Source organism: Stenotrophomonas sp. TWI700 (assembly GCF_039673645.1).
GTDB lineage: Bacteria > Pseudomonadota > Gammaproteobacteria > Xanthomonadales > Xanthomonadaceae > Stenotrophomonas > Stenotrophomonas maltophilia_AA.
Genome location: NZ_JBDJMB010000001.1, coordinates 115,343 through 173,013, shown reverse-complemented (window position 1 = coordinate 173,013; position 57,671 = coordinate 115,343). Strand labels below are relative to the sequence as shown.

Below are 57,671 nucleotides of genomic sequence, written 5' to 3'. Positions count from 1 at the left end.
CGTTTTGTCCGACGCCTACACGAAGCGTGCTCCCGGACTGAATTTCGAAGGTGCTTGCGGCGATGCCGTTCAAGCCGAGATCACCGCCCGTGATGCCCGGAGTGCCCGGGCCAAACACGACGGCTCCAGAGTCGTTCCGAATGCCGACAGACCCTGCGCCGGTCGCAGCGATAGCACTGGTTCCATCGATGGTCAGGCTGGTGCCGTCATGCATCAGGGCACCGAAGCTGTTCGCGCCCGCTGAAACCGTCGTGTTCGTAAGGCGCCCGACAGCGCCCGTGGCCATGAAAAGGCCCCAGCTTCCGGTGCCGACGTTGAACTGGCTGTCGGTGGCGGTGAGGCGGGCCGGTGCGAGTGCGCCATTGCCCCACCACCCAACGCTGTCATTGCCGAGCGTGATCGAGCTGCGGAGGACATTTGATCGGGAGCCTGCGATGGCGCCTGTGTAGGACCCGGCGAAGTAGTTGTAGATGCCCAGCGAGTAGTTGCCTGCGGTGATCGTGCTGTCGGTCAGGTTCAACTCGGCCTCTCCGCCGACCAGCGCTCCACGGGTCCGGCCGGTGCCAGCGATTCCATCGCCCAACGTGACGGTCATGTTCGACGCATTGATCTGGCCCAGAGCACTTTGACCCGGCAGACCGCCCCCAGGTCCGGAGTTCGTGATCTGGAACGCGGTGGCCAACGTGGTGGGCAGATTGACCACCGTGCCGTTGGCGTTGACCACACCGCCTCCGAACGCCGTCAGCGCTGCGAGGGTCATGGTCGGCGAGTAGGTGTTGGCGGGATTGAGGCCCACTACCGTCCCCGCCCCCAGGTTGAGCACGCCCCCCGTGGTCGCGATGGCGTTGGCCAGGGATTGGGGTGCCATGTAGATCGTGGTGTTGGTGAACGTGCCGGTTGCGACCGCATAGGCGCCATCCGGCCCACTGAACACGGTGATGGGGCTGAAGAAGCCCGCGCCGCCGGTCGGTATCTCGGCCACGATGTTGTAACCGTTGAATGTAGCCGTGGTGCCATACCCCACCCGGACCACGTCCCAGGTCGTCCCGGGGATCGTTGCATCGGGTAGAGCGTGCGTGGCGCCGTCGCACAGTGATACCACGCGAGGGTTGGTCTGGATGCCTTGGCAGCCAGCCCCCTCCGACGGTGCGGTCAGCAGCGTCGTTCCCGACAGCGTGGGCAAGGGTTCCAACCCATGGTCCGGAGGCGGGGCCGCAAAGGTTGCGTAGCTCATGAAGCAGGCGGATGCCAACGCGGTCAGCCGCCACACCTCTCGAGAGCGCCCCCGGACATTCCCCGTCCCCTTTGCCATACCCATCGGCGTAGATGACATGTCGAGCTCCACTTGGGAGCATCGAGTCTATTTTTGCCTGCTGCCACGCGCATCGGCACAACTGCCGGTTACTCGTCAGTATGTTTACTGATTTCCACGGTGCCAACCGGCTGCTACACGCGACTCAGAGACTAAACGCGACCACCCTACTCCTGATAGCGAACCCTGATCACCTGCGGCCGCCCCATGTCCGCGCTCCGCCAGGAGCAGAAGTTCAGTACTTGAACGCTGGCGAGCCTGACACTCAGACACCCTCCAACGGCGTCTCCGACCAGTCTTCATGGCGCTCATCCGCCTTCCGCTAGCGGACGTCCGGCGGCCCGAGCTTGGTCGACGGAGACAGCTCCGGCGCCACAACGGCGAGGTCGTAGCCGAGGATGAGCTCGCGCCACTCAGGCGTCAGGTCGTCCATATCCTTGCTGCGCAAACGGCGCAGATCCACCAGGATCCAGTCGCCCGGTGCCATGCCCGAGGGGCGGGCCGACATCACATCCTTGCGCCAGTCGCTGTCCTTGCCGGTGGTCGCATCGAAGTCGTACAGCTTCATCGGGCGACCGACCCCGTTGTATCCGGCGCCGACACCTTTCGCGCCACCCACCATCAGGTGCACGGCCTTCACGCCCTGTCCGTCGGCATGTTCGGCGACGAAGTTACCCACGTCGCGCTGGCCAAGCGGGTTGTAGCCTTTGTAGAGATGAAAGGCGCCGAACTTCATCAGCACGCGCGCCTGCGGCACCGCGTCGAAATGGGCCGCGAGCGTCCGCTTCATCAGGCGCGCCCTGCGTCCATTCGGATCGCCACGACCAGACTGCGAGGCCTGATAGATGGCGCGCGTTTCGCGCAGGGCGGCGAACAGTGCCTTTGCCCGGTCACCACCGTCCTGGTCGATGGCTTTCCCCGCCGGATCCAGCGTCGCATCGGTGACCTTCAACAGGAACAGGTCCATGGGGGAACCCGAGGCGAGCGCAGCCTGTACGGCCGTCCGCTCCTGTCTGGCCAAGGCCTCGATCTGGGCACGCGCGAGCGGCCCTGGGGCGGACGCCAGCATCTGGTTGAACAGATAGCCGCTTACCCCCAGAAACTCCTGATCCAGCCCCCACAACGTGAAGTCCGGCCCGGCAACAGCGGCGCACTCGGCCACCGTCTGGCCTTCGGCGCGGCTGTTGAGAAACGCCATGGCGTCGGGATAGGTGGTCATGAAGTCGGTAATCTGCTGTTCGCGGTCCGGCGCTCTCATCCGTGCGTCGACTGCAGTGGCGACCTCCGGCCCGGTCTCGACGGCCATGGCGGTCAGGCCGCCGGGCGCCATCAATCGACAGACGTTCGTGGTGAAGGCGGGAATCTCACGCGAAAAATGGCTCTCGCCGATAAGGACGTACCGGCTGGCCTCTACAGCGTCCGACAGAATGGCGGCGCCCGGGCCCGAGAAGCCCTCCGGCCGCACGGTCAGCGGCGACCCTGCCTGCGCCAGGCGATCGGCGAAGGAGAGAGGCACAGCGGTCTCCGCACTGGCGGAAGCGGCGCACAGACATGCGAGCGACAGTGCCGCCCCGATCGACTTCAGACGCATATTGCTTATCCCCTTGGATGAATCGGCGTGACGGCGGGAACCCGCTCAACCCAGTGTAGAGCAAGTGCACTTCGGCCAACGCTTGACGGCAGGGCCGGCCCCGCCAGCCGCACCCGACCTTCACAGCTACCAAGGCACCCCAAATGCAACTATGAAGGCCGCGACCTGCCCCCCTCGGTAACCCATGCCCCACTTTCGTCGTCTTTTTGGTCGTTGGCTCCGCCTGCGTCGGCTCGTGCGTTGGCGTTGGCGTGAGCGCCAGGCCTCGGTCCCGGCCATCGAAGCCACCGAGGTCCCACTGCGTGCCGCGCTGTACAGCGTTGAACAGATGGAGGTGTACGGCCGCGCACTGGCGCGCCAGCATCGGGTGCGGATGCGACCTGGCGCAGAGCGCCTGCTCGATCGCCTGCAGGCCAACGAACGTGTCCTCGAAGACGCCAACACGCTGCTCAGCAACGTAGTGCGCGAACAGCGGCCGGTGACCCCGGCCGGGGAATGGCTGCTCGACAACTACTACCTGATCGAAGAACAGATCCAGACTGCGCGACGCCACCTGCCGCGCGGCTACAGCCGGCAGCTGCCTTCCCTCGTTGGCGGACCCTCGGCAGGATTGCCGCGCGTGTATGAACTGTCGATGCAGGCCATCGCGCACGGCGATGGCCGCATTGATGCCGATACCCTGGGCCGCTTCATCGCCTCGTATCAGTCGCTCGCGCCGCTGAGCCTGGGCGAACTGTGGGCCGTTCCCATCATGCTGCGCCTGGCCCTGCTGGAGAATCTGCGGCGCATGGCGGCACGGGTGATGCGCGACGGGACAGACCGTGGCCTGGCCGCCCAATGGGCGGACAACCTCAATCGCGCGGCCTCCGACACCCCTACCGATGTGGTGCTGGTGGTCGCCGACATGGCACGCTCCGAGCCACCTCTGACCGGCGCCTTCATCGCCGAGCTCACCCGCTCGCTGCAGGGGCGCGGCGGCGCATGGGCCATGCCCGTGGCCTGGCTGGAACAGTGGGCGGCCGCGGCCGGGCAGCGCATCGATGAACTGGTCGCCGCCGAGGGACAGCAGCAGGCGGCCGACCAGGTCTCGATCGGCAACAGCATCGGCAGTCTGCGCTTCCTCTCCACCATGGATTGGCGCACCTTTGTCGAAGATATGAGCGTGGTCGAGCAGCGACTGCGGGACGACCCCATGGGCGTCTATGCGCAGATGGATTTCGGCACCCGCGATGCCTATCGCCACGTGGTGGAGAAGATTGCCCGCGGCAGCCGCGTCGCCGAGGAGCGCGTTGCGACCATCGCGCTGGATCTGGCACGGGCTGCGCCGCTCGAGGGGCCACGCACGCACGTGGGCTACTGGCTCGTCGGCGAAGGCGTGAACGCCACCATTGAGGCGGTGGCCGAGGCAGCCCCGCGCCGCCGCAAGGCACCGCGACTGGCGCATCGCGTACCGCTGGCGCTTTACCTGCTGCCGATCATCCTGCTCGCGGTGCTGGCCACCGGCGGCCTGCTGGCTACCGGCAGTGGCGCAGCGCCCGTCTGGCTGGCCGCGCTGCTCGGGCTGCTGGTCTTCAGCGAGCTGGGCATCGTCCTGGTGAACTGGACCGCGACGGTGCTGGTCACGCCCCGGCCGCTGCCCAAGCTCGATTTCAGCGAAGGCATCCCCGCCGCCTGCGCCACCGTGGTCGCGGTCCCGTCGATGCTCTCCAGCATCGACGGCATCGATGTCCTGACCGAAGCGCTGGAGGTCCGCTTCCTGGCCAACCGCGATCCCCAGCTGCGCTTCGTGCTGCTGACCGACTTTCTCGATGCCGCGGCAGCCGAGACGCCGACGGACGCCACCCTGCTTGCGCATGCCGTGGAGCGGATCGAGGAATTGAACCGTCGTTACGCGCCAGAGCGCGGCGATCGCTTCTACCTGCTGCACCGCCCCAGGCAATGGAACCCGGGCGAAGGCGTGTGGATGGGGCACGAGCGCAAGCGCGGCAAGCTGGCCGCGCTCAACGCCCTGCTCCGCCAGGGCAATGCGGCCGCGTTCATGCGCGTCGTCGGTGACGCGGCGGCCCTGATCGGCGTCCGCTACGTGATCACCCTGGATTCGGACACACAACTTCCGCGGGATGCGGCACGCGCGTTCGTCGCCACCCTCGCACACCCACTCAACCGTCCGCGCTTCGATCCGGCGCTGCAACGCGTGGTCGAGGGCTACGGCATCCTGCAGCCCAGTGTCGGCACCAGTCTCGGCCGGCGCCGCACCTCGCGTTTTGCCCGGATGTTCGGCAGCGAGCCGGGTATCGATCCGTACACGCGCATGGTCTCGGACGTTTACCAGGACCTGTTCGACGAAGGCTCGTTCGTGGGCAAGGGCATCTATGACGTCGAAGCCTTCGAGCATGCGCTCGAGGGCCGCCTGCCCGAGAACCGCATCCTCAGCCATGACCTGCTGGAAGGCTGCTATGCACGCGCAGGGCTGGTGAGCGACGTTCGCCTGTACGAGGACTATCCGGAACGCTACGCCGCCGACGCCAAGCGCCGTGCACGCTGGATCCGCGGCGACTGGCAGCTGCTGCCGTGGTTGCTGCCGTGGACACCGCGCCCGGGATCCGGATGGGAACGCAACCGGCTCAGTCTGCTGTCGCGCGGCAAGTTGCTGGACAACCTGCGCCGGAGCCTGGTGCCGATCGCGGCGCTGGCCTTGTTGATGGCGGGCTGGCTGTATGCCGGGAACCCGGCCGCATGGACGGCGTGGGTGCTGGCGCTGTGGTTCGCGCCGCCACTGATCGGCATGCTGCGCGATGCGCTGAGCGTTCCGGAAGACACGCCGCTGGAAGCGCACTACATCATGGTCGGGCGCGGTACGTTGCAGTCGTTGCTGCGCGCGTCCACCCAGATCGCCTGCCTGCCCTACGAAGCGTTGCTGGCCGGTGGTGCGATCCTGCGCACGCTCTGGCGCATGGCCATCACCCGCCGTCACCTGCTGCAATGGAACCCCTCCAGCGAGGTCGAGCGCCGCCTCGGCGGCGACCGCAGCGCGGAATGGCGTGTGATGGCACCGGCGTCACTGCTGGCGCTCGCGCTGGCGGCGGTCGTGGCCAGCGTGCATCCGCAGGCGCTGCCTGTCGCCCTGCCCCTGTTGCTGGCGTGGACCTTCGCCCCCGCCTTGATGGCGTGGCTGGGCCGGCCGCCGGCGGCGAGCGTGGCAGAACTGTCCGTGACCCAGCGGGCCTTCCTTGGCCGGCTGGCGCGGCGCACCTGGTCGTTCTTCCAGGCCTGGGTCCGCGAGCAGGATCACTGGCTGCCACCGGACAACATTCAGGAGCATCCGACCCTGGTCGTCGCGCGCCGCACGTCGCCGACCAACATCGGCCTGTCCCTGCTGGCCAATCTGTCCGCGTGGGATTTCGGGTATCTCCAGCAGGGTGCGGTCGCCAAACGTTCCGCCCTCGCCTTCGATACGCTGGACCAGCTGCCGCGCCATCGCGGTCACTTCCTGAACTGGTACGACACCGAAACCCTGGCGCCACTGCCGCCGCGCTACGTCTCCACCGTGGACAGCGGCAACCTGGCTGGCCATCTGCTGACACTGCGCCAAGGCCTGCTCGCGCTGGTCGACGCGCCGGTGTTGGCGCCGCACACGTTCGACGGCCTGGCGGACACGCTCGGCGTGCTGGAAGAGGAACGGCAGCGCCATCGCCCGGATGACAGGCACCTCGGCGAGGCCCTCAACCACCTTCGCCAGCGCCTGGCGTCAACGCGTACCGACCTCCCCCGCGGGACGGCGCAGCTGCTGGCCCGGTTGCAGGAGCTGGCCGATCTGGCCGACGCCGTGCTGGCGCAGTGGCCGGCACCGGAATCGCCCGAGGAAGGTGAGCTGCACTGGCCGGCCCTGTTCGCTGCCGAATGCCATGCCGCCCAGGCGGCACTCGCCGACCTCCCTGCCGCTGCCGGCGTGGACGGCGAGGCGCCGGTGCCCAGCCTTCGCCAGCTGGCCGCCCTGCCCGGTACGGCGGGTGCGGACGCGCGCGCGCGCATCGAGCAACTGCACGCGTTGGCGCACCGTGCCGGGCAGTTCTCGCTGATGGAATACGGGTTCCTGTTCTACCGTACCCGCAACCTGCTCTCGATCGGCTACAACGTCGACGACCACCGTCTCGACAACAGCTTCTACGACCTGCTGGCCTCCGAAGCGCGGCTGTGCGCCTTCGTCGCCATCGCCCAGGGCCAGTTGGCGCAGGAGAGCTGGTTCGCGCTCGGCCGGATGCTCACCGAGGTCAACGGCACGCCGACGCTGCTGTCATGGAGTGGCTCGATGTTCGAGTACCTCATGCCGCAGCTGGTGATGCCGAGCTATCCGGACACCCTGCTCGACCAGACCGCACGTCACGCGGTCGAGGCGCAGATCGTTTACGGCCGTACCTTGAACCTGCCGTGGGGCGTATCCGAGTCCGGCTACAACGCCGTCGATGCCCGCCTGAACTACCAGTACCGGGCGTTCGGCGTGCCGGGGTTGGGTCTCAAGCGCGGCCTGGGCCAGGATCGGGTCATCGCGCCCTATGCCAGCATGATGGCGCTGATGGTGGCGCCGGAAGCAGCGTGCCAGAACCTCCAGGCCCTCGAAGGATTGGGCTTCTCCGGACGCTTCGGCATGTACGAAGCGATCGACTACACCCCCGCCCGCGTACCGCCGGGGCAGGATCACGTGCTGTTGCGTTCGTTCATGGCCCACCACCAGGGCATGGGCCTGCTGTCGCTGGATTACCTGTTGCGCGACCAGCCGATGCAGCGTCGCTTCGTTGCCGATGTCGAGTTCCAGGCCACCTTGCTGTTGCTGCAGGAACGCATCCCGCGCATCGGTGTATTCCATCCCCATGAGGTCGAATCCCTGGGCGAGCACTCCGCCATGGCCGAGCACGAGACCTCCCTGCGCGTCCTGCGCGATCCGGGTGGCCCGCGCCCGGAAGTGCAGCTGCTGTCCAACGGCCGCTACCACGGCATGCTGACCCATGCCGGCGGCGGCTACAGCCGCCACGGCGACCTGTCGCTGACCCGCTGGCGCGAGGACGGCACCACCGATGCCTGGGGCTCGTTCTGCTATCTGCGCGACGTGGACAGCGGCGAGTTCTGGTCTGCCGCCTACCAGCCCACCTGCGTGGCAGTGGACAATTACGAGGCGATCTTCTCCGACGCCAAGGCAGAGTTCCGCGGTGCCCGCCGCGGCTGCGAGAGCCACCTGCAGGTCGCCATTTCCGCCGAGGACGACATCGAGCTCAGGCGCCTGCGCCTGACCAATCGCAGCCGTCGCCAGCGCACGGTGGAAATCACCACCTATGCCGAAGTGGTGCTCGCCCCCGCCGCATCCGACGATGCGCATCCGGCCTTCAGCAACCTGTTCGTGCAGAGCGAGATCCTGTCGGCCAAGCAGGCCGTGCTATGCACGCGCCGGCCCCGTTCGCACGACGAGGTACCACCGTGGATGTTCCATCTGGTGGCGGTGCATGACGCCGAGGTGGTGGCGATCTCCTACGAAACCGACCGCGCACGCTTCCTCGGTCGTGGCAATACGCCGCGGACACCGCAGGCGTTGACCACCGATACCGAGCTCTCCGGCACGGACGGCTCGGTGCTCGACCCGATCGTGGCGATCCGCGTCCGCGTGGTGCTTGAGCCTGAGCAGACCGTGCAGCTGGACATGGTGTACGGCATCGGCGCCGACCGCACCGGTTGCGAGGCCCTGGTAGACAAATACCGTGATCGCCGCCTGGCCGACCGTGTCTTCGACCTGGCCTGGACGCACAGCCAGGTGGTGCGCCGGCAGATCAACGCCAGCCAGGCAGAGGCGTCGCTGTACGAGCGCCTGGCCAGCCACGTGTTGTATTCCAATCCGCTGCTGCGCGCGGGCGCCGCCGTCCTCCAGCAGAACCAGCGAGGACAATCCGGACTATGGGGCCATGCCATCTCCGGCGACCTGCCGATCGTGCTGCTCAAGGTCACCGACGCAGAGAACGTGGAACTGGTCCGGCAACTGGTGCAGGCGCATGCGTACTGGCGCCAGAAGGGCCTCAACACCGACCTGGTCATCTGGAACGACAGCAAGGCCGGCTATCGGCAGGAACTCCAGGATCAGATCCTGGGGATGGTGGCCGCCAGTTCGGAGACCGGCCTGCTCGATCGCCCGGGCGGCATTTTCGTGCGCCCGGTGCAGAACATGAGCCACGAGGACCGCATTCTGTTGCAGGCGGTCGCACGCGTGGTGATCAGCGACGAGGACGGCACGCTGGCCGCGCAGGTGGGACGCCAGCCGCTGCCGGTGCGCCGGATTCCGGCCCTGGTGCCGCAGGCGGAGCAGCAGGAGCTGGCCTTGGCCATGGAAGCGACGCCCGGGCTGCCCGTCGTCGCCGACCCGGGACCCGAACCCGGACTGCCCCCGGGCGCCGAGCATGACGAAGAGGTGGACGACCCGTGGCCGTTCCTTCCATACCGCGGCGCGGGCCGATTCGACAACGGCACCGGCAGTTTCAGCGAGGACGGCCGCGAGTACGTCGTGGTGGTGCGCGAAGGCGCCCCGACCCCGGCACCGTGGGCCAACGTGATCGCGAACGCCCGCCTGGGCACGGTCGTCAGCGAGAGTGCACCGGGCTATACCTGGTTCGAGAATGCACACGAATTCCGCTTGACGCCCTGGCTCAATGATCCGGTGTCCGACACCGGCGGCGAGGCCTTCTACGTGCGCGACGAGGACACCGGCCGTGTCTGGTCGCCGATGCCGCTGCCATGCAGGGGCACCGGTGCGTACCGTACCCGCCATGGCTTCGGCTACACTGTCTACGAGCATATCGAAGACGGCATCGCCAGCGAGTTGTGGGTCTTCGTCGATGTCACCGCACCGCTGAAGTTCTCGGTCCTGCGCTTGCACAACCTCTCGGGCAGGCCACGGCGGCTGTCGGCCATCGGCTACGTTGAATGGGTCATGGGCGACCTGCGCACCAAGTCGCGCATGCACGTAGTCACGGAACGCGACCCGCAGACCGGGGCGCTGCTGGCACGCAACAGCTACAGCACCGAGTTCGGCGGCCGGATGGCCTTTTTCGACACCGATGCCGAGGGCTGCGGCTGGACCTGTGATCGCCTGGAGTTCATCGGCCGCAATGGCGGCCTGCATGCACCGGCGGCGTTGCGTCGCGAACGTCTGGATGGACGCTTGGGCACGGGGCTGGATCCCTGCGCGGCGATCCAGGTGCCACTGGTGCTGGCGCCGGGCGACCGCAGTGAAACGACGTTCCGCCTTGGCGCGGGGCGCGACCGCGAGGAAACGGTCGCGTTGGCACGAAGCCGCCAGGGTGCCCATGAGGCCATCGATGCGCTGGACGCCGTGCGCATCCACTGGCGGAATGTGCTGGCCACCGTGCAGGTACGCACGCCGGACCCGGCGTTGGACGCACTGGCCAATGGCTGGCTGGTCTACCAGACCCTCGGCTGCCGCTACCTGGCGCGCAGTGGCTATTACCAGTCAGGCGGCGCGTTCGGCTTCCGCGACCAGCTGCAGGATGCGCTCGCCCTCGTCCACGCTCGCCCGGACCTGACCCGCGACCACCTGCTGCTCTGCGCTGCCCACCAGTTCGCCGAAGGCGATGTGATGCACTGGTGGCATCCTCCGCAGGGTCGCGGCGTGCGCACCCGCTGCTCGGATGATTATCTGTGGCTGCCCCAGGGCGCGTGCCGTTACCTGGAGGTCACCGGCGACGCCAGCGTGCTGGACGAAGTGGTCGGCTTCATCGAGGGACGCGCGGTGACACCGGAAGAGGAAGGGTATTACGACATGCCCACGCCGTCGACGCAGCGCGGCACGCTGTATGCGCACTGCGTCCTCGCGCTGGAGCGCGGTTGCCGGTTGCTCGGCGAGCGCGGTCTCCCGTTGATGGGGACCGGCGATTGGAACGACGGCATGAACCGCGTCGGCGACCAGCAGCGCGGTGAGAGTGTGTGGCTCGGATTCTTCCTCCACGACACGCTTCGCCGCTTCATCGCGCTGGCCAACGCGCGGGGCGATGCAGCCCGTGCGCAGTGGTGCCAGGAGCAGGCCGAGCGCCTGCGTCAGAACCTGGAACAGCACGCCTGGGACGGGGCGTGGTATCGCCGCGCCTGGTTCGACAACGGCACCCCGTTGGGCTCGTCGCAAAGCCAGGAATGCCGCATTGATTCGATCTCCCAGAGCTGGTCGGTGCTGTCAGGCGTTGCCGCGCCGGAGCGTGCCCGGGAAGCACTGGATTCGCTCTACACGCATCTGGTGCGAAAGGACGCCAAGCTGATCCAGCTCCTCGATCCGCCCTTCGACAAGACGACGGAAGACCCCGGTTACATTCGTGGTTACGTACCGGGCGTCCGCGAGAATGGCGGTCAGTACACCCACGCGGCCGTGTGGGCAGCCATGGCATTTGCACAGCAGGGCGATGCGGTGCGTGCCTGGGAGCTGGCCGGGATGATCAACCCGCTCAACCACACGCTGGACCCGGAGGCAGTGCAGACCTACCGCGTCGAACCCTATGTGCTGGCCGCCGATGTATACGCCGTATCGCCGCACGTCGGCCGCGGCGGCTGGACCTGGTACACCGGGTCGGCCGGCTGGATGTATCGCCTGCTGGTCGAATCCCTGCTCGGCATCCGTCGTGACGGTGATCGCCTGTCGCTTGAACCGTGCCTGCCCGATCACTGGCCGTCCTTCGAACTGAGCTACCGCTTCGGGCGCAGCCTGTACGAGTTCGTCGTGACCCGCACTGCGCAGGGCCAGCCGACGCTGCATGTGGATGACATCCTTCAGCCGGACCTCACCGTCCAGCTCCGCGACGACGGTCACTACTACCGCGTCGCGCTTGACCTGGGGGCGCCGCCGGGATGAGCGTGCGCCCCGAAATACAGGTACAGCTTGATGCGCTGGCCGGGATGCTGGTCCACTGGGTGGCGCAGGTGCGCCATCCAGCGCAGTTCTGGCCGCAGTTCGAAATGCTCGCTGGAGAGATTCTGGATCAATGCGCGCACGGGGAGAGAGACAACGCATGCGCATGCATCCAGGCCATGCTCAAAGAGCATGCGCTGGAGCTTCCGGCGTGGCACGAACGTGATGACAGCGTACCTACGGGGAAGCCAGGGACCTGATGGCACTCACCCTGTGCCGAGGCACCACGATCACCAGCACGATCGAGAGCACGTATGTCGCGGCCATCATCGAGAACGCGAGCACTGAGGTGGGCATGTCATCAAGGCCACTGGCCAATGTAGAAAAGTCCCACGCCGCATGAACCAGCATGGGAAGCAGCAACGTACCGCTGAAGCGTCGTAGCAGGTAAAGGCCCGTCCCGACGCAGAATGCAAGCAGAACCTGCACCAGCGCCAATGCGTCTACACCGAAGAATCCACTGGTGGCATGTAGCAAGCCGAACGATTCGCACGAGCCAAACCATGCCCACGCCTCGGATCGGGTCGAGCCGCGCAGCGCGACCAGCAGCACGCCTCGGGTCGTCATCTCTTCGCAGAACCCGACCAGCAAGGTGCCGGCGCCCATCAACCACAGGTGCCGCATCGATATGCCGCTCTAGTCCGTGGTCCAGATCAATGCGGTGACGAAGGCGAGCATGGGCATCAATAGCAGGAGGAACAGCAAAGGACGTCGCAGCCGTGGCGTCTCGAACTAGGCCAGGAAGACGACCACGCCGATCCACCACCTCGGTTTGATGCGCATGGTCGCCTCCGTCACATCAGAACTCCTTCTCAAGGTTCAGCAGGTAGGCGTTCTCATGCTGGTTGCTGGTGGATGCATCGGAGCGATACTCCACCCGCGTGCTCCATCCGCTGTTCCAGTTGAACGAGGCGCCAACGCCCAGGACGAAACGGGACCGGTCGTAGTTCACAGGACGAAGATCGTAGAAGGGCCCACTGGCCGTATCCGCGTATCGGACCGTGGCCGAGTCATTGCCCTCCAGCTCGCGTTGATACTCAACGCGCAGCAGCGGGATCACTGCGCCCCAGTCAAACTCACGGCGGAAGTCCAAGCGGACGCCGGCGCTGCCGCGCGTGCTGGCGACATTGGTGCGCCCGTACGCCAATGCCCACAGGTCGCTTCCGCCCTCTTGGTAGGGGTCAAGATTGCCGCGGGCGACGTCGTAGCGGACGTATGGCGTGACCTGCGTACTGCCCGCCAGCAGGTCGGCACCCACCGACACAGAGCCGAACCACTGCTTGCCATCGCGGTCGCCCTGGACGAAGCCCCCGGTCTGGCTCAGATGTCGGTGCAGGTTGTAGCGAAGCGCCTGGTAACCGATCAACCCGTCGATGAAGAAGGCGCCCGGATGGTAGCTGGCGTAGCCGACCGCCGAGAACGCCTCCGCCTTCGCGCGGGACCCTGCCTGGCCGACATCGCTGGAATCCCGCCCGTATCCCAAACCAGCGCCGAGAGTCAGCTCCTTGGAGAGATCCGCGTCGTAGCCTGCGCTGACGCCGCTGGTCTCAAACCCGACGCTGGAGGTGCTGGCAACGCCACCATAGCCGCCCGAGCGCAGACTTCCGCTGATCCAGGCACCCGAATGCACGTCCTGCGTGGGGCCCTCCCCGATCGCGCCCGGCGTCAAATCATGCCGACCGGCGTTGCCGTCCCAAGGCGCTGCCGCCTGGAGCTCTTCATCAGCACAGGATCGCGCTGTCTGCCCGTGCACGCCTGCCACGCAGCGCTCGCGGGTGGCGAAGCTGAGCTGGTTGTCCAACCTGCGTCCGCGCGGCGCATTTCCGTGCAGACGCTCCAGGCGGGATTGGAAGTTGTCGATCTGCGTATGTGCAAAGCGGCGTGCTGACTCCAGCTGCGCATTTGCCAGTCCCCGTACGTCCGGATCCAGGGTGGGATCTGGCCTAGCTTGAACCTGGAAGCGCACGGTGGCCGGGGCGGAGGTGGCATAGGCGTTGCTGAGGGTGAAGGTCGCCACCGCTTCTCCAGCGAAGCTGCTGCTTGCACGGAAACGCAACTCCTGGGTGCCCCCCGGCCCAGACACGATCGTTGCCACGCCTGCAGCTGCAGGGGCCAGCGACACCAGCGTGGCGCCAGTGAACGGCCCACCGCGTGCACCTTCGGTCAACTCCACACGCGTTTCGGCTGCGATGGCGGCGGTAACGGTGCGAGACACCGCCACGGGTGCAGGGTTCACGGTGATCGTCACCTGTGCCGGAGCGGAGACGCCACCAGGACCGGAAGCCGTGTACTGGAAGCTGTCCTGGCCTTCGTAGTCCGACGATGCGGTGTAGGTGACCACCAGATCCGTTACGGACACAGTGCCGTGCTGCGGCTGCTGCACGATGGCCACTGACGTGATGGCGCCGCTGTCATTGGCGGTCACGGCGATGGGCAGAGCACTGCCTGCCAGCGCTGTGGCTGCATCGGCGACGGCCACCGGAGCTGCATCCCCGACCTGAAGCGTGTAAGCACGCGTTCCCTGCTGTCCGTTTGCATCGGTGGCAGCAATCGTGAAGGCATAGCTTCCACTGGCCGTGGCGGTGCCCGTGAACTGGCCACTGGATGACAACTGCAGGCCGCTCGGCAACTGACCGCTGGCAACCGTGAACGCATAGGGGGCAACACCGCCATCCGCTACAAGTTGTTGGCTGTAAGCCGCCCCAACCGTTCCGTCGGGCAACACCGCAGTGGTGATGTTGATCGCCGGTGTCGAGACGGTGAGTGTGTAGCTGGCCGACACGGTGAACGGCGCCCCGGCACCGGTACTGCCGGTATCGGTTGCGGTGATGGTGAACGCATAGGTTCCTGGGACGGTCGGCGAACCACTCAGCTGGTCACCCACCAACGTTACCCCAGTGGGCAGTTGGCCTGCGCTAAGGGCGTAGGTATAGGGTCCCACGCCACCGGTGGCAGCCAGAATTTCGGCGAATGCAGTGCCGTAGGTCGCGTTGAACGCGCCAGACGCCGGTGTGAGTGTCAGTGCCGGCGCTGTTACCGCGATGGCGTAGCTGCCCGTACCAACTTGGGCGTTCGCATCCGTTGCCGCAAAGGTCACATTGAACGTACCGGCCTGTACAGGCGTGCCGGACAGGCTGCCGTTCGCCGCCAGGCTCACGCCCTGCGGCAGGGCGCCACCGACCACCGTGAACTGATACGGCGCAGTGCCGCCGCTGGCGGAAAGTTGCAGCGTATAGGCCACACCCACTGCGCCAGCGGGAGCCACCGACGGGTCCACGGTGATCGACGCGGCCGAAACGTTCAGCGTGTAGGCGGCCGAAACGACGAAGGGACTGCCTGTGCCGCTCGCACCACCGTCAGTGCTGGTGACGGTGAAGGTATAGCTGCCCGGAGCTGTCGGTGTGCCGGAAATCTGACTCCCCGACAGGGTGAGCCCTGCGGGCAGCGCTCCACTGGTCACGGCATAGCTGTAAGGCCCGATGCCGCCACTGGTGGACAAAGCCTGCGTATACGGGGCGTCGTAGCTGGCCGACAACGCGCCGCTTGCGGGTGTCAGCACCAGGGTCGGTGCCGCGATGGTGACGCTGTAGTTGCGGCTGCCCGTCTGCGCATTGGCATCGGTGGCGACGATGGTAAAGGTGGCCGTGCCGGCAGCAGACGGAGTTCCCGTGACCTGACCATTCGATGCGAGCGTGAGTCCGGCCGGCAGTGCACCACTGCTGATGCTGAAGGTGTAAGGCGCGCTGCCGCCACTCGCACTCAAGCTCTCAGTGTACGTAACCCCTACCGTTCCTGCCGGCACTACAGAAGGCTGGAGATCGATGACAGGTGCATTGATCGTGAAGCCGTAGAGCTGAGCCCCGGACTGACCATTACTGTCGATGGCCTGGATACTGAAGCTGTAGCCACCGGCCGCCTGCGGCGTGCCGGAAAGCGTTCCGCCGGACGACAGCGACAGCCCCGGCGGCAACGTGCCGCCAGATACGCTGAAGGTGTACCCGGGCACGCCCCCGCTCGCGGTGACCGTCTCGCTGTAGGCAACCCCGACCTCCGGTGTCGGCAGTGTGCTCGGGTTCAAGGTGATCGTTGGAGTGGAAACCGTCAGCACATAGGACGAGGACGTTCCGTAAGGTGCCCCTGGACCAACCAGGCCGGTGTCGGTGACATCCACTGCGAAGTTGTAGGTTCCCGGGGAGGTCGGCGTGCCGGTAAGCGCGCCACTGTTGTCCAAGGCCAACCCTGCAGGCAGCGCACCCGAGGAGATCACGTAGCTGTAAGGGCCTACGCCACCACTGGCAGTGAACGTCTGGCTGTAAGGCGTCGCGTAGCTTGCTGACGGCAGCGGTCCTGAGGCGGGCGCAAGGACAATGGTCGGCGCCGCGATCACGACGCTATAGGCAGCGCTGCCTGATTGCCCGTTGGCATCGGTCGCGGTCACGGTGAAATTGAACGTGCCCACAGAGGATGGCGTGCCCGTGAGTGCCCCGCCCGATCCAAGTGACAGCCCGGCCGGGAGTGCCCCTGCCGTTACGGTAAAGGTATAGGGCGCCACGCCGCCTGTGGCAGCAACGCTCTGACTGTAGGCCACCCCAGCGGTGCCGTTGGGCACTGCTGATGGGGTTAGGGCTATCCCCGCCGCGTTGACCTGCAATGTATAGCTTTGCACAACGCTGTAAGGCGCCCCGGGTCCGGCGCTGTTGACGTCGGTTGCAGTCACATCGAACGAGTAAGATCCGGGAGACGTCGGCGTGCCAGAGAGAACGCCCGCAGCAGACAGGGTCAGGCCGGGCGGAAGCGTACCCGTAGAGGCGTAACTGAAGCTGCCGGTGCCCCCTCCGCCGGTGAAAGTCACGCTGTAGGGCACAGCGTAGGCCGCCGCGCTCAGCGCCCCGGCGGCGGGCAACAAAGTGAGGGGCGTATCGTCGTTGAGCAGCGTGATGGTCCCAAAGATGCTGCCTGGCGAAGCGCCGTCAATGTTGATGATCTGGAGGAAGAAATTCTTATCCGCTTCCGACAGCGTATTGCCCAGGATCCCGATCGGGACAATCAGTCGATCATCACCTGCGGCAATCCTCCCTGCCGTCAACGCAACACCGACGTAGTCCGTGCCCGCCACGGCACTTCCGTCGTCCGTGAGGTAATCAAAGGTCACGTCGCGAGGCGCCGCGCTGTCGAGCTCGATCACCACATTGACCACCCCGCTACCGTCCCCTTCGGGCACATTGATCGGCGGTACGGTAAGCGCCGGATCCTGGGCGAAAGCGGACGGCAACCACATGAGGCTGGTCAGGCATATAAGCGCGGCAATGCAACGACCTGCACAGTGGGACAGGATTGACATCGGGAGCGTCTCGAGGGGAGTGCGTAGATTCAGGCTGCCTTCGGAGTTGTGAAAAAAACGAGACGGCGATGAGGTACGTCGTAATGACCTGTCTAAAATGTGATAAAAATCTCAATTTACCAGTCTGATGACGGCATCCTATCTACCCTCGCAACGTCCATGCAGCTGCGCTGATACTGTCGGCCCGTCATCAGGGAGAACCGCTGTGAAAAAGCCGATCGCCGTTGCCGTAGTCGCGCTGGCAAGCGCATGCTTCTCTGCTTCAGCATTCGCCGCCATACAGCAGTTCAATGGCACATGTCCCGGAGGGGTGGACGTACACGCCGACGAAGGCGGTCCTGTCTTCATCAACGGCAAGGAAACGCGGCTGAAGCGGTTCAGCGATGACTATTACGAGGCCAGTAACGGTGCGGGCCTGACGCTCTCCATCAACCGCACCCCGGATGGCGGCACGCAGATGTCCTACACGGGTCCGGGGAATGCCAATGGCGTTTGCTCCGTCCAAACCCCGTCAGGATACGAGCGCGCCGCACCTTCCCGCCCGTCAGGCAGCCAAGCGGCTACCATCGTGACGTGTGCGTCAGAGGGCCAGAAGCAGAACGAATGCGAGATGGACACTCGTGGGGAAGTGATTGTATCCAGACAAATCAGCAAGACCCGCTGCGTGCAGGGCGAGAACTGGGACGTCAATCGCCACTCCATCTGGGTCAAGGACGGTTGCCGCGCCGAGTTCCGCAACGTCTCCCAAGCAAGCGCAGGGGCCGAGTCATGGCGGCAGAACGACAGTCGCGGTGGCGCGGACCTGTTGGGTGCCTGCAGTGATCGCGCCCGGGCAGAGGGAACGGAAGTCACCAGGGTGGCGGTGAATCAGGACATCATGGAGCTGATCATCAACTATCCTGATGGCCGATACCTTTGCCTGGTGCGCAACGATGGCACGGTGCAGTCGCTGACGCGGCTGGGCCGCCAGCGATAACAAACATTCCGGCTTCCGGACGCACCAGATGTCAGCGGGGCCGATGCGCTGATGGGCCCGGAGTGGGCCCATCAGACGCCTGAGGAAGAACAGGGTTAAAAGCGATTTCGGTCGGGCTCTACCGCAGTACAGGTTCCTTCAAAGGTCTCGGAGCCCTTCATCGTCATGAATCCGGTGCGCCGATCAATCGAGATCTTCGGCACGTTCATGCCGTTGAACTTGAACGAGCCCTGGATCCGGTCAGGTGTGACAGTGAGGTCGTGCAACTGCCACCACCCTCCATTGCTCCCGCTCGACAGGGGAGGCGCCATGCTTTTGGGCGGTCTGATGCGCCCGGCGCCATCGTGGATTTCGACCTGGAATGTCGCCTGCATCTGTTCGCGGTTGTATTGAACACCGTCATGCTGGACATACTTGTGCTTGTCCCGGTCCCACTCGTAGCCATACGTATCGTGACTGGCCAAGTGCTCCCCGCTGCCCGAACAGATCAGGTCAAAGTCCGTCCGCCCTGCCTCATCGGCCCACGCCGGCATCGCCGTAGCGGCCAGCAATCCCAAGGCTGAGACTGCTACTACGGCAATCCTTTTTTCGATGGCCTCATTCTCATACCCGCACTCCCTCCGCTGTTGACAGTCCACAGGAATGAATACTCAAGCGTGCCTTGCGGTGGGGCCGACGATCAGGCCGCCGCTTCCCGTTCAAATGACCCACAATGCCGTCGTTACCGCACTGCCGTTACTTAGGATTGAGTATCCTTGGTGACGGCCACGTCGACTAGTGCATTGGCACGGCTCCAGGCCCCGAAAAAGGCCACGAGTGACCACAATGCCACTGCGGCAAGCGGCCCAACCGTCGATAGAAACGCATTTCCGGGCACCTGAAAGGTTCAGAAAACGGCCGGTGACCTGGGAAACCGACGCTCACTATCAATGACGCGTGTGAACGTGCTTGAATGCATCCATCATTGCGGGGCAGACGCCGATGGATAAACGCTCGCGAGAAAGCCGACCTGACTTTCCGTTCTACAACGGCGAGCCAATCCCGATCTCTGCTGCCCAATGGCTGCTGGTTCTTGCTGCCCTGGGTCTCGCCTTCTCACTGCTCATACTGCCTCTGGCACCAATGGATGCGCGCTGGGGCAACTGGGTTCACGCCTTGCTTTTCTGCCTTGTACCCCTGGCGGCAATGGTGCTCATCGACAGGCGCAGCCTGGCGGCGCTCTTCCACCGCCCAAGGCCGCGTGACGTCCTCTGGATGTTTGGTATTGCTGCTCTCAACCTGGTGGTGACCATCCTCGTCGCCCTTCTGTTTTCCGGCCTTCACCACGCGTCGTCCAACCCGATGTTTACCGAGATGAGCGACGCCGATGCGTTAACACGCCTGCTGAACTTCGGGATGATGGTGCCGCAGTTGATGGGGGAAGAGTTGTTCACCATCCTTCCGTTCCTGGCCCTCCTGCAGTGGCTCACCCAGCGCACCCAGGTGCGCCGTCATTTCGCCATCGTCTGCGCGTGGCTGCTTTCTGCCCTGCCCTTCACGCTTGCGCACCTGCCAACCTACCAGTGGGACCTTCTGCAGTGCCTGGTCATCATCGGCACCGCGCGGCTAGTGCTGTCACTGGCCTATCTCATCACGCGCAACCTGTGGGTTTCGACAGGCGCTCATCTACTCAATGACTGGGCCCTTTTCGGCGTTGCGCTCCTTGTTGTCCAGCCGCCGCAATGATTGGGCTGATAGCATCGTTCCTCTCCCCGGCAAACTTCCGGAACGCCATGCCCGCTGCCTTCCGCCTTGCCTGCGTGTTGCTCGCAAGCCTTGCAGTGGCGCATCCGTCGAGTGCCCATGCACTGACGCCCCCAGGCACTTCAGCGACGGCGCATCCATCCCCCAGCGCCCCGGTGGTTGCCCCCCTCATAGCCCCCGCCGCGATCGATGTCGCCGACATTCCAGCCCTGGCCGACCTCGACCAGCGCTTGGCCGAGCGCACCCAGGAGGCAAGCGCCGCGTCCGGCACGCCGGCCGGGTCATTTGCCCGTCGGCTGGCGAAGATCGAAGCGGCGGTCGAAGATCCATTCTGGCGCCTCACCTCTGCCGAAATGCGGCTGCTTCCGGTTCCTCGCCTGGAAAGCCTCTCCCGGCACTGGCGCTTCCAGGCAAGAGAACTGGCACGCTGGCGGGCAGACCTTGCTTTGGCCACCACCCACCGCGCCAACGACGCAGCCGGGCTGGCGTCCCGCAAGGAAGCGTGGCTGGCAACCAATGCACAGGAGTTGCCTGCCCCGCTGCGTCAACGCGTGGAAGAGGTCATCGTCGATCTGGCGCAGGCCGAGTCCGGGCTGTCAGATCCACTGGCCAGGCTGATCGCCTTGGGCAGGCGCGGCAATGCGGTAGACGCGCGTATCGAAGGTGCCCAGCGCAGGGTCGCCGAGGCACTGGCTGCCTATGACACCCGTCTGCTGCGCATCGACAGCCCTCCGCTCTGGCAGCTGGCGTCCAGCAGCATGCTGCCGTTCACCAACAATACCGACGCGATTGGCAACGGCCTCGATATCGAGGCCCGCTTTGCGGCGGAGTATGTCAAGGGCGACGTTCTGGCCGGTCGGCGCGCCCTGCAAACGCTACTGGTCATCTCCCTTCCCCTGTTGCTGTGGCTGGCGTGGCGTAGTCGCGGGCCGATTGCCGCTGGCCAGATAAGCCAAACCGAAGGCACCGTTCTTTCGCGCCCCGTCTCCTGCTGGCTGCTGCTGTTGGTCATCGGGGTCTTCGCATTCCAGCCGGATGCGCCAATGCTCACGCAACAGCTGGCATTGGTGGCCGCGGTGATTCCGGTTATCCGGCTTCTGCCCACCTCGCACAGACACCTGTTGGGCGTCACGCCCTACGTTGCTTCCGTGCTGTTCCTGCTCCTGCGCCTCGGCTTCGTCTTCCTGTCGAGTGCGGTTACGTATCGTCTCTACGTACTGCTCCTCGCGGTGCTTGGCCTCGCTGCAGCCGGCTGGCTCCTGTGGCGGGCGCGTCGTCACGATCGCCACGCCGAGACGGGGCCGCTCGGCAAGGCCCTTCGCGCAGCCGTACACGTGGCTGCGGCGCTGCTGGGAATCGCCCTGCTCGCCAATGCGGTTGGCAATGTCTCGCTGGCCGAAACGTTGACCGGCGGCGTCATCGACAGCCTCTACTTCGCACTGCTTCTCGTTGCGGGCATGACCGTCCTGTCCACCTGGGTGCAACTGCTGCTCAAGCGACCGGGTGTGTCACGATTCCGCCTGGCGCGGGAGCATGCAGGGCCCGCCGTGCAGATGCTTCTCCGGCTGCTTGCGGTGGCCTCGGTCGTCGGCTGGGTCGTCTATACGCTTGACCGCTTCCGCGTGTTGTCGCCGGTGCATGACGCGCTGTCGGAGCTGCTCGGGCACAGTTGGGCGCTGGGTGATCTGAGCCTGAGCCTTGGGCACATCCTGATCTTCGTGCTCACCGTGGTGATCGCGTTCTGGCTGGCCAAGACCGTGCGCCTGGTGCTGGACGGCGAAGTGCTGCCACGGATGTCGTTGCCACATGGCGTGGCCAACAGCGTCGCATCGCTGAGCTACTACGCCGTGCGCTGTTGGGGCTGATTGGCGCGTTGTCCGCGGCCGGATTCAAGGCCAGCCAGCTCACCTTCGTACTCGGCGCCTTGGGTGTCGGGGTCGGACTGGGCCTGCAGAACGTGGTCAATAATTTTGTCTCAGGCCTGGTACTCATCTTTGAGCGTCCGTTCCAGCCCGGCGATGTGGTCGAAGTCGGCGGAACCAAGGGGCGGGTGCGGGATATCGGCATGAGAGCGACCCGGTTGGCCACGTTTGACGGTGCCAGCGTCGTGGTGCCGAACGGGCAGTTGATCTCCCAGCAGCTGGTCAACTGGACCCTGTTCGACCGGAACCGTCGGCTGGAAGTGAAGGTCAGTGTTGCGTACGGCAGTGCCTCGGTCGACGTCGAACGATTGCTTGCCGAGGTTGCGCGCACCACGGAAGGAATCGCCCAGTCGCCGGCACCTGTCGTTCTTTTTGAAGACATGGGCAGCATTGCCATGGAATTTGTTGTTCGCGCCTGGACACACGAATACGACGACGCGGGCGCGATCCGCAGCGCGTTGGTCGCACGCCTCTACGAGGCTTTGCTTACCCACGGCATTGGCCTTGCACATGCGGCGTCGGTGGTCTATCAGCCTCCACCGCAAGAGAGCTCCTGAGCCACCTGCGGCCACGACATATGACGATGCGGCGTTGCGCCGTGGCCCAGCAATCACTCACAACGGGATGCCTGCTCATCGCTGCTGCGCCCGACGTCGCACAGAGGGTGGGGGCTGCGACAAACGGTCGCAGAGCACCAGCACGGTGACGCTTCCTTCCCGACATTCTCCCTGCATCCCTTAGAATCATGGCCGTGCGCCCTTCTGTCCTCCACCGCTGGCTTCACGCCTTGGCATGTTTGGCCATGCTCCTGGTGGTGGTCGCCCCGCTCATCAGCCGGGCGATTGCGCACCCCGAGGGAAATCCCGTTCAAGCCACGGATGCTCATGCAGGGCATCACACGGAAATGGAGCCTGAGGCATCCCAAATGCCTGATGCGCTCCCCATGCACCACGGCATCGGGCATGGCATGGACCACGCCATGCCAATGGTGCCGGAGTCTGCGGATACGGCAGGTCCGGACACCACACCATCGAAAACGTCAGCTGACCCCCATGCCGAGCACGAGATGGGCGTGGACTGCGACTACTGCCTGATCGCTGCCCGGATGATCAGCCTGCTGGTGGTGCTGCTCCTGGTGATGACCACATGGCCGGCGGTGTTCCATGCCTTTGCCGGCCTGGTCGATACACGGCGTATTCTTGCTCGTGGAACGCTTGGTGCCCGTGGCCCACCGTCGGCCCTCGCCTTTTGATCCAACCCGCAATCTGAGGCGCAGTGCGCCTGGCGGGTAGCGCACGTATTTCCTTGCTCCCGGTAGACCCGGGCAAGTGCGTTTGCAACTGCATGCTGCCCTCCCCTCTGCTCCCCCGGCTCGAATGCCGGCTCTTCTGCTTGTCTCGACCCTGCGTGGTCGCGGCATCTCGATGTTGTGGACAATGAACAGACTTCTCTCGACCCGCCTGCTTACCAACGCCGTTGTGGCTGCCCTCACTGGCGCCGCAGTGACGCCGTTGCTCGCCTTCGCCCAGGACGGCACGGTTCTGACCCTGGGGACCGTGCACGCCCGTTCCACCGCCGAACGCGAGCTCTCGGCACGATCGCTGTTCACTTCGGCGGACGTCATGGGTGGCGATCTGCTGCAACAGCAGAAGGTGGACCATAGCTGGGAACTGCTGGCGAATGCCCCTGGCGTGCAGGTCACCCAGTTCAAGATGGGCACCGACGCCGGGCGCTTCTCCTTCCGTGGCTTCAACGGCGAAGGCCGCATCAATGCAGTCAAACTGCTGATCGATGGCATTCCCAGCAATGACAACGCCGGCGGCATGCCCTACCTGGATGGCGTGTTCCCGCTGGATATCAGCGCGATTGAAATCGTGCGCGGCGCCAACGACGCGCGCTACGGCCTTCATGCCCTTGCCGGTGATGTGAACGTGTTCACCCGCCAGGGTGGCAGCGACGGCCAGCTCAGCGTTACCGTGGGCAGCTTCGGTACCAAGGACGTGCAACTGGCGAAGGGCGTCGAGAAGGGTGGGTGGTCGCACAATTACTTCGTTGGTTGGCGTGGCGCGGAAGGTGAACGGGACCATGCCGATGGCACGCAGCGCAGCTTCGCCGGGAAGTGGTTCTACACCGATCCCGATGGCCGATGGCGCGCGGGCCTGACCAGTCGGTACTACAAGAACGCCGCCCTGGAGGCCGGATATCTCAGCTATCCGGAAGTGCAGGCCGATCCCAGGCAGTCGCCCGATTACGCCCGCGATGACCGCAGCGTGCGCGAGACCGTCCAGACCGCACTGCACCTCGATGGCATGCTGGGCGCCGACTGGCATTGGAACGCCAAGGCTTACCAGAACGACTACCGCAATCAGCGCTGGGTCACCTTCACCGAAGGCGGTGCGCAACAGGAGCGCTTCAACGATGAAGCCCACCGTGGTCTCATCCTCAACGGCACGTGGCACCCCAGCACCACATTGGCCGAGTTGGTGCTCGATGCCGGTGTGGATGGACAGTGGCAGGAGAACATCGGCCGCCGCTATCGCACCGTGCTGCGCGAGCGCCAGGCGACCCTGCGCGATTGGGCTTTCGACCTCGATACCCGGGGTGCTTACCTGCAGGCCGTGATCCGGCCGATCGATGCGCTGAAGGTTGTGCCTGCCTACCGCGTGGACCGCATCTACGGCAACTTCCACAACGTGGGCAGCGGCACGCGTGCGCCGGTCTATGACTACGGCCTGATCAGACAGCCCAAACTGAGCGTGTCCTATGACGTGAGCGCGACCACGATCGCATATGCCAACTGGGGCCGCACCTTCCAGATCGGCAGTGGAAACGGCGCCTTCCGCACCCAGGCCGGCAACCTGTCACCCTCTATCAACGAGGGCTGGGAGACCGGCCTCACATGGACACCCGTACAACGCCTGCAGACCCGCTTGGCCTACTGGGAACAGCGCGCATCGGACGAAGTGGCCACCGTTCTCGGCGTCAACGGAGTGGTGGGCGCCAACGAGGTCGGCAACGTGGGTGAAACCCTGCGCCGCGGCTGGGACGCCCAGCTGACGTGGAAGGCCAGTGAGCCTTGGCGTGCGTGGGCGTCCTATTCGCGACAGAAGGCGGTGATCGAGGTGCCGGACCCGAGCGCCCCGCAGACCCGTGGCCGGCAGATCGAGAACGTGCCGAATTGGCTTGCCAGTGCCGGCGTGGAGTATGCGCCCGCCGCCGACTGGACCGTCAGCGCCTGGGGCAATGGCCAGGGCGACTACTTCGTTGAGCGCACCAACACGCTGGGTCGCCAGGGCGGCTACGCGCTGTGGAACCTGAGCGCGACCTATCAGGTGGACAAGCGGAACAGCCTGGCTTTGCAGCTGAAAAACGCTACAGACCGGTTCTATGTGTATGCCTGGTATGACAGTGGCTCTTCCGGCTACTCCCCAGGCGATGGCCGCGCACTCTACTTGAGCTGGACACGGGAACTCTGACATGGATGCCACCCCTACCGCTCGCCCGCGGAAACAATGGCGTTTCTACCGCGCTGTATGGCGATGGCACTTCTATGCAGGGCTGTTCGTGCTGCCGTTCATCGCCTGGCTGGCCCTGACGGGCGCCGTCTATCTCTACCAGAAGCCCATCGACCGCTGGGTGCACCACGACTTGAAGGTGGCAGGCACGTCCAAGGGTGCGCCTGCGCTACCCAGCGCCCAGATCGCCGCGGTAACCGCCGCCACCGTCGGGACAGTGTTCCGTTACACCATGCCAGAGCGCAGCGATGGCAGCGTCGAGATCGGCGTACTGGAGCCTGGCGGGCGACACGAGGTCTATTACGTTGATCCCAGATCGGCACGCGTGCTTGGGCACTTGCCGGAAAAGGGCACGTTCTCGGGGATCGTGAGGCGGTTGCACAGCCTGGACCTGCTTGGGGACTACGCCAGTGCGCTTATCGAGGTCGCTGCCGGCTGGGCCATCCTGCTGGTCCTCACCGGCCTCTACCTGTGGTGGCCACGCGGACAGAAAGGCGGCATCATCACCGTGCGCGGGCGACCAGGGCAGCGCCTGTTCTGGCGCGACCTGCACGCGGTGACCGGTGCCTGGGTCGGGCTGCTGCTGCTGTTCCTGGCCGTCACCGGCATGCCGTGGTCGGTGGTATGGGGCAAGCAGGTCAACGCATGGGCCAACGGGCAGGACTACGGCTACCCTGCCGGCGTGCGCGTAGAGGTGCCGATGTCGCAGCAGCGCCTGGCCGATACCACCGCGCCCACCTGGTCGATGGAACAGGCACGTCTGCCGGTGTCGGCCCCACCGCATGGTCGACACGGCCCTGCCGACAAACATACCGGGCACGAAGGACACGGGGCTGGTGCACTTGGCGACCTGTCACCCCAGCTGGGCGCCATCGGCATCGACGCCGCCGTGCAGCGGTTCACTACGCTTGCGCTCGCGCCCGGCTACAGCGTGGCGCTACCGCGTGGCCCCGTGGGCGTTTACACCGCCTCGGTGTACCCGGAAGACGTGGCCGACCAGCGAGTGGTGCACCTGGACCAATACAGCGGCCGGGTGCTGCTGGACATGGGCTATGCCGATTACGGCGCGGTGGGACGCGGACTCGAGTGGGGCATCAACGTGCATCTGGGCCAGGAGTACGGCACGTTCAATCGCCTGTTCCTGATCGTCGCCTGCGCGGCGATCGTACTCCTGTGCCTCAGCGGCGCGCTGATGTGGTGGAAGCGACGTCCGCTGGGTGGCATTGGAGTACCACCACTCCCGAAGGAGCGGGGGACCGTGGCCATCGTGGTCGCGGTGCTGTGCGTGGGCGGCGTGCTGTTCCCGTTGGTTGGTCTGTCGCTGCTGCTGGTCGGGATCCTGGATTTCACCCTCACCCAGGGCTGGCGCGCCACGACTGGACCACTGGGTTGAAGCGGACGATGGCCGTTTTCAACGCCCTCACTCTCAGCGAAAGGAGAGCGCCCGTCACTCGACCCAGTACACCGCCTTGAGCGCCTCCGCCAATCGCGATGCCGCCTCCTCCTGCGTGAACGGTGGCGTGCGCGGCGGATCGTAGACCTCCGGGCGCGTTCCCGCCACGACCAGATCGATCGCGTAGCAGCCGCCGTCATGGACCGCGCGGTAGCTCTCCGCGTTGACGTAGTGACTCATCGCGGCATCGCCGGCGGTGAAGTGGGTGAACGGCACGCCGCCGATATCGACCGTGGCCGCCTCCGCAGGACCGGCCGCTTCGGCAGGCATCTCCAGGCAGGTCTTGATTGCCGCGGCATCTTCGCTTCGCCCGATCCGCAGCTCAGCGGCGGTCAACCGATCCGAGCCGTCCAGTACCAACGCCACCAGCGGTGTGCCCACGCTGTCCGGCGGTGCGAACAGCTTCCACGTCGGCGAGGCAAGGTAGTCGCGCTGGAAATCGTGCGCCACCCGCGTCCCCGCGACCGGACCGACCGCAATGCCCGAAGCGCCCTCCTGATAGACCGGTGCTGGCCGCCCGGCCATGGTCACTGCGGCCTCCGGGTCAGCCGCCTTCGCCGCCCCCGGGTCTGCGCCGCTGGGCGGTACCAGCGGCGCAGCACCGCCCTCGCCCTGCGGCGAACAGGCACACAGCAGCACCGTCAAAGCGGCGGCCATCAACCCTGCATTGTTCCGGCTCTGCATCTGCATGAAAGGCTCCCACTGGCAAGGACCCCAGCCTGCCTTGCGGTCCGTGAACGGTATGCCACGTCGTCCGCGGAGCGCACGGCCGGTTGCGAGCGCTCGCTGAAGAGCTGACCCGGTCAGCGCTGGGCGAGCGCGTAATCCAGTGCCGCGCAGATGGCCGCCACCTGCGCGTCATTGCACTCGGTCGGCGACGTGCGCGGGCTGTCCGGATACACCTCGGTCGTGGTGGCGTAGCGCGCGTCGGTGAAACCGGCGCACGCCCCGATCGAGCGCGACTCGCCCCAGACCACGCCCGGTGACTGCAGCGGCATGCCGATCAGCTCGCCGTTCGCATCGGCCGGGGCGATGTGTGTGATCTTCTCGACCGCGGCGATCAACGCCTGCTGGAAGGCCGGCTGCGGATCTTCGCTGTTGCCGATCACGTAGAAGCCGTCCGGAATGATGTCCGGCACCAGCGCGATACCGTCGCGCGCGCAACGCGCCGGATCGAACTCGTGCAGGTCACTGTCGGTGGTTTCGTGCAGGTCCATGTGCACCAGCAGCGTATCGCCGCGTGCCGCCATCCAGCGCATCAGGGACGCGGCTTCCTCGATGATGCCCTCGCCGCGGAAGCTGCGGTTCGGATCGATCGCCTCCGGATTCCAGCGCTGGATGCGCTCGTAACCCCACGGACTGACGCAGGGCGCGACGATCAGGTTGATGCGACCCGCGTACGCCTCGGCGTGCTGGTCCAGGAACTGCAGCGCGCCGTGGACGCCACTGGTCTCGTAGCCATGCACGCCACCGGTGACCAGCGCAGTCGGCAAGACCGGGTCCCAGTCATGGCTGACCACCGCGAACAGCGGGTAATGATCCGGCGCGTAGTCGAGCTGACCGTACTGCACGACGTCAAAGCGCTCGCCCAGGCGCTCCAGCGCGGCCACGACATCATCGTGGTAGCTGCGCTGCCGTTGCTGCCCGGCCCGCCACTGCGCGCGTTCCGCGTCGCCCCAGGGCTGGCCGGGGGTGCCGATCGGGTAGAAATGCGTGTTGCTCATAGCGGTACTCCAAGGTGAAATCCGGTCGCAGCGCGGGTTGGGGCTGCGCGCGACAGTGCGATGGATATTCTATGAAAAAAGGAGCCGGTTGCCCGGCTCCCCTTCTTTTTCCACATCAACGATCAGACCGTCTGCGCCGCCTCGTACCCGTTCAAGCGCATGTCGCTGGACGCGCGTCCCTGGGTCAGCGAACGCAGCGAGGTGGTATAGCCACCCAGTCGCGCCAGCGGTGCATAGCCCAGCACTTCGGCCTGCCCATCCTGGTCCTCGATCGAGGCCACCCGCCCACTGCGGCGGTTGAGGTCGCCGACCACATCGCCGACGTTGCCCGACGGTGCGTGGATGGCGATCTCCATCACCGGTTCCAACAGCTGCGTGCCCGCCTGGGCCAGCGCCGCTTTCACCGCTTCACTGCCGGCACGATGGAAGGCCATGTCCGAGGAGTCCTTGACGTGGGTCTGGCCGTCGACCAGCGTTACCTCGATACCGACCACCGGATGGCCCAGCGGACCTTCGCCCAACGCCGCACGCACGCCCTTCTCCACCGCGTTGACGAACCCGCGCGGGATCGCGCCGCCGACGGTGCGGTCGACGAAGCTCACCTCGCCGTCCTCGCGCGGGGTGATGTCGATCAGGACCTGGGCGAACTGGCCCTGGCCACCGGTCTGCTTGGCGACCTTGCCTTCCACCCGCTGCACGGCACGCTTCGGCGTCTCCTGGTAGGCCACGCGCGGCTGGCCGGTGCGGACGTTGACGCCCCACTCCGTGCGCAGGCGCTCGACCATCACCTCCAGATGCAGCTCGCCCATGCCCCAGATCAGGGTCTCTCCGCTGTCCGCATCGGTCTCGACACGGAACGACGGATCCTCCTGCGCCAGGCTGGACAGTCCCTGGCTGATGCGGATCAGGTCCGAGGCCTTCTCCGCCGTCAACCGCCATGCCAGCACCGCATGCTGCGCCTGGATCGTATCGAGCAGCAGCGGGCGCGAGGGCGCACTCAGCGTTTCACCGCTGACGGCATCCTTCCAGCCCAGCACCGCGACGATGTCACCGGCCACGGCCTCCTTGATGTCGTGGGTCTGGTCGGCCTGCACCCGCACCAGACGGCTGACGCGTCGCCCGTGTGCATGCTGCGAGCTGGCCAGCGCGTCGCCCACCTTCAGCGTGCCCGAATACACCCGCACGAAGCTCAGCGCGCCGTGGTTCTGGTGCGTGATCTTGAACAGCAGCGCCGCGAGCGGACCATCGGGATCAGGGGGCAGCAGCACGTCGTTGCCGTTCTCGGTGGCGACCACCGCCGGCCGATCCAGTGGCGACGGCAGATAGTCGACCACGGCATCGAGCAGCGTTTCCACGCCCTTGCTCTTGAACGCCGAGCCTGCGAGCACCGGTACGCCGGCACCGGCCAGGGTGCCGCGACGGATCGCCGCGCGCAGCTGCGCGTTGTCGACCGCCGCGCCTTCCAGCCACGCCTGTGCCAGCACGTCGTCGGCATCGGCCACGGCCTCGATCAGCGCCTCGCGCTGCGGCATCCACTGGGCCGCCTCATCGGTCGTCCAGGCATGACGCAACGCCGTGCCCTTGTCGTCCCAGTGCACGGTGCTGCGGTCGACCAGATCCACCCAGCCGTTGAACTGGCTTTCGGTCCCGATCGGCACGCCGAGCGCCCACGGCGTAGCCCGCAGCTTCTCGCGCAGTTGCGCGAGCACGCGTTCGAACGCAGCACCGGTGCGGTCCATCTTGTTGACGAAGGCGATCAGCGGCACCCCGTGGCGACGCGCCTGGCGCCAGACCGATTCGGACTGGGGCTGCACGCCATCCACGGCGGAGAACACCGCCACCGCGCCATCCAGCACGCGCAGGGAACGTTCCACTTCGATCGCGAAATCGATGTGGCCGGGGGTGTCGATCAAGGTCAGGTGGTGGATCGGCTGGTCGCGCGGCGCCCAATGCGCCTGCACGGCGGCCGCGCCGATGGTGATGCCGCGCTCGCGCTCGATCGCCGAGAAATCGGTGGTCGCCGCACCGTCGTGGACCTCGCCGACGCGATGGATCTCGCCGGTTTTCCACAGCAGGCGCTCGGTGAGCGTGGTTTTGCCGGCGTCGATGTGGGCAATGATGCCGAGGTTGCGCCGGAGGGACAGGGTCTGGGTATGGGTGTTCATGGGATGGGTCTCGCTGCCAACATCGGGGAGCCGCACGCCGCCGTTGGCTAACGGGCGTGCGGCCAGGTTTGGGGCTCGGCGATCTGGTGCATGGCACGTTCTCCTTCAAACAGTTCTGGTGCGTGGAAACGAAAAGAGCGCCCGGTGGGCGCTCTGCTTGGGGTCCAGGGTGACCGGTGTTCCGGTCAGCAGCCTTGCACTCCGAGTGGCAGACGCGCCCGTGCCGCGTAATCGCGGGTCAAGGTAAAAAACGTCAGAAGCGGCATCGAAGTCATGGGGGTCACCTGGGGTGTAGCCGGCATTGTAGACCTCCCGTGGCCGGCTACAAGCCCTGATTGACACCACCGGCGCAACACTGAGCCTCATGCGTGCAGATAACGCTCGCTGCTGGCACGACGACACCTAGAGCAACCTGGACATGCGAATGGGTCGCAATTGCGTATATGACGGGAATCCTTAAAATGGCGGCCTATGCGTCGCCAGCGGCGACGCCCGCGCGTCAGGCTCCGCCCCTCAAAGCAACGAGCCGCGCTCGCGCCCCTCCTTCCGCGTTGCCGAGTTGTTGCCCATGACCTGCTTTTCCTCCCCGAACCCGCGCCGGTTGCGCCCCAACCTGCTGGCCCTGGCCTGCCTGGCCGCCGCGCTTGCTTCTGCCGCCCATGCCCAGACCGCGACCGATCTGGATGCGGTGCGCGTCAATGCCTACCGCGCCGCCAACAGCACCAGCGGCGCGACCAAGACCAGCACCGCGCTGGCCGAAACTTCGCAGTCGGTCTCCGTGATCGAGCGCGCCGAACTGGATGCCCGTGGGGTGCAGTCGCTCAACGATGCGATGCGCTATGTCGCCGGCGTCAGCCTGGAAAGCTCGGGCATCGACAACCGCGTGGACGATTTCCGCATCCGTGGCTTCGACGCCGGCAGCTGGTCCAACAACGTCACCCTGGATGGCATGCGCGCACCGCAGGGCAGCCAGTGGAACCGCAGCATGTTCGACAGCTGGAACCTGGAGCGGGTGGAAGTGCTCAAGGGTCCGTCCGCCGTGATGTATGGCCAGGTGGCGCCGGGCGGCATGGTCAACCAGGTCAGCAAGACCCCGACCCCGGACCAGATGCAGCAGCTGCGCCTGGGCGTCGATGCAAACGGCCAGTACAGCGCCGCTTTCGACGTGGGCGCCGGCACTGCGGGGGATGATCACCTGTTCCGCCTGGTCGGCCTGTATCGCGACGGCCAGACCCAGATCAAGCGCACCGAACAGGAGCACTGGTTCCTCGCCCCCAGCTACACCTGGCAGCTCGCCGAGCGCACCCGCTTGACCCTGCTGGGCCTGTACCAGAAGGACGATGGCGGCTCGACCTACCAGTTCCTGCCAGCCGCCGGCACGCTCAATCCAACGCCGTCGGGCTACATGAAGAACAGCACCTTCATCGGCGAGCCGGACTGGAACACCTTCGACCGCACGCTGTGGACCGCCGGCTGGATGTTCGAGCACCAGTTCAACGACCACCTCACGCTGACCCAGAGCGCGCGCCGCACGCATGTCGATTCGCTGTTCCGCAGCGTGGTCACCTTCGGCGCACTGAATGCCGATGGCCGCACCCAGAACCGCCGCGGCGTGATGGGCACCGGCGACTCCGATGGCGACACCTTCGATACCCGCCTGCAGGCGCGCTTCAGCACCGGCGCGGTGGACCACACCGTGCTGCTCGGCTGGGACTGGCAGCGTGCGGACTGGGAAGGCGTGCGCAGCGCCATGAGCAGCCCGCGCCCGATCGACATCTTCAATCCGGTCTATTCGACCTACCGCCCGACGGTGAGCACCGAAACCCCGACCGCTGGCATCAATCGCCAGAGCGGCGTGTACCTGCAGGACCAGCTGGCGCTCGGCAACTGGCGGATGACGTTCGGCGGTCGCTACGACTGGACCAAGGACAACAGCAGCAGCGCCAACCGCAACATCGCCACCGGCATCTCCACGCCGGGCGGGCGCAACGTGATCAAGAGCGAGGCGTTCACCGGCCGCGCTGGCGTGCTGTACGTTTTCGAGAACGGGCTGACCCCGTACGTGAGCTACGCCGAATCCTTCCAGCCTTCGACCAAATCGCCGCTGGACAGCTTCACCCAGACCGCGTTCGAGCCGGTGACCGGGTCGCAGTGGGAAGCCGGCCTGAAGTACCAGCCGGCCTCGGTGGATGGGCTGGTCACCCTGTCGGTGTACGACCTGCGCCAGCAGAACATGATCGTCGATGACCCGGTGGCGTCGCATCGCAACTGCGGCGCGACCGGTACCGCCACCTGCTCGATCCAGGGTGACGAAGGCCGCGTGCGCGGCATCGAACTGGAAGGGCGGATCACCCCGATCGAGGGCTTCAGCCTGATCGGCGCCGCGTCCCGCATGGAATCGAAGATGACCCGTTCGGCGTCTTACAAGGGCAAGGAACTGGCGATGGTGCCCGACTACAGCGCCTCGTTCTGGGCGGACTACACCTTCCAGGCCGGCGCGCTGCAGGGTCTCAGCCTGGCGGCCGGCGCGCGCTACAACGGCGTCAGCTACGGCGACAGCGCCAACCTGTACCGGATTCCGTCCTACACGCTGTTCGATGCGGCGATCCGCTATGACGTGGGCCGGATCGGCGGCACCCAGGTGCAGCTCGCACTCAACGCCAGCAACCTGGCCGACAAGCGTTTCGTGTCGACCTGCACCGGCGTGTCGTCGTGCTACTACGGCAGCGGCCGCACGGTGATGGCGACCGCCAGATTCGGCTGGTAATGCGTAAACCGCGGGGCCGGCCGATGGGCCGGCTCCCGTCAGGGTAGTGCCGGCCGCTGGCCCGGCTCCCATCACACCGTCAACGCGCCGGCCAACCCGGGCGCTAGGCGTCGGTCACCACCACCAACGGAACATCGCGCTGCGGATGTCGCAGCACCAGCACCGGCTGCTGGTAGACCCGCTCGATATGCTCGCGGGTCAGGACCTCGGTAGGCGTCCCGTCGGCGGCCACGCGGCCCTGTTCCAGCAATACGATCCGATCCGCGTAGGCCGCGGCCAGATTCAGGTCGTGCAGCACCACGATCACGCAGGCGCCGGCATCGGCCAGCTCGCGGACCGCGCGCAACGTGCGTTCCTGATGGCGGAGATCCAACGCCGCCGTCGGCTCATCCAGCAGCAACAGCGGCGTGTCCTGGGTCAGCACGCGGGCGAAGGTCGTCCGCGCCGCCTCACCACCGGACAGATGCTCCACTTCCCGCTCGATCAACGCATGCAGGTCGGCACGCGCCAGCGCATCGGCGATGCAGGCGGCGTCTTTCACCGGGTCCGGCGGATGCGGCAGCCGCCCCATCGCGACCACTTCATGTACCCGGAAGGCGAACCGGACCGCGTGCTCCTGCGGCATCACCGCGCGCTCGCGCGCCAGCGGCTTGGCCTTCCACTCCGCCAGCGCCTGTCCACGCAGCAGCACGTGGCCCTGCTCCGCCTCCAGATCGCCTGCGGCCACCGCCAGCAGCGTCGACTTGCCCGCACCGTTCGGGCCGACCAGCGCTGTCACCGTGCCGGGCACGAAATCCAGCGTGATGTCATCCAGGATGCGCCGTGCGCCGCGGCTGAGCTGCACCGACTGCAGTTGCAGCAACGCGCTCATGCACCGCTCCGATGGCGCTGACGCATCACCAGCCACAGGAAGAACGGCGCGCCCAGCGCGGCCGAGAACAGGCCCAGCGGGATCTCGGACGGTGGATCCAGCGTACGTGCGGCGGTGTCGGCGACCACGATCAGCAGCGCGCCGGCCACGGCCGAGACCGGCAGCAGCCAGCGATGGCCGGGGCCGACCAGCAGGCGCACGACATGCGGCACGACCAGACCGACGAAGCCGATCGAGCCGGCGAACGCGACCGCCGCACCGACCAGCAGCGCGCTGAAGGCGATCAGTTTGAGCCGGGTGCGCTTCACATCCAGCCCCAGGTGCTGGGCCTGGCGCTCACCGAGCGCGAGCATGTCCAGCGGCGTGGCCAGCCGCAGCAGGGCGATCGTGCCGAGCACGAACACCGGCGCCACCGCGATCACATCCCGCCAGTCGGCCTGGGCCAGCGAGCCCATCTGCCAGAACACCAGCGACTGCAGCTCGCTCTCGCTGGCGATGTAGGTGAGGAACCCGATCATCGCCGAGCAGAACGCGGCGATGGCGATGCCGACCAGCAGCAATGTCGCCGTGCCACTGCCCTGCCCCGGCCGTGCCAGCAGGTAGGTCAATGTGATCGCGCCACCGGCACCGGCAAAGGCGGCCAGCGGCAGCGTCCATGCACCGAACGCGCCGGCGCCGAGCACGATCGCGGAGACCGCGCCCAAGGCCGCGCCCTGGGTCACGCCGACGATGCCGGGGTCGGCCAGCGGATTACCGAACAGCCCCTGCAGACTCGCACCGGCCATCGCCAGTGCGGCGCCCACCATCGCGCCCAGCAGGGCACGCGGAATGCGCAGCTGCCAGACCACGGCCAGATCGCGGGTGCTGACACTGGCCGGATCGGCCAGCCCCAGCTTCACCCCGATCGCCTGCAGCACGTCCATCGGCGGCAGCCGCAACGGGCCCACCGCGAAGGAGGCGATCACCGCGATCAGCAATCCCACCGCGGCCCAGATCAACACGGTCGCGCCACGGCGGCGCGCAGGACTCGACACCGCCATGCCTTACGCCCTCACGGACGCGGCACGGTGGCGAAGGCCGCAGCCAGGGCAACCGCGCCGCTGCCCGAGGCGACACTGGCGGACTTCAACTCCACGTCCGGCATCACCCACACGCGATTGGCCGCACCGGCCGGCGTCTGCCGCAGGGTCGGATAGGCGCGCCACAGGCCGGCCTGGCCACCGAACAGGGCCAGGTCGTTCTCGGTCACCAGGATCACATCCGGCGCAGCGGCCACCACGCCTTCATTGCTCAGTGCCGAGTAGTTGGCCACGCCAGCCTCGTCACCGATGTTGATGCCACCGGCCAGCGTGATCAGCTTGCCGGAGGCGCTGTCCGAGCCCGCCACCGTCGGCGCGCCGCCGGCACCGGTCGCGGAAACATGGATCACCCGCGGATGCCACGCCAGCGCGGCACCACTGGTCTTGGCCGCATCCAGCTGCGACTGCACCTTCGTGGCGAGTGCGTCACCCTGCTCGGCCATGCCGACCGCGACGGCGACCTTGCGCACCTTGTCGGCCGCCGGCTGCAGATCATCGACGATCACCGCCGCTTCGCCTGCGCCGCGCAGCTTGGCGGCCAGATCGGAATGACGGCGCAGGCTGTTGCCCAGGAACAGGGTGCCCTGCAGGCTCAACACGCCTTCCACGCCGGTGGTGCGGTTGAACAGGAATTGTTTGGGGGCCTTGCGCCCGGATTCGGTGGCCGAGCGCAGCGGCGCGGCGTACACCTGATCGTCCAGGCCAAGCGCTTCGAGCACGGCGATGATGTCATCGCCGCCGGCAATGATCTTCGAGGTGTCGGTCACCGTCGTGGCCACGCCATCATCGGAGGTGACCTGTGCCGGCAACTGCTGGGTGGCGCCGTCGATGTCGGGCACGTCCACGCCCACCACACGCTGCCAGCCTTCCGGCAGTGCTTCGGGGGTCTGCGCGGCCGATGCGGCAGCGGTGTCGGCAGCAGGTGCAACGGGTTCTTTCGAGCACCCGGCGATCACGGCGACCAGGGACAGCGCCAGCAGGCTGCGGCGGACAACAATCGACTTCATGACAGTTCCTCTTCAATCAGAACGGCGGGGCTGTACGCCCCGCCGCCGGTGCAACGCTCTCCGCGCAGCTCAGTTTGCGCGGGTGCTGATGCGGGTGATGCGGTCGCCCTTGGGATCCTGGGCATCACGCGACTTGTTGACGGCAAACACGTTGCCCTTGCCATCTTCACGCACATGGTTCGGGAAGGTGCCGCCATCCAGGTTGCCGACCACCTTGCCGTTGCCGTCGACCACGGTCACCGTGCCGGCACCGCGGTTGGTCACGTAGGCGAGCTTGGACACCGGCTCGAAGGCCACGTTCAGCGCACCCGCGCCGACCGGCACGTCGTGCAGCACCTTGCCGCTGGCGACATCGACGATCAGCAGGTTGTCCGTGCCCTGCGAGGCCACGTACAGGCGACCTGCCGAAGCGTCGTAGGCCACGCCGGAGGCGCTGATCGAGTTGCCCAGGTCGATGACCTTCTCCACCTTGCCGGTGGTGGTGTCGATCACCGCCGCCTCGGGCGTGCCGATGCTGACGGTGAACAGCTTGCCGGCCGCTTCATCCAGCACCAGGCTCATCGGGACGAACTTCTTGTCGTCCACGCCCGAGGCCAGGGTGATCGGCTCCAGCGGCTGCAGGGTGCGGGCATCGAACACCGACAGATGATCTTCACCGGCGGCCGAGGCGAACACCTTGCCATGGCGGCCATCAACCACGATGTCGCGGGCGTGCGGCACGGCACCGACGTCGAACTGGCGCACCAGCGACAGGTCCTTCTGGCGATACACGGCCACGGTGTCCTGGCGGGTGTTGGTGACCCAGACGTTGCCGTTGGCATCGTCCACGCCGACGCCATACACCGCGAACACCGCACCGCCCTTGCCGCCCGGCACTGCGGCCGGGGTGATCTTCGCGGTGACCTTGAGCGTCTTCGGGTCGAGCTTGAGCAGCTGCGACTGGGTCACCGGCGGGCGACCGACCGCCGCGGTGACGAACACCGCGTTGCTGGCCGCGCTGTAGGCGGACTGGTACAGGCCCTGGACCAGCTTGGCCGAGGTCTGGTTGAAATTCTGCTGGCCGCTCAGCGGCAGGTTCGGCGAGACGCGCAGCGACAGCACCGTTGCCGCGGACGGCTGGCTGGCACGCACGATCACCGGCTGCTGGCCGGGCACGGCATCGGCGGGGATCGCGACGTTGCCCTTGAAGTTGCCCTCGGCGTCGACCACGTACGGGGTGGCGTTGAGCACGGTCTCGCCGCGCAGAAGGGTGACCTGCTGGCCCGGCACGAACTGGCGGCCGATCACCTCGGCATCGCTGCCCGGCACCACGTTCTGGCCACGGCTGATCACTTCACCACGGAAGCCGTTGGCCGGCGCATCGAACACCGGCTGCGCGAACACGGCAGGGCTGGCCAGCGACAGCGCAATGGCCAGGGCGGCGACACGCGGGAGGGTTTTCAGGGTGTACATCAGCAGACTCCTTCTGTTGGGGGCGCGCCGGTTGGCGCGTTGTCACAGTGCTTGCCTTGGCGTGGCCGCGGTCCGTTGCGGCGGTGGCACAGGGCCACGGAACTGCCTGGGTAACGAAAAATCAGGGTGCCGGCGCGGGCGTGCCGCTGCGATCGGCAATGCCATACAACTGGCTCAGCGTGGCCTTGAGCGACGCCGGCAGCATCGGCCCATGGCCAAGGCCGGGAAATTCGCGGTACTGCACGGTCAGGCCCGGCACCTTGGCCAGGCGGGTGGCCAGCTGCTGCGCGGCATCGGGCGTCGCCCCGCCGATACGGCGCAGGTGCGCGACCACGCGCGGATTGGTCATGTCGCGCACCCCGCGGTTACCGGTGCGCTCATCGCCGCCGAGCATCACCGTCACCTGTGCCGGCTGACCCTGGGTGTTGGCAATGAACTGGCGCTCCATGTCGCCCAGCGGCGCGCCCTGGCTCCACCACAGCGATGGGCTGGCCGACACGTAATGCTGGAATGCGGCCGGGCGGGTATACAGCGTGCTGACCACGAACAGGCCGCCCAGCGAATGGCCCCACAGCGACTGCTGCTGCAGATCGATGCTGGCGCGGCGCTGCACTTCCGGCTTGATCCGGCGCTCGATCAGATCGAGAAACGCATACGCACCGCCACCGCTGGACTGCGACGTACCGTTCTCGTCATCGGCGGTATCGATCCACGCGGTGTAATCGCGGGTGCGTGCCGCGGAATCGATGCGCAGGTCGTTGTCGTAACCGATGAACACCAGCACCGGCGCGGCATGCGCGGCCAGATCGGCAAGCATCGCCTGGTCGAGCACCATCGCCGCGGCGTTGCCGTCGAGCATGTACAGCACCGGTGCCGGCGTGGCCGAGGCCTTCGCCGGCACGCCGACATTCACCCGCCAGCGTCGGGCGTGATCCGGACTCTCGAGCACGAAGTGTTCGAAGCGATAACTCTGCGCCGGCTGGTCCAGCACCGTCTCACCGACTTTCTGCTCGGGATTGCGCTGCTGCGCCGAGGCCGGCGACAGCGCCGCCATGCCGATGGCGGTCGCCACGCCAAGCGTGCGCAACCACGGCGATACGGAAGAGATCAGCGACGACGAAACAATCATGACTACCCGGAGCGAGGGGACGGTGCTATCGCGCCAGTGTAACTCAAATGAGAATGGGTATCACTGACGTTGCGCTGACCGCCGTGCCCGGGCGCCCTGGAACGCCCGATGTTTCAGCGCGCGCAGTCACCCGAGGCCGTGCGCGCCTCACCCACGGTCGCGCCCCCTTTCCCACTGGCCGACAGCCAGCCTGCCAGGGACATCGCATCCGGTATTCCCGCCACCATCGGGGCGGACGAGATCACCAGTTCGCGCGATGTGCCGACCGGCTCCAGCTCGGCCAGGCGCGCCGCCTTGTCATCATCGGTACTGACGACGTCGTCGGGCCCTGAGCGCGGCGTCTTCGTGGTGTTCGCGGCGTTGACCGCCTTGACCCGCAGTTCGCCGCCGGCCCCACTGGTAACGGTCACCGCGTACTGCTCCTTGCCATAGGCCCAGGACGTCTCGCGCTGCACCGCGGCTGCCTGCCCATCGGCAGGCAGTTCCAGCGTATCGCCTGCGAGCCCCTGCACCATCGCCATGCCACCCATCACCGCCATGTACATGCCGTACGCGCGCATCTGCTTCTCCTCGGCCGTCTTCGCCGCGGGCGCACCCGGCCAGCTCGCCTCGAGATTCAGATGCGCCTTGCCGCTGCACAGCGTCAGCACGACCGGCTGACCCTCGCCTTCGCCAAGGCTGATCAGACTGTCGCCGTTGTGGAACTGCTGCACGCGCCCGATCAATGACGCGCCGCTCGTCGGCACCTGGTTCACCTCGACACGGGACGCGCTTTTCAGGCGCTCATTCAACGACACGGTCGTCGCGTTGGCGGGCAAGGCCGCGCCGATCGCGGCAGCGAGCACGAACACAGGGAAAAAAGCGCGCATGGCATACAGTCCAGAAGGGCGGGACATCATACGCGCCCACTCGACGACCGCTTCGCACGTCATCGCCCTGTCGTGCAGGCAGCGCTCAGCCGCGCGCCACCATCGCCATGATGGTCGCCGCCAGTTCCTGCTCCGCCTGCAGCGGCGTGATGTCGCCGGTGGTCGCTGCAGAAGAGAGGCCCTCAGCGGCGCCGAGCATGCCCCACAGCCCCACCTGCGCCAACGCGCCTGCGGGTGCGAACGGTGACAACAGCGCGCGGCACTGCTCAAGAAACACGACGTCGTACTCGCGCTTGATACGCGCCAGTTCCGGTGAACCGGCCAGCGCAGCGATCACGCCCGGAATCTCGCGTCCCTGTTTCATGACGCACGCCACGTAGGCCTCGGCGATGACCTGCGCCTTGTCCGCAAGCGTCGGGCCACTGCCGGCGAACCGCGCTTCCATCACCACACCCTGGCGTGCATCGAAGTCGCGGTACAGCGCGGCCAGCAGACCGGCCCGCGTACCGAAATGGTCATACACCACCGGCTTGGTCACGCCGGCCTGCTCGGCCAGACGCCCCAACGTGAGCGCATCGGTGCCTTCCTCGCGGATCAGCCGCCACGCCTCTGCCAAGAGCTGGCGCAGACGGTCATCGCGGGTCATGCGGCGGCGGGGTACCACCGGGGCAGGCGCATCGGGCGGACTTGACATGGCTATATACCAATCGTAACTTACGTTCCGTAACTTACCGAAAGTATACAAGCCCTTCTCCGCTCCAGGAATCCCATGCACACACTCATCGTCGTCTCCCACCCCGATCCCGGCTCCCTGACCCACGCCGTCGCCGCCCAGATCGCAGCAGGCATTACCGCCGATGACGGAAGCACCGCCGAGCTCGCCGACCTCGACGCAGAGGGCTTCGACCCGCGCTTCAACCGGGCGGACCTGCAGGGCCACCACCGCAACGCCCCCTTCCCTGCCGATGTCCTGGCCGAACAGGCCCGGCTGGACCGCGCCGATGCCGTAGTGCTGGTGTTCCCGGCCTACTGGTGGGGCATGCCTGCCCTGCTGAAGGGCTGGATCGATCGGGTCTTCTCCAATGGCTGGGCCTATGACGACAGCAGCGGCCAAGGCGTACTCAAGAAGCTCAGCCACCTGCCCGTCCACCTGGTCGGGCTCGGCGGCGCCGACGACCGCACTTGGCAGAAGCGCGGCTATACCGGTGCGATGAAGACCCAGATCGAGACCGGCATCTTTGACTACTGCGGCGCGCCGGTGCGGTCGTCCACGCTGTTGCTGGAGACGGACACGGGCGACGCACGCGCGCACCTGCAGACCGCGTTCGCACTCGGTCACCGCATTGCCGGCAACGCCGACATGCCCGGGCACTGAAGCCCGGGCGCACCGGCAGGTATCAGGGCGTCGGTTTGGCGCCTTCTGCCTTCCACGCCGCGACCTTCGCCTTGGTTTCGTCGAGCAACGCATCGAGTGCCTTGCGGTCATAACCCTGGCCCCGCAGCACCACGTACTCGATGCCGCGCGTGGCCTCGATGTCCTCCAGCGGATTGCGCTCCAGCAACACGAGGTCGGCCGCCTTGCCGGGCGCGACCGCGCCGTAGCGATCCAGCGTGCCGAACCAGGCCGGGCCAGCGCGCGTGGCCGCTGACAGGGCCTGCGCCGGGGTCAGCCCTTCCTTGACGAACAGCGACAGCTCGTCATGCAGGCCGATACCCGGATAGTTGAACGAATTGAGGAAGCCGGCATCGGTACCGGCCATGATCGTGACGCCGGCGTGCTGCAGCATCGGCAGCACGGCGGCGACCTGGTGGTATTCCTGGTGGCGGGCCTGGATCTGCGCGGGCGTCGCCTTGGCCGCGCGCTCGACGCGCCAGGCATAGGTCGCCTGCAGTTTCGGTCCGATGTAGGCCAGGTACGGATCGTCGCGATGATCGTCCTGGTCGAGGAAGTCCAGGATGCGGCCGCCATTGAGGGTCGGGGTCACGAACACCCCCTTGGCCGCGAAGCCACGGTAGGCGGCCATGGCGGTATCGGGATCGAAGCCGGCATCCAGGCGTGCGGTGGCCTGGGCGCGGTCGATGCGCTTGGCCGCGAAGTCCGCGGCGATGCCGGCTTCGTCCTTGACCCCCGCCTTGTAGGCATAGTCCAGGTGCTCGATGGAACTGATGCCGGCATCGACGGCCTGCTGCACGGTCAGCGCCATCGGAATATGCCCGGACGCACGCAGGCCGTTGGCACGCGCTCCGCGTACCGCGGCCAGGAACAGCTCCGGCGTCAGCGTGCTGTCGGTGATCTTGACGAAGTCGACGCGGTCGCGCTTGAGGCGCACGAAGGCCGCATCCAGATCGGCTTGGCTGCCGACCTCGATCGTCCCCTTCCAGACCGGCTTCACGCCTTCGATCTTGGCGCCCGAGGTGAACAGTTGCGGGCCGGCCAACTGGCCGCTGGCGATCTCGCCACGCCACTGCAGTACCTGCTCGGGGAGATCGCCCGAGGCGTCACGGATGGTGGTGATGCCATGGGCGATGTACAGCGGCAGCAGCGCCTTGTTCTCTTCGATGAGCTCCGGCCCACCACCGAAGTGCACATGCATGTCCCACAGCCCCGGGATCAGGTAGCGCCCCTTGCCGTCCACCTGCTGCCTGGCCTGCCATGCCTTGCGCATGGCCCGGTCACTGCCCACCGCGACGATGTCCTGGCCCCGCACGACGACAGTCTGGTCGGCCCGCGTGGTGGCGTGCTCCACGTCGACGACGGTGGCATGGCGGATCATCAGATCGGCCTGCTCGGCCGCGAACGCGGCGGGGGCCAGTGCAAGCAGCACCGGAATGGCAAGACGCAGGGACATGGGCAGTGCACCGGAAAATGGAGAACCGGGCCACCTTACGGTCGGGCCCGGTGCATTCACCAGTTAAATTTTGGAATGCGCGTCATGCACATTCCCGATGCAGGGCGATGCGTCAGACCTCGCCCTGCATCGCCGGCCGTGCCTGCACCTGCTGCAACCAAGCCGCCACGCCCGGATGCGCGTCCACCGCCGCACCCAGGTAGGTGCCGTAACCCACTACCTGCCCCACGACCAGATCCACCAGCGAGTAAGCGTCACCGAGCATCCAGGACTGCTGCGACAGGCGCGCCTCCAGCAGGTCCAGCAATCCGTTGGCGGCGCGGATGCCGGCCGCCGCATGGTCGGCACTGCGCAGCGCGTCGTCCATGGTGGCCAACCACACCCGCCCGATCACGGCGCCATAGGTGACATATGCCCAGGTGCAGCAGGACATCGCCTCCAGCCGCGCCGGTGTTCCATCCTCCGGCCACAGCCCCTTGGCCACGCCGTAGTGCTCGCCCAGCCAAAGGTGGATCGCCAGGCCTTCGAACAGCGGCGTGCCATCCACCACCAGGCACGGCACCTTGCCGTTGGGGTTGATCGACAGATACTCGGGGGTGCGCTGCTCGCCGGCGCGGATGTCGATCTTGACGCGCTCGTGGGGCACTGCCAGTTCGGCCAGGGCGCAGGCGATCGGGGTGGCGCTGGACATCGGGTGCCAATAAAAGACGAGGGACATAGCAAACTCCTTGAGGGTGGTGAGGGGTGCGACCGGAGCGGTCCTGCACCGTCGCCTCAAGGCTAGCCACCCTTGCGGACAGAACCCGCCCGCAATGGCTGCTACGCTTTGCCCATGCTGACCGCCTCCGCCCGCCTGCTGAGCCTGCTGTCCCTGCTGCAGTCGCGCCCTCACTGGAGCGGCGCCACGCTGGCCGAGCGCATGCAGATCCACCCGCGCACCCTGCGCCGCGACATCGACCGGCTGCGCCAGCTCGGCTATCCGATCCACGCCAGCACCGGCGTGGCCGGCGGCTACGCGTTCCGCGCGGGGCGTGCCCTGCCGCCCCTGCTGCTCGATGACGAGGAAGCCCTGGCGGCGGCGATCGCCCTGCGTACGGCGGTGACCGGCACCGTCAGCGGTATCGAGCAGACCGCGATCACCGCGCTGGTCAAGATCGAACAGGCCATGCCGCCACGCCTGCGGCCGCGGCTGGAGGCACTGCGTTCGGCGATCCTGCCGACGGACCAGATCGGCCCCCTGGTGGATGCCGGCCGGCTGACCACACTGGCCGCCGCCTGCCGCGACCAGGTGCAGCTCGCGTTCGCGTACACCGATCGCGAAGGCCAGCCCAGTTCCCGCCAGGTCGAGCCGCAGGGCGTGGTTCACACCGATCGACGCTGGTACCTGGTGGCCTGGGATTGCCTGCGGGCGGACTGGCGCACCTTCCGCATCGACCGCATCGCCAGCGCACCGGTAGTGGGCGCGCACTTCGCGCCCCGGGCGGGCCCTGGCGATGGCGACCTGCGAAGGTGGGTCGCCCGCTCGCTGTCGCTCGGGCAGTATCCCGATGAGGCGCGGATCATCCTGCATGCGCCCCTGGCCGCGCTGCGCCAGCGCATTCCCGCGTCGGCCGGCGTGCTGGAAGTCGTCGATGGCCAGCGCTGCCTGCTGCGTTGCGGCGCCAATCCGATGGGCTCGGTGATCTATTGGCTGCTGGCCATGGACCTGGAGTTCGAGGTGCTGGGCCCGCCGGCGCTGATCGAGCGGCTTCGCGAGACCGGCGAACGGGTGGCCCGCAGCCTGACACAGCACGCTGCCGAGGCCGCGCCGATGCCCGGGCGCGCTTAACCGCCCGGCGTCGCCATGGCGGACCTCGCCATCGCGCTTCACAATGGCAGCATGACTGCCAGTGAAAAACCGAGTCGCACCCTGTTCGACCTGGACCTGCTGCGCGCGATGGTGATGGTGGCCGACTGCGCCAGCTTCACCACCGCTGCGGCGCGCCTGCACTCCACCCAATCCACCATCAGCCAGAAGATCCGCCGGCTGGAAGAAATGGCCGGCCATCCGCTGCTGGTCCGCGGCAACCGCGACGTACATCCCACCGACGCGGGGCAGCTGGTGCTCGGCCATGCCCGCCAGCTGCTCGCGTTGAACGACCAGCTGCTGGAAGCGCTGGCCGGCACCACCGTTGCGGTGACGGTACGGCTGGGCGTGCCGGAAGACTTCGTCAGCGAGGCCACCAGCCAACTGCTGGGCGCCTTCAACCGTGACCACCCGCAGGTCAAACTGGAAGTCACCAGTGGACTGAGCCGCGACCTGGCCAATGCCTACGATCATGGCGAGCTGGATCTGGTGCTGGTCAAGCAGCGGCGCAGCAGCCGTGCCGCAGTGAAGTGCTGGCCGGAAACCATGGTCTGGATCGACAGTGCGCGCCACCCGAGCATCGACCTGGATCCGGTGCCGCTGGTGACCTTTCCGCCGCGCGGGCTTTACCGCGATGACATCATCGATGCCGTCGAGGGTATGGGCCGCCGCTGGCGGATCAGCTTCACCAGCTCAAGCCTGAGCGGCATCCAGGGCGCGGTGGCCGATGGCATGGGCATCAGCCTGCTGCCGGCGCGCGCCTTGCGTCGCGAGCACACCGTGCTGGGCATCGAACAGGGACTGCAGCCGATCGACAGCTTCGAGATCGCCCTGCTTCACCGCGCCACTGCCGACCCGCTGGTGAAAACGTTGGCGTCGCGGCTGTCCGGACTGATCGACCAGGAACGTGCGGGCGCGCTTACTTGAGCTGCAGCGGGTAGCGCTGCCACAGCACGTGCACCAGGAATCCGGTCAGTTCCGGATCCTTGCTGGTGATCGACGCGCGGATCTTGTCCAGCAGCACCATGTCGCTGCAGTTGCGCACATCCGCATGGCCGGCCTGGCCGGCGCGGCGCGCGCGGTAGCGGGCCGCACGCTGTGCATCGGTCATCGCGTAGCCGAACGTGGGCGGACGGCCGCGCTTGCGCGGCAGCGTCAGTTCCAGTGTTCCGGGGTCTTGTTCATCGCGCATGACGGACGAGGATGCAAACGGGGGCGCGCACGATATCGTGAGACATCACTTTAATCCAGCGTTTTCAGCGGATTTCTGCGTTTGCGCAGCGTGCGCTCAGCGCAGCGCCTCCGCCACGCGCGCTCCCGCCCACACCAGCAGCATGCCACCCGCCAGGCTGACGCCGAGGTAGAGCGGCACCATCAGGCTCCGATCCGTGCGGGTGAACACCAGCGATTCCAGCATCAACGAGGAGAACGTGGTGAGACCACCGACAATGCCGACGATCAGGAACGCGCGCCAGTACACCGCCGCGTTGCCGCGACTCTGCAGCCAGATCATCACGTATCCGGCGACGAAGGCGCCGAGCAGGTTCACCGTCAGCGTGCCCCACGGGAAGCCCTGCCCGAACTGGCGCAGCATCGCATCGCCGACCATGAACCGCAGCGCCGCGCCCAGCGCGCCGCCGGCCATCACCAGGCCGAGCTGTTGCCACCAGACACCGACGCCGTCCATCACGCCTCGCCCTTGTCCGCGCGCGCCTGTGCGCGCGCCGCACGCAGGCGGTCCAGCTTTTCTTTCAGCTTGATTTCCAACCCGCGCGGCACCGGCTCGTAATACACCCGCTCGCCCATCGCATCGGGGAAGCCGGTCTGGTCCAGCGCGATCCCGCCGTCGGCGTCGTGATCGTATTGATAGGTCTTGCCGTACCCCAGTTCCTTCATCAGCTTGGTCGGCGCGTTGCGCAGGTGCAGCGGCACCTCCTGGGTACCGGTGTCGCGCACTTCCTGCTTGGCCTTGTTGAACGCGGCATAGCCGGCGTTCGATTTGGCGGTACTGGCCAGATACAACACCAGCTGCGCGAACGCGAGCTCGCCTTCGGGGCTGCCCAGCCGCTCGTAGATGTCCCAGGCCTCCAGCGCCATCGACTGCGCGCGCGGATCGGCCAGCCCGATATCCTCGATCGCCATCCGGGTCAGGCGCCGCGCCAGATAGGACGGATCACAGCCGCCATCGAGCATGCGGGTGAGCCAATACAGCGCGGCATCCGGATTGGAGCTGCGCACGGACTTGTGCAGGGCCGAGATCTGGTCGTAGAACTGCTCGCCGCCCTTGTCGAAACGACGGGTGCGGTCAGCCAGCACCTGCACCAGCATCTCCGGGCTGATCCGGCCGCCATCGCCTGTCGCCAGTTCGGCGGCGATCTCCAGCAGGGTCAGTCCACGGCGCACATCGCCATCGGCGGCGGTGGCGATCTCGAGCAATGCCTCCGGCGCGACCTGCAGATGCTCGCCGCCCAGGCCGCGTTCGGTGTCCTGCAGCGCACGCTCCAGCGCCTCGACGATGTCCGCCGGCGACACCGACTCGAGCACATGCACACGGCAGCGCGACAACAGCGCCGAGTTCAGTTCGAAGGACGGATTTTCGGTGGTGGCGCCGACGAAGACGATCGTGCCGCGCTCGATGTGCGGCAGGAACGCATCCTGCTGGGCCTTGTTGAAGCGGTGCACCTCGTCGACGAACAGCACCGTGCGTCGCCCCTCGGCGAAACGCTGGGCGGCTTCGGCCAAGACCTGGCGCACCTCGGGCAGGCCCGACAGCACCGCCGAGATCGCGCGGAACTCGGCATCGGCGTAATGCGCGAGCAGCAGCGACAGCGTGGTCTTGCCGCAGCCCGGCGGCCCCCACAGGATCATCGAGTGCACATGGCCGGACTCGACCGCGCGGCGCAGCGCGCTGCCCGGTGCGAGCAGGCGCTTCTGGCCCACCATCTCATCCAGCGTCTGCGGGCGCATCCGCTCGGCGAGCGGACGCATGTTGTCCCGATCCACCGTCAGCAGATCGGGTTCATTGAAGGTCGTTCGGTTTCTGGCCACGTGTCTATTGTATCGCGGCAGATTGCAGGGGGGATGCCGGCCAGCGACCGGCACTACACCGTCATTCGCCGATGACGTCCACGCCCTTGGCCGGGGTGAAGCTGAAAGTGCCCGAGGCGAAGCTCGGGTTGCGCTTCCAGCCGGTGAAGTTGATCACCGTGCGCTGACCCACGGCATCGACCACTTCCATGCGGGCCAGGCCCTGGCCATTGAAGCCCAGCGCCGCGTACTGGAAGGCGGTATCGGTGTCGCGCTTCGGGCTCAGCGCCAGCCACTGCAGGCCATCGCGCACGGCGGCTTCTTCGCTGACGTCGTACTGCTTGTCCAGCAGCGCCGGATTGATCAGGGCGGTCAGCGGGCTGTTCTGCTCTTCCTGGCCCTGCGGGCGCACGCTGGCCTGCTCCAGGTCCGGCTCGTAGACCCAGACCTTCTTGCCATCGGCCACGATCAGCTGTTCGTGCGGCTTGATGTACTCCCAGCGGAACAGGCGCGGCGCGGAAAGCGCGACACGGCCGCTGGTGGTTTCCTTGACCTTGCCCTTGCTGTCGAACACCTGCTGGCTGAACTGTCCGTCCAGGCCCTTCAGGCCCTGGGTGAAACGGTTGAGCTCATCACGGGCGCCCGCCCAGGCCGAAGCCGAACCAACACTGGCCACGACCAGGGTGGCGGCAAGCAGGGAGCGGCGGAAGGTGGTGTGCATGCGAGGTATCCAGGCGAATGGGAAGGATGGAAGGGAGTGTGCCCATTCAATCCTGAATGGGCGATCAGGGGAAGCCGCGCCGGACCTGCCGGTACAGCGCGCGGAGCGCGGCGCTGGCAGCGCCCGGCTCCAGGCAGGCCAGGCCGAGCCCGGCGTTACTTGGGCGGCGGCGGCGCCAGCACGCTGCGGTCGCCGTTGTGCTCGGGCGGACTGACCACGCCGGCCGCTTCCATCGCTTCGATCAGGCGCGCGGCGCGGTTGTAGCCGATCTTCAGGCGACGCTGCACACCGGAGATCGACGCGCGACGGGTTTCGGTGACGATGCGCAGGGCTTCGTCATACAGCGGATCGGACTCATCGCCGCCACCGCCGCCCGCCTCCGGCAGGCCGCCGGGGCCGACCACCACGCCATCGCCCATCATCTGCACTTCGTCCAGCACGCCGGTGATGTAATCGGTCGGGCCGCTGGCCTTGAGGTGCTCGACCACCCGATGCACTTCCTCATCGGAGACGAACGCGCCATGCACGCGGTCCGGCAGCGCCGTGCCGGGCGGCAGGTACAGCATGTCGCCATGGCCGAGCAGGGTTTCCGCGCCGGACTGGTCGAGGATGGTGCGCGAATCGATCTTGGAACTGACCTGGAAACCGATGCGGGTCGGGATGTTGGCCTTGATCAGACCGGTGATCACGTCCACCGAGGGACGCTGGGTAGCCAGGATCAGGTGGATGCCGGCCGCACGCGCCTTCTGCGCCAGGCGCGCGATCAGCTCTTCGACCTTCTTGCCGACGATCATCATCATGTCGGCGAATTCGTCGATGAAGATCACGATGAACGGCAGCGTCTCCAGCGGACGCGGGGCCTCGCCGAGCTCCGGGTTCGGCTTGAACAGCGGGTCCATCATCGGCTGCCCGGCGTCCTGGGCATCCTTGACCTTCTTGTTGAAGCCGGCCAGGTTGCGCACGCCCACCGCGCTCATCAGCTTGTAGCGGCGCTCCATCTCGGCCACGCACCAGCGCAGGCCGTTGGCAGCCTCCTTCATGTCGGTGACCACCGGCGCCAGCAGGTGCGGGATGCCCTGGTAGACGCTCAGCTCGAGCATCTTCGGGTCGATCATCAGCATCCGCAGGTCTTTCGGCGAGGCCTTGTACAGCAGGCTCAGCACCATCGCATTGACCGCCACGGACTTGCCCGAGCCGGTGGTGCCGGCGACCAGCAGGTGCGGCATGCGCGCCAGGTCGGCCACGGTCGGGCGGCCGGCGATGTCCTTGCCGAGCGCGAGGGTCAGCACGCTGGCCGACTTGTCGTATTCCTTGGAGCGCAGCAGCTCGGAGAGATAGATCATCTCGCGGGTGACGTTGGGAATCTCCAGACCCACCACCGACTTGCCGGGGATCACATCGACCACGCGCACCGACTTCACCGACAGCCCGCGGGCGATGTCCTTGTCCAGCGAACTGATCTGGCTGACCTTGATGCCCGGGGCCGGCTCGATCTCGAAGCGGGTGATCACCGGGCCCGGATACGCACCCACCACCCGGGCGTCGATGCGGAAATCCTTGAGCTTGAACTCGATCTGGCGCGACAGCGTCTCCAGCGTGCCCTCGTCATAGCCCTTGGGCTGCGGCTTGGGATCGTCCAGCAGCGCCAGCGGCGGCACGTCCGAGCCATCGCCGTTGACCCCGCGGAACATCGGAATCTGGGTCTCGCGCTTGGCGCGGTCGCTCTTCTCCAGCACCGGCTCCGGGCGAGGCTCGATCTTGACCGGCTCGCGCTTGGCGCGGACCTCGGCGTCGACCTTGCGCACTTCCTGGCGTTCCTCGCGCATCGCGCGGGTCTGCTGCCACTCGGTGGCCTGCTCTCTCTTCTTGTTGAACAGCGGCGGCAATGCCAGCACCCAGTTGCCGATCTTCTCCATCACCACGAACCAGGAAATGCCGGTCGCCAGGGTGATCGAGGCCAGCAGCAACACCAGCACGAACAGATTGGCGCCCAAGGCGCCGAAACCGACGCTCAGTGAACTGCCGACCAGCTTGCCGAGAATGCCGCCGGCGTGCGCCACATCGGCGACGAACAGGCGCAGGTGCAGGAAGCCGGTGCCGGCGATCAGGAAGCCGACCAGGCCGACCAGGCGCAGTGCGGGATCGAGATCATGCTCGCCCTTGGCCTCGCGCTTTAGGCCGAACATCGCGATCCAGGCCAGTGCGCCCAGCACGATCGGCAGCACGAAGGCCATGTACCCGAACAGCTGCAGCAGCACGTCGGCGATCCAGGCGCCGGCGCGGCCGCCCATGTTGTGGACCGGCGCGACCACGCTGCCGGTATGCGACCAGCCCGGATCGGTGGCCGAGTAGGTGAACAGACTGGCCACCAGATACAGCAGCGCCGGGGCGACCGCGATCAACCCCAGATCGCGCCACAGGCGCTGCCGGCGCGGATTGTCCACGCTGGCCGGTTTGCGCGGCGCTGCCTTGCTGTCGGACGCCTTGGCTCGTTCCGGGACCTGTTTCGCCACCTTAGACCACACCTTGGGAATGCACTGTTAGTGCTTGATAATAAACGACTGGACCCTACCCCGGTAGGTGTCGGCCGCCGGCCGGCACGGCCCGCGTCAAAACACCGGCGCCGGGATGTCAGTCGCGCTCGGCGGGTTGCCGCGTTCCACTGCGCGCCTTGAATCGCCCCGCCCCTGCCGCCACTCTATGACTTCGCTCGGATGCCGCGCAATCACTGTGCAGGCACCCCGTCCTACCTTCTATTGCGAGCTTACATGAGCAACTCCAAGCACTCCCGCCTGTTGATCCTTGGTTCCGGCCCGGCCGGCTGGACCGCCGCCGTCTACGCCGCGCGCGCCAACCTCAAGCCCGTCGTGATCACCGGCCTGCAGCAGGGCGGCCAGCTGATGACCACCACCGAGGTGGACAACTGGCCTGGAGATGCGCACGGCCTGATGGGCCCGGACCTGATGACCCGCATGCAGGCGCACGCCGAGCGCTTCGAGACCGAGGTGATCTTCGATCACATCCACACCGCCGATGTCTCCCAGCGTCCGTTCAAGCTGATCGGTGACAGCGCCGAGTACACCTGCGACGCCCTGATCATCGCCACCGGCGCCACCGCCAAGTACCTGGGCATCCCCAGCGAAGAGGCCTTCAAGGGCCGCGGCGTGTCGGCCTGCGCCACCTGCGATGGTTTCTTCTACCGGGACCAGGACGTGGTCGTGGTCGGCGGCGGCAACACCGCCGTGGAAGAGGCCCTGTACCTGTCCAACATCGCCCGCAAGGTCTACCTGGTCCACCGCCGTGACACCCTCAAGGCGGAAAAGATCATGCAGGACAAGCTGTTCGCCAAGGTCGCCGCCGGCAAGATCGAGACCGTCTGGCACCACCAGGTCGAGGAAGTGCTGGGCAACGAGGCGGGCGTGACCGGCGTGCGCGTGAAGTCCACCCTGGACGGCAGCACCCGCGACATCGAGGCCCACGGCTTCTTCGTGGCGATCGGCCACCACCCCAACACCAGCCTGTTCGATGGCCAGCTGACCATGAACAACGGCTACCTGGACATCCGTTCGGGCCTGGGCGGCAACGCCACCCAGACCTCGGTGGAAGGCGTGTTCGCCGCCGGCGACGTGGCCGACCAGCATTACCGCCAGGCGATCACCTCGGCCGGTTTCGGCTGCATGGCCGCCCTGGACGCCGAGCGCTACCTGGATGCCAAGGGCCAAGCGAGCTGATCCGACGCCCGTTCCGCGCAGCACACGAAGGCCGGTGGATCATTCACCGGCCTTTTTGCTGGGCGGCACCGTCCCCGCGCGCTGCGCCTGCCCCCGCTGCTCTATCCTCTGTCCATGCCCGATCCACGCTTCCTGCACCGTCTGTCCGATGTCCCCGCCGCTGCCTGGGACGCCCTGCACGACGGACGCAACCCGTTCCTGTCGCACGCCTTCCTCGCCGGCCTTGAAGAACACGGCTGCCTGCGCCCGGAGTGGGGCTGGCGGCCACGCCACTTCACCCTGTGGGAGGGCGACGCCCTGGTGGCGGCGATCCCCGGCTACCTCAAGGACAACTCGCACGGCGAGTTCGTGTTCGATCACGCCTGGGCCCACGCCTATGCCCAGCATGGGCTGGACTACTTCCCCAAGTGGCTGGGCGCGGTGCCGTACTCGCCGGTGACCGGCCCCCGCGTGCTTGCGCGCACGACTGAAGACAGGGGCGCCCTGCTGGCACTGCTGGCGGGCGAAGTGGCCCGCCTGGGCTGGTCCTCGGCCCACGTCAACTTCCATCCTGCCGACGAGGACGCCAGCTTCAGCCCGGACTGGCTGCTGCGCGAGGACATCCAGTTCCAGTGGCACAACCCCGGTGGCTGGCAGACCTTCGACGACTTCCTCGGCGCGATGGATCACAAGCACCGCAAGAACATCCGCCAAGAGCGCGCCAAGCTCGCGCGCAGCGGCGTCACGTATCGCATCGTGCAGGGGGATGAGGCCACCGAAGCCGACCTGCGTGCCATGCACGGCTTCTACCTGCAGACTTTCGCCGAGTACGGCAACTCGCCCGCATTGACGCTGCCGTTCCTGCAGCATCTCGCCCGCACGATGCCGCGCGCGCTGGTGATCTTCCTGGCCCTGCTCGACGGCGAGCCGGTGGCCGGTGCGCTGTGCCTGCGTGGCGCGGATACGTTGTACGGCCGCTACTGGGGCGGGGCCACCCTGCCCGGGCTGCACTTCGAGACCTGTTATTACCAGGGCATCGCCTACTGCCTGCGCGAGGGTCTGGCCCGCTTTGAACCGGGCGCACAGGGCGAGCACAAGCTGGCCCGCGGGTTCCTGCCCCGCACGGTGCGCAGCCGCCACTGGATTGCAGAACCGGCCTTTGCCGAAGCCTTGGTGGCGTGGTGCGCACAGGAACGCGTCGAGGTCGCCCACTATGCGCGGGTGCTGGCGGCGCACAGCCCGTTCAAGGCCGACACGGTCGACCCGACATGAGCCGCCGCCTGCCCTGGCGCCTGGACGATGCATCCGACGCCCCCTTCCCGCCCGCCGAGACCGCTCTCCGCGATCCCGACGGCCTGCTCGCGCTCGGCGGCGACCTCTCTCCGGTGCGGCTGCTGAATGCGTATGCGGGCGGCATCTTCCCGTGGTTCTCCGAGGGCCAGCCGCTGCTGTGGTGGTCGCCGGACCCGCGCATGGTGTTCCGCACCGACGCCGTGCACCTGTCCAGCCGCTTCCGTCGCTCGTTGCGGCAGACCACCTGGACGCTGCGGGCCGATACCTGTTTCGAGCAGGTGATCGATGCCTGCGCGGCCAGCCCGCGCCCGGGCCAGGACGGCACCTGGATCACGCGGGACATGCGCGATGCCTATGTCCACCTGCACCGGCTCGGCTTCGCGCACTCGGTGGAGGTGTTCGACGACGCGCGGCTGGTCGGCGGCATCTACGGGGTGGCGATCGGGCGGATGTTTTTCGGCGAGAGCATGTTCAGTGCGGCATCCGGCGGCTCCAAGGTCGCCCTGGCCGGTCTGGCCCATCGGCTGGCCGGCTGGGGCTGGCCGCTGATCGATGCGCAGGTGGAAAACGACCACCTGCTGCGCATGGGCGCCGAACACTGGCCGCGGCAACGCTTCCTCGCGTTGGTGCGTGAACAGGTCCAACAGCCAGCTGCCGCAGGCGATTGGAGCGATCTGTTCGGTACGCTGGCCGCCGCCGCCCTGGCCGATCCTGGCGCGCCTTAACCAAAACTTTGCATCAAACGCCCGACCCGCGTAAAATGCCCGCTCTTCAGGCCAGCTCGGCCGGTTACAGAACTGCACAGGACTACATGTCGAAAGACGACTCCATCGAGTTCGAGGGCACCGTCAGCGAGACGCTGCCGAACACCACTTTCCGCGTACGACTGGAAAATGGGCATGAAATCATCGCCCACATCTCCGGCCGCATGCGCAAGAACTACATCCGCATCCTGACGGGCGACCGCGTCAAGGTCGAAATGACCCCGTACGACCTGACCAAGGGTCGCATCACCTACCGCATGAAGTAAGCGGTCCGGGGGTTGTTCCCGCCAGAAGGCCAGCCAGGTGCTGGCCTTTTCGCGTGGGCGTCGCTCAGTGCGGCAGGCCTCACCCTGCCATGCGGCACCCTGACCCAGTGCACCCTGACGTCGGTCAGGATGCCTTGATGCAGATTCGCCCTGGCACGCAACGGTCCACTCTGGCTCTCGATCCAATCCGGATCCCGACCCGATGGCCCCCGCCATGAAGCGCCCGACCTCCCTGTTCCTGCTCGCCACCTGCCTTGCCGCCGCCTCCGTCCAGGCCGCCGAACCGGCCGCGCCCGCCGACTGCATCACCCTGTCCCCGGACAAGCAGGTGGTGCGCAACCGGGCCGACCGCGATGTGCTGCTGCGCAACGGCGACCAGCACTATCTCGTCCGTTTTGACCGCTCCTGCAGCAGCGCCGCCATGTCGTCCAGACTCGACTTCGCCACCCCGGGCCAGGACGGCCAGCTCTGCGGTGGCGGCGTGAGCAAGCTGCACACCAACAGCCAGAGCTGTGACGTGGCGGCGGTGGAGCCTCTCACCGCAGAGCAGTTCAACCGCAAGGCCCGCGCCCGCCGCTGAGCAGGCGCCCGGTCCGCGCACAGAAAAGCCCCCTTGCGGGGGCTTTTCGATTCATCTCGACAGCGCCGGCCGGGCGATTACACGGTGGCCGGCAACAGGCGCTCCGGCTCGGCCTCGGTCTCGACGAACAACTGGTCGTCGCGGACGTCGATGCTGACCCGGCCGCCGTTGACCAGCTTGCCGAACAGCAGCTCGTCGGCCAGCGGACGCTTGATCTTGTCCTGGATCACGCGGGCCATCGGGCGGGCACCCATCAGCGGGTCGAAGCCATGGTGGGCCAGCCAGTCGCGCGCGGTCGGCGTGGCCGACAGGCTGACGTGCTTTTCCTGCAGCAGCATTTCCAGCTCGATCAGGAACTTGTCCACCACGCGCAGGATGTGCTCGAAGCCCAGCGCCTGGAACTGCACGATCGCATCCAGACGGTTGCGGAACTCCGGCGTGAAGCTCTTGCGGATCACTTCCATCGCGTCGGTGGCATGGTCCTGGCGGGTGAAGCCGATCGACCGCCGCGAGGCCTGCGCCGCGCCGGCATTGGTCGTCATCACCAGCACCACGTTCTTGAAGTTCGCCTCACGGCCGTTGGTGTCGGTCAGCACACCGCGGTCCATGACCTGCAGCAGGATGTTGAAGATGTCCGGGTGGGCTTTCTCCACCTCGTCCAGCAGCAGCACGCAGTGCGGGGTCTTGACGATCTTCTCGGTCAGCAGGCCGCCCTGGTCGAAGCCGACATAGCCCGGAGGCGCACCGATCAGGCGGCTGATCGAATGTGATTCCATGTACTCGCTCATGTCGAAGCGCACCAGCTCGATACCCAACTGCAGCGCGAGCTGCTTGGTCACCTCGGTCTTGCCGACGCCGGTCGGGCCGGAGAACAGGAAGTTGCCGATCGGCTTTTCCGGATTGGCCAGCCCCGAGCGGGCCAGCTTGATCGCCGAGGACAGCGTCTCGATGGCCGGGTCCTGGCCGAAGATCACCATCTTCAGGTTGCGCTCCAGGTGCTGGAGCACGTCCTTGTCGGTCGCGCTGACCTGCTTGGCCGGAATCCGCGCCATCTTGGCGACGATGGTCTCGATCTCCTCGATGTCGATCAGCTCCTTGCGCTCACCGTCCGGCAGCAGGCGCTGACGGGCACCGGCTTCGTCGATCACATCGATCGCCTTGTCCGGCAGCAGACGGTCATTGATGTGCTTGACCGACAGATCCACCGCCGCCTGCAGCGCGTCATCGGCGTAGGTCACACCATGGTGCGCTTCGTACTTGGGCTTGAGGCCCTGCAGGATTTCGTAGGTCTCGCCCACGGTGGGTTCCACGATGTCGATCTTCTGGAAGCGCCGAGCCAGGGCCCGATCCTTCTCGAAGATGCCGCGGTATTCCTGGAAGGTGGTCGAGCCGATGCAGCGCAGCTCGCCGGAGGCCAGGGCCGGCTTGATCAGGTTGGAGGCATCCATGGTGCCGCCCGAGGCCGAGCCGGCGCCGATGATGGTGTGGATCTCATCGATGAACAGCACCGCGTTCGGCAGCTTCTTCATCGCGGTCAACACGCCCTTCAGGCGCTTTTCGAAATCGCCGCGGTACTTGGTCCCGGCCACCAGGGCGCCCAGGTCCAGCGAGTAGATCACCGCATCGGCGAGCACGTCCGGTACGGAGCCTTCCACGATGCGCTTGGCCAGGCCTTCGGCAATCGCGGTCTTGCCCACGCCGGCCTCGCCCACGTACAGCGGGTTGTTCTTGCGGCGGCGGCACAGGACCTGGATGGTGCGCTCGATCTCATCGGCGCGGCCGACCAGCGGGTCGATCTTGCCGTTGCGGGCCTGGTCGTTGAGGTTGCTGGCGAACTCGGCCAGCGCATCGCCCTTGCCCTCGCCTTCGGCGCCCTCGGCGCGGCCCTCGCCATCGGCGGCAGGCGGCACTTCGCCCTCCTCGCCCAGCTTGGCGATGCCATGGGAGAGGTAGTTGACGATATCCAGCCGGGTCACATCCTGCTGGTTGAGGTAATACACCGCATGCGAGTCCTTCTCGCCGAAGATCGCCACCAGCACATTGGCGCCGGTGACCTCCTTCTTGCCCGAGGACTGCACGTGGTACACCGCGCGCTGCAGCACGCGCTGGAAGCCCAGGGTCGGCTGGGTATCGCGCCCGTCATCTTCGGCCAGGCGGGAGACCGAGGCCTCGATGGCTTGCTCCAGTTCCTGGCGCAGGCGCTCGGCATCGGCGCCGCAGGCCTTCAGGACAGCCTGGGCGGACGGGTTGTCGAGCAGGGCCAGCAGCAGGTGTTCCACCGTCATGAATTCATGCCGGGCCTCACGGGCGCGCTTGTAGCACTGTCCGATGGTGTGTTCGAGGTCTTTACTGAACATGATTAACTCCGGCGGCTGTTGGGAACAATATGCGGCCAACCATCACGATTTCCATCACCCTAGCGGATCAGTGCGTTCATACGGCGTTAGCACTCCGCCGATCGCGCCCTCTATTGGACGAGCATCCATCATGCACGAACTTCCGGCCACGAAATGGCAGCTCCACCGTGACGGCGATGTCATCGAGACCCCGCGAGGCCGGCTCTGGCCGGTACGCCTGCCCGACGGCACCCCGGCGATGTTGAAGATGAGCACGCATGCCGAAGAACCCAACGGCCACCTGCTGCTGGACTGGTGGGACGGCGACGGCGCCGCGCGGGCGATGCCCCCGTTTCAGGGGCTCAGCGATCTGCTGCCCCGTCTGGGGCGCGGCGGATGTTGGCGGGCGCTGT

Annotated in this window: 42 protein-coding genes (2 of these 42 running past the window's edge); 19 read left to right on the top strand and 23 right to left on the bottom strand. The window is 66.7% G+C overall.

The annotated features are described in order from the left end of the window. Together ABE473_RS00700 and ABE473_RS00695 are read right to left on the bottom strand one after the other, a co-directional pair. Positions 1–1,183, bottom strand: the 5' portion of a protein-coding gene (locus ABE473_RS00700) for an autotransporter outer membrane beta-barrel domain-containing protein (protein ID WP_346488086.1). Its footprint begins 2,174 nt before the window's first position; the window shows 1,183 of its 3,357 coding nt (coding positions 1–1,183); its start codon is at positions 1,181–1,183; its stop codon lies off the left edge, out of view. Positions 1,184–1,634: 451 nt separating this feature from the next. After that, entirely contained in the window at positions 1,635–2,903 is a 1,269-nt protein-coding gene (locus ABE473_RS00695; RefSeq protein WP_346488085.1) for a hypothetical protein, read from the bottom strand. A gap of 184 nt (positions 2,904–3,087) precedes the next feature. Between ABE473_RS00695 and ABE473_RS00690 the strand changes: the two genes are divergently transcribed. Both ABE473_RS00690 and ABE473_RS00685 read left to right on the top strand, forming a co-directional pair. Further along, entirely contained in the window at positions 3,088–11,796 is an 8,709-nt protein-coding gene (locus ABE473_RS00690; protein ID WP_346488084.1) for a glucoamylase family protein, read from the top strand. After that, positions 11,793–12,053, top strand: a complete 261-nt coding sequence (locus tag ABE473_RS00685) for a hypothetical protein (RefSeq protein ID WP_346488083.1) — start codon at positions 11,793–11,795, stop codon at positions 12,051–12,053. The genes ABE473_RS00690 and ABE473_RS00685 overlap by 4 nt, the downstream gene beginning before the upstream one ends. On the opposite strand, the gene ABE473_RS00680 is transcribed toward ABE473_RS00685, so the two are convergent. Together ABE473_RS00680 and ABE473_RS00675 are read right to left on the bottom strand one after the other, a co-directional pair. Continuing rightward, complete coding sequence (locus ABE473_RS00680) at positions 12,031–12,477, bottom strand: CPBP family intramembrane glutamic endopeptidase (protein ID WP_346488082.1); 447 nt, start codon at positions 12,475–12,477, stop codon at positions 12,031–12,033. The genes ABE473_RS00685 and ABE473_RS00680 overlap by 23 nt on opposite strands. Positions 12,478–12,652: 175 nt before the next feature. Next, positions 12,653–17,194, bottom strand: a complete 4,542-nt coding sequence (locus ABE473_RS00675) for a putative Ig domain-containing protein (protein WP_346488081.1) — start codon at positions 17,192–17,194, stop codon at positions 12,653–12,655. A gap of 205 nt (positions 17,195–17,399) precedes the next feature. Between ABE473_RS00675 and ABE473_RS00670 the strand changes: the two genes are divergently transcribed. Then, complete coding sequence (locus ABE473_RS00670; protein WP_346488080.1) at positions 17,400–18,170, top strand: DUF3011 domain-containing protein; 771 nt, start codon at positions 17,400–17,402, stop codon at positions 18,168–18,170. A gap of 95 nt (positions 18,171–18,265) precedes the next feature. Here the strand turns inward: ABE473_RS00670 and ABE473_RS00665 are convergent, their stop codons facing one another. Next, positions 18,266–18,727 carry a hypothetical protein gene (locus ABE473_RS00665; protein ID WP_346488079.1) on the bottom strand — a complete coding sequence of 154 codons (462 nt, stop codon included), beginning with the start codon at positions 18,725–18,727 and terminating at the stop codon, positions 18,266–18,268. Positions 18,728–19,118: 391 nt separating this feature from the next. On the opposite strand from ABE473_RS00665, the gene ABE473_RS00660 reads away from it, so the two are divergent. The 6 genes from ABE473_RS00660 to ABE473_RS00635 all read left to right on the top strand — a co-directional run bounded on the left by ABE473_RS00660 (position 19,119) and on the right by ABE473_RS00635 (position 26,743). Then, positions 19,119–19,895, top strand: a complete 777-nt coding sequence (locus tag ABE473_RS00660) for a type II CAAX endopeptidase family protein (protein WP_346488078.1) — start codon at positions 19,119–19,121, stop codon at positions 19,893–19,895. Positions 19,896–19,942: 47 nt separating this feature from the next. After that, the gene (locus tag ABE473_RS00655; protein WP_346488077.1) at positions 19,943–21,778 is read left to right on the top strand and encodes a hypothetical protein; all 1,836 of its coding nucleotides are present in this window, start codon (positions 19,943–19,945) and stop codon (positions 21,776–21,778) included. Continuing rightward, positions 21,769–22,392 carry a mechanosensitive ion channel domain-containing protein gene (locus ABE473_RS00650; protein WP_346488076.1) on the top strand — a complete coding sequence of 208 codons (624 nt, stop codon included), beginning with the start codon at positions 21,769–21,771 and terminating at the stop codon, positions 22,390–22,392. Before ABE473_RS00655 ends, ABE473_RS00650 begins: the two co-directional genes overlap by 10 nt. A 245-nt stretch (positions 22,393–22,637) precedes the next feature. Further along, complete coding sequence (locus ABE473_RS00645; RefSeq protein WP_346488075.1) at positions 22,638–23,087, top strand: DUF2946 family protein; 450 nt, start codon at positions 22,638–22,640, stop codon at positions 23,085–23,087. Positions 23,088–23,271: 184 nt separating this feature from the next. After that, positions 23,272–25,311 carry a TonB-dependent receptor gene (locus ABE473_RS00640; protein ID WP_346488074.1) on the top strand — a complete coding sequence of 680 codons (2,040 nt, stop codon included), beginning with the start codon at positions 23,272–23,274 and terminating at the stop codon, positions 25,309–25,311. 1 nt (position 25,312) lies between these two features. Continuing rightward, positions 25,313–26,743: a PepSY domain-containing protein gene (locus ABE473_RS00635; RefSeq protein ID WP_346488073.1), complete on the top strand. Its 1,431-nt coding sequence runs from the start codon at positions 25,313–25,315 to the stop codon at positions 26,741–26,743. 54 nt (positions 26,744–26,797) lie between these two features. Here the strand turns inward: ABE473_RS00635 and ABE473_RS00630 are convergent, their stop codons facing one another. The 3 genes from ABE473_RS00630 to fusA form a co-directional block, all read right to left on the bottom strand. Then, positions 26,798–27,460 (bottom strand): hypothetical protein, encoded by a 663-nt coding sequence (locus ABE473_RS00630; protein ID WP_346488072.1) that lies wholly within the window; start codon positions 27,458–27,460, stop codon positions 26,798–26,800. Positions 27,461–27,606: 146 nt separating this feature from the next. Then, positions 27,607–28,527 (bottom strand): M14 family metallocarboxypeptidase, encoded by a 921-nt coding sequence (locus ABE473_RS00625; RefSeq protein ID WP_346488071.1) that lies wholly within the window; start codon positions 28,525–28,527, stop codon positions 27,607–27,609. Positions 28,528–28,649: 122 nt separating this feature from the next. Beyond that, the gene (fusA, locus tag ABE473_RS00620) at positions 28,650–30,692 is read right to left on the bottom strand and encodes an elongation factor G (protein ID WP_346488070.1); all 2,043 of its coding nucleotides are present in this window, start codon (positions 30,690–30,692) and stop codon (positions 28,650–28,652) included. A 568-nt stretch (positions 30,693–31,260) separates the two neighbouring features. Between fusA and ABE473_RS00615 the strand changes: the two genes are divergently transcribed. Beyond that, the gene (locus ABE473_RS00615) at positions 31,261–33,459 is read left to right on the top strand and encodes a TonB-dependent siderophore receptor (RefSeq protein WP_346488069.1); all 2,199 of its coding nucleotides are present in this window, start codon (positions 31,261–31,263) and stop codon (positions 33,457–33,459) included. Positions 33,460–33,562: 103 nt separating this feature from the next. Here ABE473_RS00615 and ABE473_RS00610 read toward each other — a convergent pair whose 3' ends face one another. The 7 genes from ABE473_RS00610 to ABE473_RS00580 form a co-directional block, all read right to left on the bottom strand. Further along, on the bottom strand, positions 33,563–34,330 hold the full coding sequence (locus tag ABE473_RS00610) for a heme ABC transporter ATP-binding protein (RefSeq protein WP_176988973.1): 768 nt from the start codon (positions 34,328–34,330) through the stop codon (positions 33,563–33,565). Continuing rightward, positions 34,327–35,370, bottom strand: a complete 1,044-nt coding sequence (locus ABE473_RS00605) for an iron ABC transporter permease (RefSeq protein ID WP_346488068.1) — start codon at positions 35,368–35,370, stop codon at positions 34,327–34,329. The genes ABE473_RS00610 and ABE473_RS00605 overlap by 4 nt, the downstream gene beginning before the upstream one ends. Before the next feature lie 11 nt (positions 35,371–35,381). Further along, entirely contained in the window at positions 35,382–36,416 is a 1,035-nt protein-coding gene (locus tag ABE473_RS00600) for an ABC transporter substrate-binding protein (RefSeq protein WP_346488067.1), read from the bottom strand. A gap of 69 nt (positions 36,417–36,485) precedes the next feature. Next, a complete protein-coding gene (locus ABE473_RS00595) occupies positions 36,486–37,868 on the bottom strand; it encodes an ATP-binding protein (protein ID WP_346479128.1) in 1,383 nt (460 codons plus the stop codon). Between the two features lie 121 nt (positions 37,869–37,989). Then, positions 37,990–38,997: an alpha/beta hydrolase-fold protein gene (locus ABE473_RS00590; RefSeq protein WP_346488066.1), complete on the bottom strand. Its 1,008-nt coding sequence runs from the start codon at positions 38,995–38,997 to the stop codon at positions 37,990–37,992. Between the two features lie 113 nt (positions 38,998–39,110). Beyond that, positions 39,111–39,866 carry a hypothetical protein gene (locus ABE473_RS00585; protein WP_346488065.1) on the bottom strand — a complete coding sequence of 252 codons (756 nt, stop codon included), beginning with the start codon at positions 39,864–39,866 and terminating at the stop codon, positions 39,111–39,113. An 85-nt stretch (positions 39,867–39,951) separates the two neighbouring features. Further along, the gene (locus ABE473_RS00580) at positions 39,952–40,560 is read right to left on the bottom strand and encodes a TetR/AcrR family transcriptional regulator (protein ID WP_346488064.1); all 609 of its coding nucleotides are present in this window, start codon (positions 40,558–40,560) and stop codon (positions 39,952–39,954) included. 75 nt (positions 40,561–40,635) lie between these two features. Here ABE473_RS00580 and ABE473_RS00575 point away from each other — a divergent pair, with 75 nt between their 5' ends. Then, positions 40,636–41,241: an NAD(P)H-dependent oxidoreductase gene (locus tag ABE473_RS00575; RefSeq protein WP_346488063.1), complete on the top strand. Its 606-nt coding sequence runs from the start codon at positions 40,636–40,638 to the stop codon at positions 41,239–41,241. Positions 41,242–41,263: 22 nt separating this feature from the next. Here the strand turns inward: ABE473_RS00575 and ABE473_RS00570 are convergent, their stop codons facing one another. Both ABE473_RS00570 and ABE473_RS00565 read right to left on the bottom strand, forming a co-directional pair. Beyond that, positions 41,264–42,715, bottom strand: coding sequence for an amidohydrolase family protein (locus ABE473_RS00570; RefSeq protein WP_346488062.1), 1,452 nt, complete (start codon positions 42,713–42,715; stop codon positions 41,264–41,266). Positions 42,716–42,827: 112 nt separating this feature from the next. Next, positions 42,828–43,433 (bottom strand): glutathione S-transferase family protein, encoded by a 606-nt coding sequence (locus ABE473_RS00565; RefSeq protein ID WP_346488061.1) that lies wholly within the window; start codon positions 43,431–43,433, stop codon positions 42,828–42,830. Between the two features lie 114 nt (positions 43,434–43,547). Here ABE473_RS00565 and ABE473_RS00560 point away from each other — a divergent pair, with 114 nt between their 5' ends. Then, positions 43,548–44,543, top strand: coding sequence for a WYL domain-containing protein (locus tag ABE473_RS00560; RefSeq protein ID WP_346488060.1), 996 nt, complete (start codon positions 43,548–43,550; stop codon positions 44,541–44,543). Positions 44,544–44,594: 51 nt separating this feature from the next. Then, positions 44,595–45,488, top strand: a complete 894-nt coding sequence (locus ABE473_RS00555; protein ID WP_346488059.1) for a LysR family transcriptional regulator — start codon at positions 44,595–44,597, stop codon at positions 45,486–45,488. Here ABE473_RS00555 and ABE473_RS00550 read toward each other — a convergent pair. From ABE473_RS00550 to ABE473_RS00530, 5 genes are all read right to left on the bottom strand, one after another. Beyond that, positions 45,481–45,753 carry a hypothetical protein gene (locus ABE473_RS00550; RefSeq protein ID WP_019184750.1) on the bottom strand — a complete coding sequence of 91 codons (273 nt, stop codon included), beginning with the start codon at positions 45,751–45,753 and terminating at the stop codon, positions 45,481–45,483. The genes ABE473_RS00555 and ABE473_RS00550 overlap by 8 nt on opposite strands. Before the next feature lie 96 nt (positions 45,754–45,849). Continuing rightward, the gene (crcB, locus tag ABE473_RS00545; RefSeq protein WP_346488058.1) at positions 45,850–46,248 is read right to left on the bottom strand and encodes a fluoride efflux transporter CrcB; all 399 of its coding nucleotides are present in this window, start codon (positions 46,246–46,248) and stop codon (positions 45,850–45,852) included. Then, a complete protein-coding gene (locus ABE473_RS00540; protein ID WP_257018593.1) occupies positions 46,248–47,549 on the bottom strand; it encodes a replication-associated recombination protein A in 1,302 nt (433 codons plus the stop codon). The genes crcB and ABE473_RS00540 overlap by 1 nt, the downstream gene beginning before the upstream one ends. A gap of 121 nt (positions 47,550–47,670) precedes the next feature. Beyond that, positions 47,671–48,309, bottom strand: coding sequence for an outer membrane lipoprotein chaperone LolA (lolA, locus tag ABE473_RS00535; protein WP_176988987.1), 639 nt, complete (start codon positions 48,307–48,309; stop codon positions 47,671–47,673). A 155-nt stretch (positions 48,310–48,464) separates the two neighbouring features. Further along, the gene (locus tag ABE473_RS00530) at positions 48,465–50,822 is read right to left on the bottom strand and encodes a DNA translocase FtsK (RefSeq protein ID WP_176988989.1); all 2,358 of its coding nucleotides are present in this window, start codon (positions 50,820–50,822) and stop codon (positions 48,465–48,467) included. A gap of 255 nt (positions 50,823–51,077) precedes the next feature. On the opposite strand from ABE473_RS00530, the gene trxB reads away from it, so the two are divergent. From trxB to ABE473_RS00505, 5 genes are all read left to right on the top strand, one after another. Beyond that, positions 51,078–52,040, top strand: a complete 963-nt coding sequence (gene trxB / locus ABE473_RS00525; protein ID WP_346488057.1) for a thioredoxin-disulfide reductase — start codon at positions 51,078–51,080, stop codon at positions 52,038–52,040. 114 nt (positions 52,041–52,154) lie between these two features. Then, positions 52,155–53,291, top strand: coding sequence for a GNAT family N-acetyltransferase (locus tag ABE473_RS00520; RefSeq protein ID WP_346488056.1), 1,137 nt, complete (start codon positions 52,155–52,157; stop codon positions 53,289–53,291). Continuing rightward, positions 53,288–54,037, top strand: coding sequence for a leucyl/phenylalanyl-tRNA--protein transferase (gene aat, locus ABE473_RS00515; protein ID WP_346488055.1), 750 nt, complete (start codon positions 53,288–53,290; stop codon positions 54,035–54,037). Before ABE473_RS00520 ends, aat begins: the two co-directional genes overlap by 4 nt. Positions 54,038–54,123: 86 nt before the next feature. Continuing rightward, entirely contained in the window at positions 54,124–54,342 is a 219-nt protein-coding gene (infA, locus tag ABE473_RS00510) for a translation initiation factor IF-1 (protein WP_005409596.1), read from the top strand. A gap of 202 nt (positions 54,343–54,544) precedes the next feature. Continuing rightward, positions 54,545–54,922: a hypothetical protein gene (locus ABE473_RS00505; protein ID WP_346488054.1), complete on the top strand. Its 378-nt coding sequence runs from the start codon at positions 54,545–54,547 to the stop codon at positions 54,920–54,922. A gap of 77 nt (positions 54,923–54,999) precedes the next feature. On the opposite strand, the gene clpA is transcribed toward ABE473_RS00505, so the two are convergent. Continuing rightward, on the bottom strand, positions 55,000–57,279 hold the full coding sequence (gene clpA / locus ABE473_RS00500) for an ATP-dependent Clp protease ATP-binding subunit ClpA (protein ID WP_346479142.1): 2,280 nt from the start codon (positions 57,277–57,279) through the stop codon (positions 55,000–55,002). A gap of 130 nt (positions 57,280–57,409) precedes the next feature. On the opposite strand from clpA, the gene ABE473_RS00495 reads away from it, so the two are divergent. Then, positions 57,410–57,671, top strand: the 5' portion of a protein-coding gene (locus ABE473_RS00495; RefSeq protein ID WP_346488053.1) for an aminoglycoside phosphotransferase family protein. 2 nt of this gene lie beyond the right edge of the window; the window shows 262 of its 264 coding nt (coding positions 1–262); it begins with the start codon at positions 57,410–57,412; its stop codon straddles the right edge of the window (only 1 of its three bases is visible, at position 57,671).

What these genes read in the sequence shown, in the direction of transcription:
- ABE473_RS00695 (WP_346488085.1), bottom strand. Translation starts at nt 2,903, where the DNA reads ATGCGTCTGAAGTCGATCGGGGCGGCACTGTCGCTCGCATGTCTGTGC.
- ABE473_RS00690 (WP_346488084.1), top strand. Translation starts at nt 3,088, where the DNA reads ATGCCCCACTTTCGTCGTCTTTTTGGTCGTTGGCTCCGCCTGCGTCGG.
- ABE473_RS00685 (WP_346488083.1), top strand. Translation starts at nt 11,793, where the DNA reads ATGAGCGTGCGCCCCGAAATACAGGTACAGCTTGATGCGCTGGCCGGG.
- ABE473_RS00680 (WP_346488082.1), bottom strand. Translation starts at nt 12,477, where the DNA reads ATGCGGCACCTGTGGTTGATGGGCGCCGGCACCTTGCTGGTCGGGTTC.
- ABE473_RS00675 (WP_346488081.1), bottom strand. Translation starts at nt 17,194, where the DNA reads ATGTCAATCCTGTCCCACTGTGCAGGTCGTTGCATTGCCGCGCTTATA.
- ABE473_RS00655 (WP_346488077.1), top strand. Translation starts at nt 19,943, where the DNA reads ATGCCCGCTGCCTTCCGCCTTGCCTGCGTGTTGCTCGCAAGCCTTGCA.
- ABE473_RS00645 (WP_346488075.1), top strand. Translation starts at nt 22,638, where the DNA reads ATGCTCCTGGTGGTGGTCGCCCCGCTCATCAGCCGGGCGATTGCGCAC.
- ABE473_RS00640 (WP_346488074.1), top strand. Translation starts at nt 23,272, where the DNA reads ATGAACAGACTTCTCTCGACCCGCCTGCTTACCAACGCCGTTGTGGCT.
- ABE473_RS00635 (WP_346488073.1), top strand. Translation starts at nt 25,313, where the DNA reads ATGGATGCCACCCCTACCGCTCGCCCGCGGAAACAATGGCGTTTCTAC.
- ABE473_RS00630 (WP_346488072.1), bottom strand. Translation starts at nt 27,460, where the DNA reads ATGGCCGCCGCTTTGACGGTGCTGCTGTGTGCCTGTTCGCCGCAGGGC.
- ABE473_RS00625 (WP_346488071.1), bottom strand. Translation starts at nt 28,527, where the DNA reads ATGAGCAACACGCATTTCTACCCGATCGGCACCCCCGGCCAGCCCTGG.
- fusA (WP_346488070.1), bottom strand. Translation starts at nt 30,692, where the DNA reads ATGAACACCCATACCCAGACCCTGTCCCTCCGGCGCAACCTCGGCATC.
- ABE473_RS00615 (WP_346488069.1), top strand. Translation starts at nt 31,261, where the DNA reads ATGACCTGCTTTTCCTCCCCGAACCCGCGCCGGTTGCGCCCCAACCTG.
- ABE473_RS00610 (WP_176988973.1), bottom strand. Translation starts at nt 34,330, where the DNA reads ATGAGCGCGTTGCTGCAACTGCAGTCGGTGCAGCTCAGCCGCGGCGCA.
- ABE473_RS00605 (WP_346488068.1), bottom strand. Translation starts at nt 35,370, where the DNA reads ATGGCGGTGTCGAGTCCTGCGCGCCGCCGTGGCGCGACCGTGTTGATC.
- ABE473_RS00600 (WP_346488067.1), bottom strand. Translation starts at nt 36,416, where the DNA reads ATGAAGTCGATTGTTGTCCGCCGCAGCCTGCTGGCGCTGTCCCTGGTC.
- ABE473_RS00595 (WP_346479128.1), bottom strand. Translation starts at nt 37,868, where the DNA reads ATGTACACCCTGAAAACCCTCCCGCGTGTCGCCGCCCTGGCCATTGCG.
- ABE473_RS00590 (WP_346488066.1), bottom strand. Translation starts at nt 38,997, where the DNA reads ATGATTGTTTCGTCGTCGCTGATCTCTTCCGTATCGCCGTGGTTGCGC.
- ABE473_RS00585 (WP_346488065.1), bottom strand. Translation starts at nt 39,866, where the DNA reads ATGCGCGCTTTTTTCCCTGTGTTCGTGCTCGCTGCCGCGATCGGCGCG.
- ABE473_RS00580 (WP_346488064.1), bottom strand. Translation starts at nt 40,560, where the DNA reads ATGTCAAGTCCGCCCGATGCGCCTGCCCCGGTGGTACCCCGCCGCCGC.
- ABE473_RS00575 (WP_346488063.1), top strand. Translation starts at nt 40,636, where the DNA reads ATGCACACACTCATCGTCGTCTCCCACCCCGATCCCGGCTCCCTGACC.
- ABE473_RS00570 (WP_346488062.1), bottom strand. Translation starts at nt 42,715, where the DNA reads ATGTCCCTGCGTCTTGCCATTCCGGTGCTGCTTGCACTGGCCCCCGCC.
- ABE473_RS00565 (WP_346488061.1), bottom strand. Translation starts at nt 43,433, where the DNA reads ATGTCCCTCGTCTTTTATTGGCACCCGATGTCCAGCGCCACCCCGATC.
- ABE473_RS00560 (WP_346488060.1), top strand. Translation starts at nt 43,548, where the DNA reads ATGCTGACCGCCTCCGCCCGCCTGCTGAGCCTGCTGTCCCTGCTGCAG.
- ABE473_RS00555 (WP_346488059.1), top strand. Translation starts at nt 44,595, where the DNA reads ATGACTGCCAGTGAAAAACCGAGTCGCACCCTGTTCGACCTGGACCTG.
- ABE473_RS00550 (WP_019184750.1), bottom strand. Translation starts at nt 45,753, where the DNA reads ATGCGCGATGAACAAGACCCCGGAACACTGGAACTGACGCTGCCGCGC.
- crcB (WP_346488058.1), bottom strand. Translation starts at nt 46,248, where the DNA reads ATGGACGGCGTCGGTGTCTGGTGGCAACAGCTCGGCCTGGTGATGGCC.
- ABE473_RS00540 (WP_257018593.1), bottom strand. Translation starts at nt 47,549, where the DNA reads ATGCGTCCGCTCGCCGAGCGGATGCGCCCGCAGACGCTGGATGAGATG.
- lolA (WP_176988987.1), bottom strand. Translation starts at nt 48,309, where the DNA reads ATGCACACCACCTTCCGCCGCTCCCTGCTTGCCGCCACCCTGGTCGTG.
- trxB (WP_346488057.1), top strand. Translation starts at nt 51,078, where the DNA reads ATGAGCAACTCCAAGCACTCCCGCCTGTTGATCCTTGGTTCCGGCCCG.
- ABE473_RS00520 (WP_346488056.1), top strand. Translation starts at nt 52,155, where the DNA reads ATGCCCGATCCACGCTTCCTGCACCGTCTGTCCGATGTCCCCGCCGCT.
- aat (WP_346488055.1), top strand. Translation starts at nt 53,288, where the DNA reads ATGAGCCGCCGCCTGCCCTGGCGCCTGGACGATGCATCCGACGCCCCC.
- infA (WP_005409596.1), top strand. Translation starts at nt 54,124, where the DNA reads ATGTCGAAAGACGACTCCATCGAGTTCGAGGGCACCGTCAGCGAGACG.
- ABE473_RS00505 (WP_346488054.1), top strand. Translation starts at nt 54,545, where the DNA reads ATGGCCCCCGCCATGAAGCGCCCGACCTCCCTGTTCCTGCTCGCCACC.
- clpA (WP_346479142.1), bottom strand. Translation starts at nt 57,279, where the DNA reads ATGTTCAGTAAAGACCTCGAACACACCATCGGACAGTGCTACAAGCGC.